At 34.7% G+C, this 57,671-nt stretch carries 57 protein-coding genes and 3 tRNA genes (1 of these 60 only partly in view); 25 read left to right on the top strand and 35 right to left on the bottom strand.

Annotated elements, in window-relative coordinates:
• Positions 1-888, top strand: coding sequence for a cation diffusion facilitator family transporter (locus J2T59_RS02005; RefSeq protein ID WP_259133459.1), 888 nt, complete (start codon positions 1-3; stop codon positions 886-888).
• A 6-nt stretch (positions 889-894) separates the two neighbouring features.
• On the opposite strand, the gene J2T59_RS02000 is transcribed toward J2T59_RS02005, so the two are convergent.
• The 5 genes from J2T59_RS02000 to J2T59_RS01980 form a co-directional block, all read right to left on the bottom strand.
• A complete protein-coding gene (locus tag J2T59_RS02000; protein ID WP_259133457.1) occupies positions 895-1,131 on the bottom strand; it encodes a KEOPS complex subunit Pcc1 in 237 nt (78 codons plus the stop codon).
• A 21-nt stretch (positions 1,132-1,152) separates the two neighbouring features.
• A complete protein-coding gene (recJ, locus tag J2T59_RS01995) occupies positions 1,153-2,478 on the bottom strand; it encodes a RecJ family nuclease (RefSeq protein ID WP_259133455.1) in 1,326 nt (441 codons plus the stop codon).
• A gap of 255 nt (positions 2,479-2,733) precedes the next feature.
• Complete coding sequence (locus J2T59_RS01990; protein ID WP_259133453.1) at positions 2,734-3,192, bottom strand: 30S ribosomal protein S15; 459 nt, start codon at positions 3,190-3,192, stop codon at positions 2,734-2,736.
• 251 nt (positions 3,193-3,443) lie between these two features.
• Positions 3,444-4,676 carry a histidine--tRNA ligase gene (hisS, locus tag J2T59_RS01985; RefSeq protein WP_259133451.1) on the bottom strand — a complete coding sequence of 411 codons (1,233 nt, stop codon included), beginning with the start codon at positions 4,674-4,676 and terminating at the stop codon, positions 3,444-3,446.
• A 114-nt stretch (positions 4,677-4,790) separates the two neighbouring features.
• On the bottom strand, positions 4,791-5,120 hold the full coding sequence (locus J2T59_RS01980; RefSeq protein WP_259133449.1) for a hypothetical protein: 330 nt from the start codon (positions 5,118-5,120) through the stop codon (positions 4,791-4,793).
• A gap of 339 nt (positions 5,121-5,459) precedes the next feature.
• Between J2T59_RS01980 and J2T59_RS01975 the strand changes: the two genes are divergently transcribed.
• The 6 genes from J2T59_RS01975 (at position 5,460) to J2T59_RS01950 (ending at position 10,717) form a co-directional block, all read left to right on the top strand.
• Positions 5,460-6,074 carry an NTP transferase domain-containing protein gene (locus tag J2T59_RS01975; protein WP_259133448.1) on the top strand — a complete coding sequence of 205 codons (615 nt, stop codon included), beginning with the start codon at positions 5,460-5,462 and terminating at the stop codon, positions 6,072-6,074.
• A 126-nt stretch (positions 6,075-6,200) separates the two neighbouring features.
• Positions 6,201-7,694, top strand: coding sequence for a threonine-phosphate decarboxylase CobD (gene cobD / locus J2T59_RS01970; RefSeq protein ID WP_259133447.1), 1,494 nt, complete (start codon positions 6,201-6,203; stop codon positions 7,692-7,694).
• The gene (locus J2T59_RS01965) at positions 7,688-8,692 is read left to right on the top strand and encodes a cobalamin biosynthesis protein (RefSeq protein WP_259133446.1); all 1,005 of its coding nucleotides are present in this window, start codon (positions 7,688-7,690) and stop codon (positions 8,690-8,692) included. The genes cobD and J2T59_RS01965 overlap by 7 nt, the downstream gene beginning before the upstream one ends.
• A gap of 20 nt (positions 8,693-8,712) precedes the next feature.
• Entirely contained in the window at positions 8,713-9,249 is a 537-nt protein-coding gene (gene cobZ / locus J2T59_RS01960; RefSeq protein WP_259133445.1) for an alpha-ribazole phosphatase CobZ, read from the top strand.
• Between the two features lie 35 nt (positions 9,250-9,284).
• Positions 9,285-10,115 (top strand): adenosylcobinamide-GDP ribazoletransferase, encoded by an 831-nt coding sequence (gene cobS / locus J2T59_RS01955; RefSeq protein WP_259133444.1) that lies wholly within the window; start codon positions 9,285-9,287, stop codon positions 10,113-10,115.
• Positions 10,100-10,717, top strand: a complete 618-nt coding sequence (locus J2T59_RS01950; RefSeq protein ID WP_259133443.1) for an NTP transferase domain-containing protein — start codon at positions 10,100-10,102, stop codon at positions 10,715-10,717. The genes cobS and J2T59_RS01950 overlap by 16 nt, the downstream gene beginning before the upstream one ends.
• Here J2T59_RS01950 and J2T59_RS01945 read toward each other — a convergent pair.
• The 13 genes from J2T59_RS01945 to J2T59_RS01885 all read right to left on the bottom strand — a co-directional run bounded on the left by J2T59_RS01945 (position 10,711) and on the right by J2T59_RS01885 (position 23,735).
• Positions 10,711-12,735 carry a glycoside hydrolase family 15 protein gene (locus J2T59_RS01945; protein WP_259133441.1) on the bottom strand — a complete coding sequence of 675 codons (2,025 nt, stop codon included), beginning with the start codon at positions 12,733-12,735 and terminating at the stop codon, positions 10,711-10,713. The two genes, J2T59_RS01950 and J2T59_RS01945, sit on opposite strands and share 7 nt — an antisense overlap.
• Before the next feature lie 16 nt (positions 12,736-12,751).
• Positions 12,752-14,014, bottom strand: a complete 1,263-nt coding sequence (locus J2T59_RS01940) for a glycoside hydrolase family 57 protein (RefSeq protein WP_259133439.1) — start codon at positions 14,012-14,014, stop codon at positions 12,752-12,754.
• Positions 14,011-15,129, bottom strand: coding sequence for a polysaccharide deacetylase family protein (locus tag J2T59_RS01935; protein WP_259133437.1), 1,119 nt, complete (start codon positions 15,127-15,129; stop codon positions 14,011-14,013). Before J2T59_RS01935 ends, J2T59_RS01940 begins: the two co-directional genes overlap by 4 nt.
• 75 nt (positions 15,130-15,204) lie before the next feature.
• Positions 15,205-16,251, bottom strand: a complete 1,047-nt coding sequence (gene corA / locus J2T59_RS01930; protein ID WP_259133436.1) for a magnesium/cobalt transporter CorA — start codon at positions 16,249-16,251, stop codon at positions 15,205-15,207.
• A 32-nt stretch (positions 16,252-16,283) separates the two neighbouring features.
• Complete coding sequence (locus J2T59_RS01925; protein WP_259133434.1) at positions 16,284-16,496, bottom strand: winged helix-turn-helix domain-containing protein; 213 nt, start codon at positions 16,494-16,496, stop codon at positions 16,284-16,286.
• 50 nt (positions 16,497-16,546) lie between these two features.
• The gene (locus J2T59_RS01920; RefSeq protein ID WP_259133431.1) at positions 16,547-18,520 is read right to left on the bottom strand and encodes an amylo-alpha-1,6-glucosidase; all 1,974 of its coding nucleotides are present in this window, start codon (positions 18,518-18,520) and stop codon (positions 16,547-16,549) included.
• A 25-nt stretch (positions 18,521-18,545) separates the two neighbouring features.
• The gene (locus J2T59_RS01915; RefSeq protein ID WP_259133430.1) at positions 18,546-19,703 is read right to left on the bottom strand and encodes a glycosyltransferase family 4 protein; all 1,158 of its coding nucleotides are present in this window, start codon (positions 19,701-19,703) and stop codon (positions 18,546-18,548) included.
• A 387-nt stretch (positions 19,704-20,090) separates the two neighbouring features.
• A complete protein-coding gene (locus J2T59_RS01910) occupies positions 20,091-20,774 on the bottom strand; it encodes a DUF5591 domain-containing protein (protein ID WP_259133429.1) in 684 nt (227 codons plus the stop codon).
• 123 nt (positions 20,775-20,897) lie between these two features.
• A complete protein-coding gene (locus tag J2T59_RS01905; RefSeq protein WP_259133428.1) occupies positions 20,898-21,080 on the bottom strand; it encodes an MM0924 family protein in 183 nt (60 codons plus the stop codon).
• A 128-nt stretch (positions 21,081-21,208) separates the two neighbouring features.
• Positions 21,209-21,571, bottom strand: coding sequence for a DUF5518 domain-containing protein (locus J2T59_RS01900; RefSeq protein ID WP_259133427.1), 363 nt, complete (start codon positions 21,569-21,571; stop codon positions 21,209-21,211).
• A gap of 23 nt (positions 21,572-21,594) precedes the next feature.
• Positions 21,595-22,773: an aminotransferase class I/II-fold pyridoxal phosphate-dependent enzyme gene (locus J2T59_RS01895; protein ID WP_259133426.1), complete on the bottom strand. Its 1,179-nt coding sequence runs from the start codon at positions 22,771-22,773 to the stop codon at positions 21,595-21,597.
• 34 nt (positions 22,774-22,807) lie between these two features.
• Entirely contained in the window at positions 22,808-23,299 is a 492-nt protein-coding gene (locus J2T59_RS01890; protein WP_259133580.1) for an Lrp/AsnC family transcriptional regulator, read from the bottom strand.
• A gap of 58 nt (positions 23,300-23,357) precedes the next feature.
• Positions 23,358-23,735 carry a 30S ribosomal protein S8e gene (locus J2T59_RS01885; protein ID WP_259133425.1) on the bottom strand — a complete coding sequence of 126 codons (378 nt, stop codon included), beginning with the start codon at positions 23,733-23,735 and terminating at the stop codon, positions 23,358-23,360.
• Positions 23,736-24,079: 344 nt separating this feature from the next.
• Here J2T59_RS01885 and rnz point away from each other — a divergent pair, with 344 nt between their 5' ends.
• Positions 24,080-25,009 carry a ribonuclease Z gene (rnz, locus tag J2T59_RS01880; protein WP_259133424.1) on the top strand — a complete coding sequence of 310 codons (930 nt, stop codon included), beginning with the start codon at positions 24,080-24,082 and terminating at the stop codon, positions 25,007-25,009.
• 5 nt (positions 25,010-25,014) lie between these two features.
• Here the strand turns inward: rnz and J2T59_RS01875 are convergent, their stop codons facing one another.
• The 4 genes from J2T59_RS01875 to J2T59_RS01860 form a co-directional block, all read right to left on the bottom strand.
• A complete protein-coding gene (locus tag J2T59_RS01875; protein WP_259133423.1) occupies positions 25,015-25,281 on the bottom strand; it encodes a hypothetical protein in 267 nt (88 codons plus the stop codon).
• A 17-nt stretch (positions 25,282-25,298) separates the two neighbouring features.
• Positions 25,299-26,402: an AAA family ATPase gene (locus J2T59_RS01870; protein ID WP_259133422.1), complete on the bottom strand. Its 1,104-nt coding sequence runs from the start codon at positions 26,400-26,402 to the stop codon at positions 25,299-25,301.
• 350 nt (positions 26,403-26,752) lie between these two features.
• Positions 26,753-27,262, bottom strand: coding sequence for a 3-isopropylmalate dehydratase small subunit (locus J2T59_RS01865; RefSeq protein ID WP_259133421.1), 510 nt, complete (start codon positions 27,260-27,262; stop codon positions 26,753-26,755).
• The gene (locus J2T59_RS01860) at positions 27,259-28,515 is read right to left on the bottom strand and encodes a 3-isopropylmalate dehydratase large subunit (RefSeq protein WP_259133420.1); all 1,257 of its coding nucleotides are present in this window, start codon (positions 28,513-28,515) and stop codon (positions 27,259-27,261) included. The genes J2T59_RS01865 and J2T59_RS01860 overlap by 4 nt, the downstream gene beginning before the upstream one ends.
• Positions 28,516-28,812: 297 nt before the next feature.
• On the opposite strand from J2T59_RS01860, the gene J2T59_RS01855 reads away from it, so the two are divergent.
• Positions 28,813-29,589 carry a sulfide-dependent adenosine diphosphate thiazole synthase gene (locus tag J2T59_RS01855; RefSeq protein WP_259133419.1) on the top strand — a complete coding sequence of 259 codons (777 nt, stop codon included), beginning with the start codon at positions 28,813-28,815 and terminating at the stop codon, positions 29,587-29,589.
• 172 nt (positions 29,590-29,761) lie between these two features.
• A tRNA-His gene (locus J2T59_RS01850) sits at positions 29,762-29,833 on the top strand.
• A 188-nt stretch (positions 29,834-30,021) separates the two neighbouring features.
• On the opposite strand, the gene purF is transcribed toward J2T59_RS01850, so the two are convergent.
• The 3 genes from purF to J2T59_RS01835 all read right to left on the bottom strand — a co-directional run bounded on the left by purF (position 30,022) and on the right by J2T59_RS01835 (position 31,903).
• The gene (gene purF / locus J2T59_RS01845) at positions 30,022-31,407 is read right to left on the bottom strand and encodes an amidophosphoribosyltransferase (protein WP_259133418.1); all 1,386 of its coding nucleotides are present in this window, start codon (positions 31,405-31,407) and stop codon (positions 30,022-30,024) included.
• A gap of 39 nt (positions 31,408-31,446) precedes the next feature.
• Complete coding sequence (locus J2T59_RS01840; RefSeq protein WP_259133417.1) at positions 31,447-31,605, bottom strand: 50S ribosomal protein L37e; 159 nt, start codon at positions 31,603-31,605, stop codon at positions 31,447-31,449.
• A gap of 79 nt (positions 31,606-31,684) precedes the next feature.
• Entirely contained in the window at positions 31,685-31,903 is a 219-nt protein-coding gene (locus tag J2T59_RS01835; protein ID WP_259133416.1) for an LSm family protein, read from the bottom strand.
• Positions 31,904-32,083: 180 nt separating this feature from the next.
• Here J2T59_RS01835 and thiD point away from each other — a divergent pair, with 180 nt between their 5' ends.
• Positions 32,084-33,412 carry a bifunctional hydroxymethylpyrimidine kinase/phosphomethylpyrimidine kinase gene (gene thiD / locus J2T59_RS01830; protein WP_259133415.1) on the top strand — a complete coding sequence of 443 codons (1,329 nt, stop codon included), beginning with the start codon at positions 32,084-32,086 and terminating at the stop codon, positions 33,410-33,412.
• Between the two features lie 88 nt (positions 33,413-33,500).
• Positions 33,501-34,805, top strand: a complete 1,305-nt coding sequence (locus tag J2T59_RS01825; RefSeq protein ID WP_259133414.1) for a TrpB-like pyridoxal phosphate-dependent enzyme — start codon at positions 33,501-33,503, stop codon at positions 34,803-34,805.
• Between the two features lie 94 nt (positions 34,806-34,899).
• Here the strand turns inward: J2T59_RS01825 and J2T59_RS01820 are convergent, their stop codons facing one another.
• The 4 genes from J2T59_RS01820 to J2T59_RS01805 form a co-directional block, all read right to left on the bottom strand.
• Positions 34,900-36,132 carry a glycoside hydrolase family 15 protein gene (locus tag J2T59_RS01820; RefSeq protein WP_374761066.1) on the bottom strand — a complete coding sequence of 411 codons (1,233 nt, stop codon included), beginning with the start codon at positions 36,130-36,132 and terminating at the stop codon, positions 34,900-34,902.
• Positions 36,129-36,656 carry a hypothetical protein gene (locus tag J2T59_RS01815; protein ID WP_259133412.1) on the bottom strand — a complete coding sequence of 176 codons (528 nt, stop codon included), beginning with the start codon at positions 36,654-36,656 and terminating at the stop codon, positions 36,129-36,131. Before J2T59_RS01815 ends, J2T59_RS01820 begins: the two co-directional genes overlap by 4 nt.
• An 86-nt stretch (positions 36,657-36,742) precedes the next feature.
• On the bottom strand, positions 36,743-37,576 hold the full coding sequence (mpgP, locus tag J2T59_RS01810) for a mannosyl-3-phosphoglycerate phosphatase (protein ID WP_259133411.1): 834 nt from the start codon (positions 37,574-37,576) through the stop codon (positions 36,743-36,745).
• Positions 37,573-38,499, bottom strand: a complete 927-nt coding sequence (locus tag J2T59_RS01805; RefSeq protein ID WP_259133409.1) for a mechanosensitive ion channel family protein — start codon at positions 38,497-38,499, stop codon at positions 37,573-37,575. The genes mpgP and J2T59_RS01805 overlap by 4 nt, the downstream gene beginning before the upstream one ends.
• A 145-nt stretch (positions 38,500-38,644) precedes the next feature.
• On the opposite strand from J2T59_RS01805, the gene J2T59_RS01800 reads away from it, so the two are divergent.
• The 3 genes from J2T59_RS01800 (at position 38,645) to J2T59_RS01790 (ending at position 42,828) form a co-directional block, all read left to right on the top strand.
• A complete protein-coding gene (locus J2T59_RS01800; protein WP_259133407.1) occupies positions 38,645-40,867 on the top strand; it encodes an ATP-dependent DNA helicase in 2,223 nt (740 codons plus the stop codon).
• Between the two features lie 47 nt (positions 40,868-40,914).
• Positions 40,915-42,201 (top strand): histidinol dehydrogenase, encoded by a 1,287-nt coding sequence (gene hisD, locus J2T59_RS01795; protein ID WP_374761065.1) that lies wholly within the window; start codon positions 40,915-40,917, stop codon positions 42,199-42,201.
• Positions 42,202-42,429: 228 nt separating this feature from the next.
• Positions 42,430-42,828, top strand: a complete 399-nt coding sequence (locus J2T59_RS01790; protein ID WP_259133403.1) for a DUF1699 family protein — start codon at positions 42,430-42,432, stop codon at positions 42,826-42,828.
• Positions 42,829-42,846: 18 nt separating this feature from the next.
• Here the strand turns inward: J2T59_RS01790 and gpgS are convergent, their stop codons facing one another.
• Positions 42,847-44,085, bottom strand: coding sequence for a glucosyl-3-phosphoglycerate synthase (gene gpgS, locus J2T59_RS01785; protein WP_259133401.1), 1,239 nt, complete (start codon positions 44,083-44,085; stop codon positions 42,847-42,849).
• A gap of 383 nt (positions 44,086-44,468) precedes the next feature.
• Here gpgS and cobA point away from each other — a divergent pair, with 383 nt between their 5' ends.
• The 9 genes from cobA (at position 44,469) to J2T59_RS01740 (ending at position 54,188) form a co-directional block, all read left to right on the top strand.
• Positions 44,469-45,227, top strand: a complete 759-nt coding sequence (gene cobA / locus J2T59_RS01780) for a uroporphyrinogen-III C-methyltransferase (protein WP_259133399.1) — start codon at positions 44,469-44,471, stop codon at positions 45,225-45,227.
• 32 nt (positions 45,228-45,259) lie between these two features.
• Positions 45,260-46,060: a uroporphyrinogen-III synthase gene (locus J2T59_RS01775; RefSeq protein ID WP_259133398.1), complete on the top strand. Its 801-nt coding sequence runs from the start codon at positions 45,260-45,262 to the stop codon at positions 46,058-46,060.
• A 196-nt stretch (positions 46,061-46,256) separates the two neighbouring features.
• Positions 46,257-46,541 carry a GYD domain-containing protein gene (locus tag J2T59_RS01770; RefSeq protein WP_259133397.1) on the top strand — a complete coding sequence of 95 codons (285 nt, stop codon included), beginning with the start codon at positions 46,257-46,259 and terminating at the stop codon, positions 46,539-46,541.
• A gap of 71 nt (positions 46,542-46,612) precedes the next feature.
• Positions 46,613-47,023, top strand: coding sequence for a universal stress protein (locus J2T59_RS01765; protein WP_259133396.1), 411 nt, complete (start codon positions 46,613-46,615; stop codon positions 47,021-47,023).
• 242 nt (positions 47,024-47,265) lie between these two features.
• Positions 47,266-48,468, top strand: coding sequence for a 12,18-didecarboxysiroheme deacetylase (gene ahbC / locus J2T59_RS01760; RefSeq protein WP_259133395.1), 1,203 nt, complete (start codon positions 47,266-47,268; stop codon positions 48,466-48,468).
• Positions 48,469-49,063: 595 nt separating this feature from the next.
• Positions 49,064-51,664, top strand: a complete 2,601-nt coding sequence (locus J2T59_RS01755) for a valine--tRNA ligase (protein WP_259133394.1) — start codon at positions 49,064-49,066, stop codon at positions 51,662-51,664.
• Positions 51,665-51,789: 125 nt separating this feature from the next.
• On the top strand, positions 51,790-52,155 hold the full coding sequence (locus J2T59_RS01750; protein WP_259133393.1) for a DsrE family protein: 366 nt from the start codon (positions 51,790-51,792) through the stop codon (positions 52,153-52,155).
• A gap of 59 nt (positions 52,156-52,214) precedes the next feature.
• A complete protein-coding gene (gene hmgA / locus J2T59_RS01745) occupies positions 52,215-53,462 on the top strand; it encodes a hydroxymethylglutaryl-CoA reductase (NADPH) (RefSeq protein WP_259133392.1) in 1,248 nt (415 codons plus the stop codon).
• A gap of 84 nt (positions 53,463-53,546) precedes the next feature.
• Positions 53,547-54,188, top strand: a complete 642-nt coding sequence (locus tag J2T59_RS01740) for a hypothetical protein (protein WP_259133390.1) — start codon at positions 53,547-53,549, stop codon at positions 54,186-54,188.
• A gap of 9 nt (positions 54,189-54,197) precedes the next feature.
• On the opposite strand, the gene J2T59_RS01735 is transcribed toward J2T59_RS01740, so the two are convergent.
• The 4 genes from J2T59_RS01735 to J2T59_RS01720 form a co-directional block, all read right to left on the bottom strand.
• A complete protein-coding gene (locus tag J2T59_RS01735; protein ID WP_259133388.1) occupies positions 54,198-54,410 on the bottom strand; it encodes a DUF8180 domain-containing protein in 213 nt (70 codons plus the stop codon).
• A 21-nt stretch (positions 54,411-54,431) separates the two neighbouring features.
• Positions 54,432-55,673 carry a 3-isopropylmalate dehydratase large subunit gene (locus J2T59_RS01730; protein ID WP_310572647.1) on the bottom strand — a complete coding sequence of 414 codons (1,242 nt, stop codon included), beginning with the start codon at positions 55,671-55,673 and terminating at the stop codon, positions 54,432-54,434.
• A 275-nt stretch (positions 55,674-55,948) separates the two neighbouring features.
• On the bottom strand, positions 55,949-56,323 hold the full coding sequence (mreA, locus tag J2T59_RS01725; protein WP_259133386.1) for an MreA family transcriptional regulator: 375 nt from the start codon (positions 56,321-56,323) through the stop codon (positions 55,949-55,951).
• Between the two features lie 164 nt (positions 56,324-56,487).
• Positions 56,488-56,561, bottom strand: a tRNA-Ile gene (locus tag J2T59_RS01720).
• Between the two features lie 157 nt (positions 56,562-56,718).
• On the opposite strand from J2T59_RS01720, the gene J2T59_RS01715 reads away from it, so the two are divergent.
• A tRNA-Ala gene (locus J2T59_RS01715) sits at positions 56,719-56,823 on the top strand.
• A 387-nt stretch (positions 56,824-57,210) separates the two neighbouring features.
• On the opposite strand, the gene J2T59_RS01710 is transcribed toward J2T59_RS01715, so the two are convergent.
• Positions 57,211-57,671 carry the 3' portion of a mechanosensitive ion channel family protein gene (locus J2T59_RS01710; protein WP_259133384.1) on the bottom strand. Its footprint extends 451 nt past the window's final position, so 461 of the gene's 912 nt are visible here — the last part of the coding sequence; its start codon lies beyond the right edge, outside the window; it ends in the stop codon at positions 57,211-57,213.

The following is a 57,671-nucleotide window of genomic DNA, read 5'->3' as shown; positions in this document are numbered from 1 at the left end:
TTGACAACTTATTTCGGAAAAGTGCGCAATATTCTGATAGCTATCCTGTTCATAAACTTCTTGGTTGCTATGAGTAAGATATTTTATGGCTATTATACAGATACTTTGAGTATCCAAGCCGATGGTTATCATTCTCTATCCGACGGTATTGCGAACATAGTAGGAATTATCGGGATACAGATAGCATCAAAGCCGCCTGATAAGGACCATCCGTATGGTCATAAGAAGTATGAGAACCTTGCATCCATTGTTGTAGCTATGATGTTGGTGTTCATTAGTTTAACAATTATACATGGTGCATATGAACGATTTGTTACCGGTGCTATACCTACGATTACAAGTATAAGTTTTCTGGTAATGTTAATTGCAATGACAATAAGTATTATTATATCTGTATATGAGCTTAAGAAAGGAAAAGAACTTAATAGCGAGTTCTTATTAGCAGATTCGGTACATACAAGAAGTGATGTATATTCTTCAGTGGCAGTTATCCTTGGTTTGGGTGTGATCTATGCAGGCTATCCTTTAATAGACCCAATTATAGCTATTATCATTGCTATTTTAATAATTAATGCAGCATATAATATAATCAGGCAAAATTCTGAGAGTCTCTGTGACGCATCTAAACTTGATAATAGGTCAATAAAATGCTTGGCCGAGTTGGTGGATGGTGTAGAGGACTGTCATAATGTTAGGACTAGAGGATTTTCGAATGATGTACATGTGGACCTCCATGTTACGGTATCACCTGCACTCAGGACAGATGAAGCACATGAAATAGCAAATGAGGTAGAAAATATGTTAGAAACGAGTTTTCAGGAAGTTACTGATGTTGTTGTACATGTAGAACCCGAGCTCTCTACCAAGGGTACTAAAAAGGAAAAATAACGGGTTTTATTTCTGTTTTGTTTTTTTGACAATATCTTCTGCTATTTTAGCATTAATTAAATAATCATCAACAGTTGCGATAAGTGAACCTATTTTTTCAGTCTTTATTTCCATTGAAATATTATCTTTGGTGATGGTAGTAGACATATTATCTAAATTATCTGGTTCCAAAGCTCTAACTATCATTTCTGTGAATTCTGGTTCATTTATATCTTTAAAAGTTAATGTAAATTGTATTTTCATGGGGATCAGAGCTAAAAGTGATCATTTGGTCTGTATACCTACTATCTCATTAACCTTTGTAACAAACTCTTCTTGCTTACCTGGAGGTATGGTTGCACCCGAGGCAATGCTATGTCCTCCTCCATTCCCGCCAACATTGGTTGCAGCATCACGAAATGCAGTAGCAAGATCCACACCTTTACCTATAAGTGAACGTGTAGCTCGACCTGAGACTTTAACTATACCCTCAGTTTCATTCATTCCAATAAAAGGCTTATTTGGATACAAATAGCGTACCATTATACCTGAAATAGAACCAATGGAATCAAGGTTTTCAGCTTGAAGGTATTTTATATTCTCCATATCCTTGACTAGAGATTCACATTCTTTGATCTCTTGTATGATTCGTTTCTGGCTTTCTTTAGTGACTGCACTGGCTTCCTGAACAACACTTTTGTCTCTTAGGCATAATGCGATAGCTAAACTGCTTTTATCTTGTTTGCCACATGTATCAAGGATCGATACTAGGTCGTAGACGTTAGGGACCACTTCATTATTTAAATAATATATTTCACCAATAACAGCATCTACAGCTTCTGGACTTGCACGTTTAGCTAATTTCAATGCAATTGAGGAGGTAAGTTTTTTCATATCCTCATAACTAAGTTCACTTATATCTCCACTAAGATTGAGAAAATCGAGGAATTTGTTTATTTTCTCCCTGTCACCTGTAATATCAAGGAAAGGTTCAAGTGTGTTCTCAAGTACGTCACCTATCTCCCCACTACCGACCTTTAACCCCTTTTGGATAGATATGACATTGTTTTCTATAGCTTCTTTTAATATGGTAGCATTAGCGGATTCAAATAATTGTTTATCTCCGATTGCACCTGTTATCGCTAGGCCTGCAAGGTCAATATTATCTGAACTTAACTCTTTGCATACAAGATAAGTAGTACCAGAAGCTGAAAGGTAATATGACCCTTCAATTCCTGCCATATGTGGATTGACCATGACCTTTGAAGGTGAGTTTCCTACAGGTTGGTGATGATCAATGACCAAAACATCTGTATTGATTTGCTTGATAAGCTCAGGCTGACCTGACCCCATATCACAGAATATCACGAGATCGTTTTCTTTTATGCTGTTATTTACATCGTTTACAACGGATTCGTTTAATCTACTTACGATACTCGCATGGAAAGGAATCTCGATCCTATTTAATGCTTGTATTAAAATGGCTGCCGATGTTATCCCGTCGGAATCATTATGCGAGATCAAGCGAATAAAATCTTGGTTCTTGATTAGACTTGCACCTTCTCTGGCAAGTTCTACTATTTTTTCGATCTGTTCGTCATCTGAGGTCAATTATACCACTCTGTTAAATTGCGGTTATGTAAGTAGAGGCTGGTTTTTAATAAATATATATGTTCTCTTGTGGGTGAGATGGTTATTAAAAGAATCATTATTTTATTTTTGTATTAAATGCAATAAAGCGATATATATTTTGTTGAAGCAGCTTTATTTAATTCTTAAATGGAAGAAAAAGAACAAAGAAAAAAAGCAATACCGGTACTGTTAATCCCGGTATTTTTTGTTGTAAAAAAGAGCTTTATCAGTTGCTTACCTTGTGATAAGCATTTCTGCAGTAGCTGGTTTGTATTTCCAATCTTCCGGTAAGACCTTTGATGCCTTATAATATTTCACAAGTCTTCTTATCTTCGACTCTGTATTCTGAAGTGCTCTTTTATTATGTACATCATGATTGTTCAGGGCAAGATGTTTCCTCATTCTGATAGCCTTGATGATTAGGTTCTCAAGATCTTCAGGTAATGGTAAATCAACATCATTTTCTTTAAGTACAGTTGTAATTTTCTTGCTAGTAATTAGTGTGGAATCTGGTATACCGTACCTATCTCTTAGAATCATACCTATTTCACTTGTGGAATTACCTTCGTTCCACAGGTTTACGATAATAGTTGTCAATTCATCTTCTTCCATTTGTGACCATGACGGTGCTTCGGTCCTATATGGACGGGTTGCCATTGACTTCCCCTTTTTACGAGTATGCATTTTTGCCATTTAGTTTATATCCTCCTGATATGTGATATTGATGATATTTTTGTTCTTAAGTATGGTTTATTGTCATTATTTAATTTTTATTTTTTTGTGACTCAATAGTCAAGATTGAGCTCGAGTCCAGGTTGATATGAACGAGGGGAGAGCAACCTGAAATAGATTTTCTTTTACTTTGGCGAAGTGGTTGAAGTAAAGTAATTATTAGTTATATATTTTTTGATGGTACCTGAGGTGTATATAACTAATATTCTCATTCATGAGGTTAGTCTATCTATAATATCATCTATGTGGATAGTCTCCTGGTAACCTGTATTCATATCCTTCAATGTGAATTTACCCAGTTCTAGTTCCTTCTCACCTACTATCAGGACATGGTCTGCACCTATATTATTAGCATGGGATAACTGTGCCTTGAAGTTACGATGCATTAGATCTACTTGTGTGGGTACTATTTCACGTAATCTTTGTCCTATTTTGATAGCTTCTGATCGCGTATTATCCGTAGAGATGATCATTAGATTCTTTGGTTTAGGGCATACCAGATCGCATATTTGCATTAATCTATCAAATCCGATCCCGAACCCAGTTGATGGGACATCACCTCCACCGAATAGTTTTATCAGTTGATATGATCCACCGCCACACACCTGGTTCTGAGCACCAAGATTATCTGCATAAATTTCAAAGACTATACCAGTATAATAATCGAGTCCTCTTGCAATACCAAAATCGATATTGTAAGGAATTTCGTAAATATCCAGGATATTGAGTACGTTCTTGAAATATTGGAGTTCTTCAATGTCTCCTACTACTTCTTTTGCTTTTTCTAGCGCATCATCTCCTTGAATACTTATAAGTTCGAACAGGTTACGCCTTAAAGAGGCAGTTGCATTAATATTCTCTAAATAATCATCTAAGCCAGTATCATCTTTTTTATCAACGTATCTCATAATGTTTGACTGGTGTTCAGTATCAAGTTCTTTAAGGATATGTCTTATGACTCCTAGATGTCCAACGTTTAGTGTACCATTTACTTTGATTGCATCCAGTATAGACATTGCTAATGCGATAACTTCAGCATCAGCATCTTCTTTTTTGCTACCTATTAACTCGACACCGAATTGCCAGAATTCACGGTATCTTCCTTTTTGAGGTCTTTCGTATCGAAAACAGTTTTCGAAATAATATAGTTTTAGGGGTTTGGAGGTAGCTTGAAGTTCGTTTGTGTACATTCTCATAACAGGGGCAGTGAGTTCTGGGCGTAATGCCATTTCTCTATTCCCTTTATCTGTAAAATTATAGAGCTCATCAACGATAGTTTCACCGGACTTTAATGTGAAGAGATCAAGATGTTCAAATGTTGGTGTCATTATTTCGCGATAGCCCCATTTTTTCACTATGTCTCTCATTATGCTTTCGATATACCGCCTTTGCTCCATATCTTCAGGCAGAAAATCACGGGTACCTCTGGGTTTTGTTATGCTCATCTCGATCGTATCCTGATTGATTTGTTGTTAACAAGTATTATTTCATTGTTATATGGTAATGCTCTGATTATTCTGATTTTTACTTTAAAGTGTTATGGTTTGATCCTTAATTACTCAGCTACTTTCTTTAGAATAGAATGACCTGTCAATGTCTTCCTTTATTTCTTCTTCGGGTGGTCTATTAATGTGTCTGTGTACTGTAGGTAATTGTTCTAAGTTCTCGGAAGAATTTAATTTGTAGTACTTAACTGTCCATATATTATCTTCTTTTACAATTTCGTAGTAGATGTCCTTGTATATTCGCTTTTTTGGTAAGATATGTTCGGTGTGAGTTAATATGATCTGATCTAAGGCGTCATCTACAGTTTCTAGATCATTAATTGCTTTATATTCATTTAAGGTACTATAAGCTTCATTTGAAATGTTCACAGTTATTCTTTTCATTTGCAATCCCTGTCCAAGCACAATTCATATTTCCAGCTAGCCTAAATGTATTTTAGGAACAAAATGTTTTAGTAAAGTATATTTGTTTTATGGGATAAATCCAAAATTAATTAATATACCTGTTGTCATTTGAATTGTTTGTATATTAAAGTGCAGTTGCATAAACTCGATTTAAAACTTTAAGGGTTATGGTTTGGCAAATAGTAGGAGTTAAGGATGAAAAGATTATTTTGTTCTATTACTAGATTAAGGGAATATGAGTTATATAATGAATGTCTTTGAATGCAATATCAAAATTTGAGGGAACATAATATCAGATAAAAGAGGTGCATATTTCGAATGGATGCTATTGTAATGGTTGGTGGTAGAGGCGGTGATATAGGTATTGAGGAAAAACCGACATTATTGTTGTTAGATAAACCACTGATCTGTCATGTCATAGATGCTCTTGAACTAGCTGAGCATGTAGATGATATTGTGATAGCATTATCTCCTTTGTCTTTGAAGACCAAAGAAAGAATCGAGGAAATATACGGTGAACGGATTAAAGTGATAGTTACTCCTGGTACCAATTATGTTACTGATATGGTACATGCAGTAAAACAATCTAATATACTAGATCCTGTACTTATTGTGATGTATGATCTGGCAATGATAACTCCGGATATTATCGAGTTTGTGATAGAAGAGTACAATAAATGCGAAAAACCTTCTATGTCAGTACATGTTCCCTTATCCATATTCAAAGACGTAGAATCAAAACCTGAAACTGTGTTTAACAGAAATGGTCGATTTATCTCACCTGCAGGTATTAATGTGATGGATGGTAAAGATATAGATCGAGAACAGGAGGACTGTAATTTGATAATAGATCGGAAAGAACTTGCGTACAACTTAAATACAGTGTATGATCTAGATGTGTGTGAGAGAATAATGGCTACACGTAGAGGTTAAGTTGTATATTTAAATCGTTTAATTTATATTTCAATTTACTACTCAATGTTATATTCAAAAATCATTCATTAATTAATAAGATCCATCTAATATCTTAATATTCCTAATAAGAAGTAGGCGATACGTGTGTTGGAACATAATTTACCATTAAAAGAATCTATTCAAAGACTTTCACCTGCAGTTCATGGTGGTTTGATCAAGAAATATGCACAGAAACATGGATTTGATGAATCTGAAATACTTGATTTTAGTGCGAGTTTAAATCCAATGGGTACCCCATTTGACTATTTCAGTACTAAATATAATATTGATCATCTGTTAGCAAAAGCGTTGAAAAAGATTCATCAGTACCCTGATAATAGATATTATGAGTTTAGGAAAGCTGCTTCAGACTTTTTGGTGGATTATTTAACAACTCCTGAGAATATAGTTCCTGGTAATGGCTCATCCGAAATAATCAGGTTAGTGGTCGAATCTGTTGTTGGTCCTGGAGATAAAGTATTGATTCCCGAACCCACTTTTAGTGAATATGAGGTCCAATGCAATATATTTGGAGCTGATATTGTAAATATAAAACAAGAAGATGTGAATGAACTCACGGATGAGCAGCTCAAAGATATAAAAATATTGTTTTTGTGTAATCCAAACAATCCTACTGGTATATTAAGACCTCATGAAGAACTAGAAGTTCTTGCAGAGAAATGTATGGAAAATAATGTTCTTTTGTTTGTAGATGAGGCTTTTAGTGAATTATCTGATCCAACTCAAAGTATTGTAGATATTGCTTTAAATAACGATCATGTCTTTGTATTAAGATCACTTACCAAATCGTTTGCAATACCGGGTATCAGGATGGGGTTTGGTGTGACCACTCACAAAATGGCTGCATTCCTGAACGATGCAAGATTATCATGGAATTTGGGGTCCATACCGGACACTATTGCGACTGAGCTCTTAAGTATGCCGGGTGGATACAATAACGAGTACCTTGTGGAGTCAAGGGAGCTTATTGCTCAGGAACGCGAATATTTATTTGAAAGGTTCTCTAATATAAGGGGTTTTGAGCCTATTCCTAGTGATGTTAATTATATTTGTGTTAATCTCGATAATTTTCTAATGGATTCTACTGAACTGTTTAAAAGACTTGCTGTAAAAGGTATTTTGATCAGAGATTGTGCTTCTTTTAAAGAGCTTGGCACTTCTTATGCTCGTTTTGCTGTCAGAACACGTGAAGAGAATGAGAAGTTAGCTGAATCTATAGGTGATGTATTGACGGGATGGGGAAAGGAACAAGCAAGGGCTGAACTCAGGGATACTATGGAAAAGGTTGCTGAAGGTGCATCTCTTGGTAGGACCACGTGTGAGTATTATCCTTGTCACTTCGAGGATCAAGATTGTATATTTTGTTTTTGTCCGTTTTATCCATGTGAGGATGAGAGGACTGGTGGAAAGATGGTAGATCGATCCAGTGGTGGTAAGATTTGGAGTTGTCAAGGATGTCATGTTATTCATTATAAGGACGTTGCACAAGATGTATTGGATATTCTAATGAATGAAGGCGATAATGAAGAAAATCTTAAGTCGGCTTGGAAGAGGGTCATGGAGCCATATCTATGTTAGATTTGATCATTCCAATATTTTCTATTGATGGTACTTTTTTGATATATGTACTTATTTTAGCTTTTGTGTTTGATATTTTGCTCGGTGAGCCACCGGCAGCAGTTCATCCGGTAGTTTGGATAGGTCGCTTTGTCCAGTTTTTTAAGGAGAGAGCACCGGTTAACAACAGGAAACTGTATGGAGTAATATTGGCTGTTTTAACGATGATATTTTCGTCATTGATAGCTGTCATGATCCTTCTAGTGCTCACGTCTGTAATTATACCAGAGGCTGTAAGGCTTCTTATAGGTGCATATTTCTTGAAATCTACTTTTGCTATCCAGAGTCTATTAAATCCAGCAAAATCAATAGCTTCAGATATACTGAACGAAAGATATGCGCAGGCAAGGGAGAAGTTACCTATATTCGTTAGTAGAGATCCCTCTACTCTATCTGAAGAACAGGTATCTTCTGCAGTAATAGAATCAGTTTCTGAGAATTATGTTGATGGCATAATCACTCCACTTTTCTATTACATGCTGCTGGGACCACTAGGGTTGGTAGCAGCTTATGTATACAAAGGTGTGAATACACTAGATTCAATGATTGGTTATAAGGATGAAGAACATATCGAACTTGGATACTTTTCAGCTAAAATGGACGATGTTCTAAATTGGGTACCTGCAAGATTATCTATTCTGTTTATAGCAGGGTCTGCTGCAATAATATGGTTACTTTTCCCTGCAAAGAAAGGTACTATGGATGTGCGTTCGTCTCTAAGACTGGCTTCAACTCAGTCGAAGAGGACACCGTCACCTAATTCTGGTTATCCCATGGCTGCAGCATCTGGTGCCATAAAGGTTCGTTTGGAAAAACCAAATAACTATGTACTTGGAGAACAATATGCTCTACCAAAACCTGAAGATATAAACCGTGTATCCCAACTTATATTCATTGCTTCTATACTTTCATTTGCTGCATTTGCAGCTGCGATAAACTTTGCATGGATATGGTACTAAATACTTAATGGATGGTTATTATGAAATTGTCTGATATGGATTCAAAGGATTTTAAGGGTGATCAGCCCGAAACAATTGATGAACCGGCAGAGTATGATATAATGGACGTGCTCGAAAAAGAAGGTATAACTGTTGATATGTTAGTGGAATCTGCGATGGAAATGTATGTTCCACACCCAGGACTTGAGACGCAGGAGAAGGCTGAAAGTATCTTTAAAAGGGAATTGAAGATCGCAGTTTCTGACCCAAACTTGTCACTACTAATATATTCAGGGATATTGCTTGAACGAGAGGGAAAGGTGGGCAACCTTCCAGGTGTTAGTAAGGACTCCTTTGATAAGGATCTGACATTCATAGTGGCAGATGAAGTTATTGGGATGAGTATTGCTAAATATATCAGTGGCGATAAAGGAATGTTTGAGTTTGTCCGTCTTGATAAATCAAAACCTGGGATACTGGCTAAAATGGGTCCTTTCATGGACGATGTTTTAGCAGGCCTTATTGGTGGTGTTTCAGCTAACATGTATACAAGAGCTATAGCTGAACTGAACATGTAATATTGGTATTCTTGTTTTAAGGAATGGGAACCTGAATGATTTCTTTTTTAAGTGGAGTGAAAGCCAGTATTGGTTTTCTTTCAACAATACCCGTGAAAGTTGATCAGAACGGATTTGATTCATTCAATGCTCATATCTATTTGTATACTGTAGTTGGTTTTTTATTAGGTGTAATAATAGGTCTATCTGCAGTTATTCTTGATTTCTTATTACCATCACTTATTAGTGCGTTTCTTATTGTTGTGGTAATATACTATTTCACTGGATTCAATCATTTGGATGGACTTGCTGATATGGGTGATGGAATCACTGCCCACGGATCGATTGAAAAGAAAATACAGGCAATGAAAGATGTATCTCTTGGGATTGGTGGAGCAGCTTTCTGTACAATACTGATACTTGGGTTATTTGTATCTATATTGACAGTTAAGGCAGAGATCACAGCTTTTAGTCAAGATACTTATTATACTGGACTCATTGTATTCAGTTCATTTATTGTGGCTGAAATGAGTTCTAAACAGGCAATGTTGACAGTAGCAGCGTTTGGCAGACCTATCCATGATGGAATGGGTGTAATAACAATTAAAAGCACGACACCTTCAAAGTATTTGATAGGTTTCGTTTTCGGATCGATAATATCATTTATAGCATTTTGGTTATTGGATCTAGGTATAATTGGACTAGTATCTTTTATAATGACAATGGTCGTTTCACTTTTCATTTTAAATGTGAGTAATAGGCATTTTGGTGGACTTAATGGTGATGGGATAGGAACTGCTAATGAAATTGGGCGTGTAGTATCTCTTATTATACTAGCTATTTGTATAAAATTAGTATCAGGAGGATTTGAATGGATGCTATTGTAATGGCAGGGGGACTTGGGACAAGATTAGGTATGGGAGAAAAACCCTGTGTGGAGTTGTTGGGAAAACCTCTTGTAACATATGTTATAGATGCACTTGTAACTTCTGAAAAGATTGATAAAGTATATGTTGCAACGTCTCCTGCAACCCCTAACACAGGGATTATTGTAAATAAGTTATATGGTGAACATGTTAGGGTAATTCCCACAGAAGGAGGGAATTATGTAAAAGATATGGTACAGGCGGTTGAGACGGCTAAAATAGAGGGACCTGTAATGATAGTTATGGCGGACTTGCCTGTACTTACAGCATCTGTAATAGATGAGATAATTGATAGTTATGAGAGTTCGGATAAACCTGCAATGTCAGTATTTGTGCCAATTTCGGTTTGCAAGAACATTGGTACCAGACCAGACACGATATTCAATAAGGATGGAGAACTGATAGTACCAACGGGGATCAATATACTTGATTCATATAAAATAAGGACAGAACAAGAGTACATGACACTCGTATTGAAATTACCAGAACTGTCACTTAATGTAAATACCGTTGATGATCTGAAGATGTGTAAAGAAATGATCAAAAACAGAAAGGATCAGTAAAGCGTTTCTAGCTTGTGTACCAGCTCTTTATCATGACATAATAGTTCATCAAGTAAAAGTATTGTATCTATCATTAAAGCACAGCTCCATCCAAGGGGTATTGCCCATGCAGGAGTTCCTTTATCTTGGTCAACTTGTTCTGGTAATAGATTAGTAGTATTTGTTCCTCTAATACACCATTGTATAAGTTTAAGTGCTTTGCTAACTAAACTATGTTTAGTTTCAGTGCATTCTTTATTATCTTCAATTGATTTAGCTAAGATCAACATAGATTTTGCAAGCCACAGTGTAGTTACTGTCCATGGATTTCCATTGATGTATTTATCTTTCTCGTAACGTTTGATACCGTGATAACCATTAATATCTAAACTTAGCTTATGTTCAATTGTTTCTATGATAGAGCAAGCTTTTTCCCATTCATCATTGTTGGATAATGATAAAAGAGCAAATGGTGTAATTGTACCAAGAATGCTTGCATCTACAGTGTTGTCGATGTTACCATTCTCATCAAAACATCTTGCAAAAAACTGTTTATCTTTTAACCAGAGGTGTGATAATACCCTCCTTTTTATCTGTAGTGCATGATCTTCCCATCTAGCAGCAAGCTCATGTTGATCATGATCCCTTGCGATTTGTGATGAGAACATTAGTCCTGAATAGATGGAAGTATTAGTGTATGTAAAGGTACCAACATGAGTTTCCCAGAGGTCCATGCAGAGTTCATGTAAATGGTCTTTACTTCTTTTGATTAGATATTCTGCACCCCTTAATACAGTTATCCAGATACGGTCAAGAAATTCTGTACGATCAATACCTGTAAGTGTCGAATAATAGCTACCTATCAGGAATAAGGTACATGCAGTTTCATCTATTTGTGTGGTATCCCTGAAATTGCTCCATGAAGGAGCATGTTTTCCATCGGTCCAATATCTTTGGAACCAGGAACCTTCAGGTAATTGAGTGGTAATACACCAGTTAATGAATTCGTTTGCATATTCTGGATAACCAGCATTAAGTAATGATTGAGCCATATCTACAGAATCACGGTTCCAACAAAAGCCGTACCCCCCGCTCATCTCAAAATCGGGGTCGAATTCAGGGGATGCAATAAAAGAACCTTTAGTTGGCTCATAAAGAAGATCAAGTGTCAATAAGGACCTGTTATATATGGTTATCAGGTCAATATCGTGTATTTTCTGGAGAAGAGGAACTGATTTAAGTGGTTTTTTAGTAGCTAATTTAGTTTCACAGTTAGATTCAACGGTTTCTGAGATCATGTTAAGTGAATCTGTGATCAAACCTCGCATCATTTTATACAGGTTTTTTTTATTATTATTGAGTCCTATGTATACTGTAAGCTCGAAACGCTTATTTTTATTAATCGCACGGTTCCAACCAACTACAAAACCAAGGTCTCCAATATCTTCACGGTTGTTCTGAAGGTGTCCATCTTGCATATCATATTGTGGGTTATTCCACCAACTGTTCCCAGCTAATTTACTAACTTGCCAACTTTCGAATTCGGGTATTGTGCTTAGTCCGACATGATAATTTTTCCAGTATTGAATGACAGTCTTACTATCAGCATCAACATAACATGTATTTTGTTTCCTTGAATCACCTGCATTGAAGCTGGAATAATAGAATACCTGGAAGTCAAAATCATGTGTGCTAGATATATTGAACCTTCTAATGATCGTAGGTAGATATGGGTGTACTGTATCTATTATTGTTACATTGAGTCCACATTCGTGGCTAAGATGCGTTGTAACTGTATATGTATCATTCACATATTTTTGGTCATGTCTCCAACTATCATCATCAAGCCATAAAAGGTACTCAGACCCTTTCTCCTTATTTATATTAACAAATTCTTCGGAATAAAAACATAAAAGGGATTCATCTACATTCTGTGCATGATCTCTTTGTGGATAGAATATTCCATTGATCTCTGCTTTTTGACCCATGGTTACTAAGATGTTAGGATTACCAAGGATTGCGTTTGTTAATGTGACCATAATTGAAGTTTCTCCATTAATTGGTAAGATTCTTCTCTTTAAGTGTTCTGAAAACCAATGATTTGAAGTCTAAGAACGCGCTCATGAAATTAATTGATGCATCGTATGGTGATGAATGGATACTGAAATAGGAATGTACATCAGCATCATCCAGCCATTTAGTTGACATGTAATAATAGTGGTCAGATGTAAGAAAATGTTTCCAGATATGGATGAGGTTCTGATCCCTTGTTTTTTTAACATAAGGTTCAATAAGTCTTGCTTCCTCGAAACAACGCAATTGCATATCATTACCAATCCAAGCACTTGTATCGCGTTCGATATCCGCCCACGAGGTGGTAGAATAATCTCCAATATCTATTGTGCCTACAGGCTGGTAGTCCCTGATAGTTTCACTAGGAGTTTTGAAAGTTAGACCATTGTCTTTTATTTCATAGGGATATGCTTTGAGAAACTCGAAAATACCAGTATCTGCCCACTGATGCTCACCAAATGTCTCATAGTCCATGAAAATATTTAGAGTATCACCTTGGGCATTAGATGCCCAATTCGCCCATTTTTCTGCAGTTAATGGATGTTCGGGCCATGAACTTGATGAGAATCTATATCCAATATCATCACTTAATTTATAGTTTCTTAATAATACTTTAATATCGCAATTATTGGATTTATAAACGTAATTCGGTGAAAAATTAGTACCTTCAAATATATTTCTTGTATGAAATGACTGGATATGGTTTGATGCCGAATTAATGATGTGATCTGCACCTTCTGCAAGAATACAATTATACCCCATATCAAAAACAGTTTCTGCGATACTGTTGTTATAGATCAGTTCAGTATTTCTAAATGTGGTTGGTAGAATAGAGAACTGAGAATATATATTATCTCGATGTTGCTTAACCTCTTCAATGAACTCATTCCTATCTTCAAAAAGGCTTGATATTGAATGATAATTAGTTTCATCTATAAATTCTACAGAGCCAGATTCTGCTAGTTGTATAAATGTATCTAGTACTTCTGGTCCCCATTTCTCACATTGGTCTAGTAAAGTACCTGTGATAGATATACTAAACTTGAACTCATTACGATGTTCATCTATAAGTTCTAAAAGTAATCTGTTTGCAGGGATATAACATTTCGTGGCAACTTTTTCAAATATTTCTTTATTTACATTATTATCAAAATATCTTTCAAACCCTTCAGTTTGATCACCTGGCCAGAACCACTTTAAACGATATGGTTGATGTATTTCAAAATAAAGGCAAATTGAGTTCATTTATCTTTCTCCCCTATGATCAACCCTCTTTTAAAGTCAGAGAATATAGAAAATAAGTTTACTGCATTCTCATATGCTAATGGATAATTTGTTGAGTTCATATCCAAAAAAATGCTATTCTGCTGAAAACATCGGTGTAGATCTTGGTATCCTTTATTATCGGTTTTATTGATTTGATATAGTGTATGTTCTAGCTCGTGCATGTATATATGCTGGACATGATTGCCCACAAGACTGTTCACACCATATCTAGCTGTCATTTCTTTCTTGAGTGCAGAGAGTGGATATGTCTTACAACGTGTAGTTACATCAAGAGGATTTACCATTTCAATACCAGCTTTAGCTAAACTTTTTGGTAATTCTTCAATGAATTTGATTATAAGGTCACTTTGATTTAAATGTTTTATAATGGAATCGTAATCTAAATAAAGTGTAATTATATCTCCCTCTATACTATCGATCCAAGCAGTGAACTTGTCTGCTATAAGAGGGTAACCTGACCATGTATGGTTAGTAAATCTTTTTTCAATATCTTCACTAAGATTAATGTGTCGAAGAAGTAGAGGTATGTGGTTCTTATAGAGGTATGTAGGATCATCTTTTTGTAGAATGTTATGAGATCCTTCACCGATCATACACTTAAAACCAAGTTCTTCACCTAATTTTGTAATTTCATCGGAAATGAATAACTGTGTGTTTATAAGAGTTTGAGGATTTTGATGAAATGTGTTTTTGATCAAATTAACGTGTTTTTCTATCTGAGATATGAACTCAGACTTATCGTGAAACATAAAACTAACTGATTGATAGTAAGGTGATGCTGTAAACTCTACACAGTTTGTATTTGTTATATCTTTGAACGATTTAAGTAGTTCTTTATTAGCTACGATTTGTTCTAAGCAAGGTCCAGAAATGTTAAAAGTATATTTAGCACCGGAGTTGATAGAATTTTTAATTATCTCATTCAATTTTAAAATATTGTTAACAAGATCGTGATTATCTGTGTTTGACTCGAAATAAATGTCAAAACTAGGTTTCTTATACCCCTCCGATGGCCAGTACCATTTTAATTTATATGGACTGGTAAGTTCCCAACAAATACAAACTCTTTTCATAATACTTAAATGCAGGAAAGCTTTATTTTAGTATATTGGTCAGTTGTTGCAAATTGATATGCTTTGAATTTGAATTCATATCCACTTTTTTATTTTGAAATAAGATAACATCCCTAAAATAGTAAGTAACATGACTGAAAGGACTAGTGGATAACCATACTTCCATCCAAGTTCTGGCATATATTCGAAGTTCATACCATAGATGCCCGCTATAAAAGTTAGTGGAATGAATATAGTTGCAATTATTGTCAATACTTTCATGATCTCGTTCATTTTATTGCTTATGCTTGATAGATAGACATCTAGCATACTTGCTACTATTTCCTTAAATGTTTGAATTGTATCGATCACTTGTATTGTATGGTCATAAAGGTCATGGAAATATATCTTGGTTGAATCGTGAATTAGCATAGATTCAGTTCGTAGCATTGTACTGATAACATCCCGCAGTGGCCAGACAGACTTTAAGAGTAATGTCATTTCTCTTTTGAGGTCATGGATTTCTTTTAAGACATTATGGGTTGGATTGGAAATGAGTTCATCTTCTATACTGTCTATTCTATCCTCAATTAACTCTAAAAAGATGAAATAATTATCTATGATCGTATCTATTAACGAATAGGTTAAGTAGTCTGTCGTTGAAACACGAATTTTGCTCTTATTGTTATGTAACCGCTTTTTAATGGGATTCAACGTACCTGTTTCACTTTCCTGGAATGAGATGACATAATTTTGGCCTAGAATTAAGCTAAGTTGTTCATAATTGATTTCTTCATTAACAAGATATATTTTTTTTAAGACTATATAGATGTAGTTATCATATTCTTCAATCTTTGGTCTTTGTCGAGTGTGTAATATATCTTCAAGTGTAAGGCTATTTATTCCAAGTTCATGTCCAATCTTCTCGATAATTTTAGTATTATGTATACCCGAAACGTTGATCCAAGTTATTGTATTTTCTTTAATATGTTCTAAACATTCTTCTATATCATCTGCACTTTTTTCTATAATGTGATCTTTATTATAATGTATATAAGATATTTGTACATCTTCAGATATTTTGTTTCCTACATGGATAAGAGATCCTGGGGGACAACCTAATTTTTGGGAAGTTCGGTTCATAGTTATTTTTCTAGGATAAAGAAACAGTATGATTATTTCAAAGAAATCGACCACTTGTTAGATTTACATATATGAACCTTATCTTCTCTAGCAAGCCAACCAAGTGCCATTAGTGCAGTTGTGGTATTATATCCTTTCTCATGCAAGCTTTTTTCCAAGGTTGATAAGTTCATCTTCTTGTTACTTAGTTCATGGTATATGATACCTGCAGCCAATCCTATATCTATACTATAATCTTCAATCAATTAGTTTTCACTCCCAATGCTTTTATTACTGTATATTGGATTTTTGAGTATTAATAATAATGTGGTACTATGTCTTCAACGTAAGCCCGCAATACCTCGGCGACACTCCAAGATTGGGACACACAGCCTCGTGGTAAATGTGGATGGTCACCATCGAATATTTCGGATATAGATCCAATACATGCTTCTAAAAGGTGTGGCTCAAAGTTAAGTACAAGTTCCTTTGAAAATTCTATACTGGACTGAGAATAACTGTTCATTTTAGTGTATGCTGAGATAAATGGACCCATAAGCCATGGCCAGACTGTACCGTTATGATACGCTTTATCACGCTGGAAATGATTTCCATGATAACGTCCTTGATAATTTGTGTTTTTTGGAGAAAGAGTACGTAGTCCAAATGGAGTTAATAGTTCTTCACAGACATTATTTAGTACACCTCTACTTTTTTTAACATCAAGTAGTTTGTAGGGGAGTGATATGGAAAAAATTTGATTAGGTCTAATAGAATCATCTTTGAGATGGTTATCAACTCCATAACCAATTGTATCAAAAAGGCAGTTCTTGCTGTTATTCCAGAACTTATCTTGAAATGATTTCTTTGTTCTTTTAATATCTTCTGAACTAATAGAAATTTCCTTATCCAATATATGGGAAAAGTCTAAAGCTATATTTAGTGAATTATACCATAATGCATTGACCTCCACAGCTTTTCCTTCTCTAGGTGTTACCGGTGTATCTCCAACCATTGCATCCATCCATGTTAATTGTGGACCATGGTTCAAGAGACCATCATCATCCATTTTTATGTCGTAATGTGTTCCATTAATATATGACCTAATTATATTTTCTAAAGTGGCCCAGATATCTTTTAAAAAGTGAATGTCTTTAGTATATTCGTAATATTTCATAGTTGCATGAATGAACCATAAAGGAGCATCTACAGTGTTATATGCTGGTGGTTTGGTACTATTATCCGAAAATTGGTTTGGGATCAAGCCATCTTTACAATATTGTGAAAATGTTTTAAGGATACTTCTAGCAGCATCGTATCTTCCAGTTACTAATGTTAGGCCTGGAAGCGATATCATTGAATCTCGACCCCAATCCGAGAACCAATGATATCCAGCTATCAATGATAGAGAATTAGTAGATCTTCTACTAACCAGAAAAGAATCTATAGCGGGATAGAGCTGTGATATGAACGGATCCTTATAGTAGTTGAAGCTATGCTCAATCTGCTTTTGTCTTTCAGTTTCGTTTTCATAAATTGTTTTTATATCATTTAAAGACCAATCAGATTCATTTTTAGTTGACGCTACTATAAAGATATGATTTTTTCCTTTTTTTAGCTGGGATTTAAAGTAACCAGGATTGAAATTATCATCAAGGTGACCAGTTCCACGTCTGATCTCGCATTCGTATTCAAAGTTGTAAAACCAGTATGGATCTTTAACATATTCTATGTTTGAATCAAGATAAAGGTTAGATAGCTCCGTGAAAATATCAGTACCGTACTCTCTACTAGACTGTTCAATTATGGTGTTTTTAGCGTTCGATGTATGATGAAAATTTCTTGAGTTTGTTAATGGTATTAGTTTAAAGCTAACTTCTTGCTCAGACACATTGTTATCTATTTCATATTCTATGATGGTGGTGTTATGGCCATAATGCATGAAGATTCGTTTATTTATGATAATATTATTTACTTCATAATTATAGATCGGTGATGGTGTAAATTGAACTGATGTTAAGTATTTATTGCCTTGTGGGTGAACTACACCTGGATATTTGTGTACCGCTAATTCGAAATCCTGGTCATTTATAGTAATTATTTCATCTATTGATGATAATAATAATGTTCTATCTACAGGTGGATTAAGAGAAGCTATAAGTAATCCATGATAAGTTCGTGAGTTAGTTAATGTCAGTGTAGATGAGGCATATCCACCTATACCGTTGGTAATGATCCACTCATGATATAATCCATTATTGTAGTTCATATCATAAGTATTTGAACTCATTTTTAGGCTTAACATGGTATTGTATTTATTTTACACATTTTTGATAGATATCTATAGTTGAACTTGAAATCGAGTTCCAGTTATAGATAGTTTCAACAAGTCTTTTTCCTTCCAGTCCTAGCTTATTTGATCCATTTCCATCAAGTACATAATTTATTCCCCATGCTATAGAGTATGGGTCCCTATAAACTGATATTCCATTCTTGAATCCTTTAATGATCTTAACGGCATCAGTAGCTACTACAGTTTTAGCTGCATCCCAAGCCTCTAATACAACTATCCCAAAAGGCTCGTTCCTACTGGGTACACAGACAATATCGCAGGCATTATTCCATTCGATTGCAGTTTCATCTGGTGCATAACCCAAAAAATGACATTTATGACCAATTCCCAGCTCATTAGCTAGTTTTTGACAAGGCATTCTCATTTCACCTTCACCAATAAAAACGAACTCAGGGTCTCCTCTATGTGATAGGATATGGGGAATTGATTGTACCATAAGGTCAGGACCTTTTTGATAACTCATACGTCCTATAAATAATATTACTGGAGTGAATGGATGAATTCCATATTTTTGTTTTATTTTACCAGGATCTATATCCCTCTTAATTTTTCCTTTATATATTCCATTAGGTACAATTGAAATTTTGTAATCCGGGATCTGATAAAGATATTGTACTTCATCTCTAAGAATATTGGAAGTGATTATTACTTCTGAGGCTTCATAACCTCCTAACCATTCACGATGTGATATCTCAGTAGCTTCCCACCAGCTAGCGTGTTTGTTTCCGTTGCGTCCCCATTCTGTACTATGGTATGTGAGAATGAAAGGAACCTTGAATTCAGCTTTGATTTGACATAAAACGTTAACAGGGTGCCAATCATGTCCATGTAGTATATCAAATTGGCCAAACTCGTGAACAACTTGTAAGTACATGTGATACATTGCATCACACATTTTATCCATCTGGTGTATTATGCTTCCAGACTGATCAAACGAAACTCTATGGTAATGTACACCGTTTATAATATCATGATCATTAGTTTCACCACTACTCCGGGTGAAAATATGTACTTGAATACCTTTTTTAGCAATAGATTCAGAAAGTTCGGTAACATGTGGTGCAATGCCGCCTACCTTTACTGAATAGAGACTTTCCCATGTGAAAACACCAATTTTCATTTCACTATTTTTTATTCTAAGGCCCCCAAATAAAATTGTAACCAATTGCAGTCTTTGAATAAATAATATTCTTTTAACTTATATTATAGAACTTTATTAATGTATATAATTGCTTATCTGCTGATAACTTGGGTGGGATTATTATAACTAGATTAGCTTCCAGGTTTAAAAACTGTATGATTTTCTTGTAATGAACTACCATCCATTAAAAGAAGTAATTTCCTACTTTATTATAGAAACAAATTGTTCAATTTCTAATACTTTAGCTATAGTTTCTACAGGAGTTGTATTTCACACCCCCTGATTCATTCGAAGAAATGGGCTTTTCATTAAATTCTTAATTCAATGTGCTAAACAAAAAGAAATTAGTTAAATATAGCTTATTTTTCAAAGTAGGTACCAGTCCGTATCATTAATAGAATGATTTTCATCTACGCCCACCTTTCTTTTTGGTTTACCACTGAGTTTACTTAAAACATCTGCCAAGTCCTGTAAGTAGGGTCTTCTACTCAGACTTCCGTAGATGAAGCTTTTGTCAGGTTGAATGTTCTGTTCAAGAGTTTTTTCATCTGGACATATATCAACATCAATATCAACCTTTTTTACTGCTATGTCCATAGCTTTTCTGAAATCACCAAGACAATATGCTACTCGATACTTGTAATTTGACCTTGTTTTATCTAGATAGGTTGCTAACCTTTCACTTTCCATCTTTATAAAATCCCTTTTAATTTTAGCTACATTACATCGTCCCATCATGAACTTGTAGTCTGTGAAAGGATATTCTGTGTCTAGTTCTCTAGGTGTAACTCCACATGTTCCAAAAGTTACTATATGAACATCGGATGGATTAAGTATTTCAAAGATTATTCTATCATACATCTTGTGAGATGGGCTTGTATGATATGGTTTCTTTTTAGAACAAGGTACGAATATACAATAATCTCTGTGTGGCGGTTCGTATTCATTTAAAATCCAGTCGTTTGCTTTTTTCATGTCTGGATGATAAATAATTTGTTCTGTATCTAAAGGTTCATCTGACCTTTCATGTTCTGGTATTATCGGGGTCACGGGAGAAAAATCACTTTACTTCGTATATAAGAGTAACGATGTTGGTACCTTAAAGAAATAGGTATTTGGTTTAGAAAAAAAGTATAAGTCCTTTATTTTTAGGTTAAGGACTTTTAAGGATAATCAGTCTTTTGCCCATACGGCTATGATCTTATCAATTGCAATATGAGTTAATTTATCTTCTTCTGTTTTTAGAGTTACTACACCATCGGCACATGCTTCGATTTTTCCACGAAATACATCTGGTCCACCGGCATAAATGTCTACATCTTTGTATAGATAGTGTTCTACTATAAATGATTGCATATCTTATATCCTCCTTTTAAATCGAGTCCCCACATCAATTAATGTCATATCTGGTATTTACATAATATCCAGCATTGACATAATATAATAACTTGTTCTAACTATTTAAATTTTAGTATATTGATTAGTCAGCTAGCTTGTCTTGAATTGAACCAGCCGCCTAATATTGAACCTATAGTACCTAATATAGCTATATGTGTTAGGAGAATCAAAGTTATTATTATGATAGAGAATGCACCAAGGTATCCTAAAAATACCATACCTGAATATATAAGACCTATAGCTACCAGAGCTGCTAATAGTATGCTTGGAATTATCATTATAATGGTCATCCAAAAACCTACACTAAACCCTTCAGAGGAGTTGGAAACTGTGAAGTAACTGCCAATAAACCCACCTGCAAAGGGAGCAATGAAATCAATTCCAGGGATTGTGTATAATATTAGAGTTGAAAGAATCGCGATAAATGCACCTTTAATTTCTTTTTTCATTTTTTACACTCAGTTCTATAATTTTATTCTAAATCAGATATGAATTGTTCTATTCTTTCAAGTGCAATTTTTATATTTTCAGTAGATGCTGCATACGAACATCTAAGGAACCCTTCCCCAGACTCACCAAAAACATCACCCGGTACTGTAGCTACCTTTTGTTCATTTAATAATTTTTCTGCAAAATGTTCAGAGGTGAGACCTGTAGATCTAACACTTGGGAATGCATAGAATGCGCCTTCAGGTTCAAAACAAGATAGACCAATGTCATTGAAGCCATTTACTATAAGTCTTCTTCTTCTATCATATTCTCGAACCATTTTGTCCATTGAAGAATTACCGTACTTTAATGCTTCAATTGCTCCAATTTGTGCAATTGTGGGTGCACAGAGCATAGTATATTGGTGTATTAACATCATTGCATTGATTAGTTCAGGTGGAGCAAGTGCATAAGCTACTCTGAACCCTGTCATTGAGTATGCTTTTGAGAAACCGTTAAGTAAAATAGTCCTTTCTTTCATGCCTTCAAGTGTTGCAAAACATGTATGTTTTTTGTTATATGTTAAACATTCATAGATTTCGTCAGATATCACTAAAAGATCGTTCTCCTCAACAATATCGGCTATTAACTCCAGCTCCTTTTTGCCCATTGCTGCTCCAGTGGGGTTGTTAGGGTAGTTCAGAATTATTGCTTTTGTTTTATCACTGATTGCAGATCTCAGGTCCTCTGGCACTAACTTGAAATTATTTTCGACATGAGTTTTCACAGGAACTGGTGTACCTCCAGAAAAGATGACCGAAGGAGTATAAGCTACATAAGAAGGTTCAACAATAATTATTTCGTCTCCAGGGTTCACTATTGTGCGTATAGCTATATCTAGGGCTTCACTTACTCCAGTGGTTATAAGAACCTCATTTTCAGGATTATAGTGTGTACTATGTCTTAATAAGTAAAGATTAGATATCTCTTCCCGAAGTTCCTTTAATCCAAAATTAGATGTATATGATGTTTCTCCTTCCTCGATAGCATGAATACAAGCTTCTCTAATATGCCAAGGAGTATGAAAATCAGGTTCTCCTACCCCTAAAGAGACGACATCGTCAATATCTGATACAAGGTCAAAGAACCTTCTTATTCCAGAAGGGGGTACATTTTCTAATTTACTCGCAAGAAACCTGGAAGGATCACAATTGTTTAACATCTATGTTTCTCTCGAAAAAGTAAGAAGTGTTTGTTCATGGAGTTATTGGTAATCTCTTGACCTGCTCAGTTTCTGAAAGAATAACTCCGTCCTCTTTGTAAGTTTTGAGCACAAAATGTGTAGATGTACTTTGTATGTTCTCTAATGTAGCTATTTTTTCAGCTACAAAAAAAGCTACTTGTTTCATTGATTTACCACGTACTGTCAATGAAATATCGTGATCACCCGAAATGAGTCTGACAGACCTGACCTCATCGAATTTGTATAACCTTTCTGCGATGACCTGATATCCTTGCCGTCTTTGTAGAGTGACCTTAAGTTCGATTATAGCATAAACGTAATCTTCCCCGGCAACGTCCCAATCGACAATAGTTTTGTATTTCCGAATAATTCCTGCTTGTTCGAAACGTTTAATTTTTTCCTGGATCTCTTCACCAGATATGCCAGTAAGTTTAGCTATTTCATCAGGTTTGGTCCTTGCATCTTGTTCTAAGATCTCAAGTATGTTCTTATCTACATTATCCATTTTTGATGCTCTCATATCTTGGAAATGAATAAGGTGGTGTGATGAAGGAAATAAAACCTTACTCTATTAGAACTGCGTTCACAACACCATCTTGACCTGGTCTACTTGTAACTCTAGCATTACCTAATTCGGTTTTTATAATAGCACCTTTTGTGATTATGTTCCTTCTTACATAGTGGTCATTTGCAGAGTTTTGGTCAACTGATTCTATACTTGCGGTTTTGGTGGTACCATCTGAAGTGTTTGTTACATTTGCTACATCGCATTGTAATAATCTGACTTTACTGTTACCGCCACGTGTAGAAACTATCTTTCTTTTTGTCTTATTGGCCACAGTTTCAGCAGATTCTCGACCAATTTCGAACTTTCTTTTACCTCTAGCGAACTTGAGTTTAGCACTTGTGTATTTCCTTTTAGATCTTCCTTGCCATTTCATAGTTTAACCTCATTGGTAGTACATAGTTTATTGCTTGTTAATAATGATTTTAGTTAAATGTATAATTTTATGGATTTATCCTTACTAATAGGATTCTATATTAAGGTTTCGAATAGTTTAAATTTAAATTTTTCTGAAAAACAATAGTTATGCATTTAAGTTTAAGGTAATTGTTTTTAGTTCATTAGAGTATAACTTATATATAAAGCTAAATTTAAAACATGGTAACCATGTGCTTTAGATCAAATTACATAGGATAATCCTTTTAATGGTTATAGTTGGTTGTATAGATAGTACAGACAGTAGATCACTTAAATAATAGTTTAAACAGATATTTGACCAATATGCTTCGTGTAATATTTCTTGGTACAGGCGGTTCTCTTCCAACTCGTAATAGAAACCCCTCATCAATTTTGATAAATCGAGATGGTGAACTTTTGTTTTTTGATTGTGGTGAAGGATCACAAAAACAGATGATGAAAGCTAAAACGGGTATGATGGCGCTATCTTCGATATATCTTACCCACTTTCATGCAGATCATATACTAGGTATCCCGGGTTTAGTTCAAACAATGTCTTTCCAAGGTAGGACTGAACCACTGGATATCTATGGCCCGCCTCATATACATGATTTTGTTAAAATGCTGATCGGTATTGGTTATTATAAGTTAAGATTTGATGTACGTTCAAGAGAAGTCGCTCCAGGTGAAATAATACACAAGAATGGATATGATATAGAGATAATTAAGACAAAACACAGTGTACCCAGTGTAGGGTATGTATTGCGTGAACATGTAAGGCCAGGTAAATTTGACCGTGATAAAGCGATTGAACTAGGGGTACCAGTAGGCCCCATGTTTTCACAATTACAAAAAGGATTTAATGTTATAGTAAATGGGAATCGTATAACTCCACAAGACGTATTAGGTCCATCTCGGCCAGGTAGGACTGTAGTTTATAGTGGTGATACTAGACCTACAGAAGATGTTGAAAGAGCATCTAAAGGAGCTGACCTTTTAATCCATGAAGCAACATTAGCCGAAGATAAAAAAGAGTGGGCTAGAGAATCAATGCATTCAACATCAGTTGAAGCTGCTAGACTTGCCGCCGATGCTAATGTAGAACGATTGATATTAACTCATATAAGTTCAAGATATACAGATGATATTTCACCAATCTATAATGAGGCAAAACAGCATTTCAAATCGGTTATTATAGCTAGTGACCTAATGGAAATAGATATACCTTACAAAATAAATAAGGCATCTGAATAAAAGGGTTATAGAAATGTCCAGTCAAGTTTGTTATTATCCTCATCGTATAGAGAAACTTCCATACTTCTGTCCCCGATATCAAAGTTAACTGGTTTTGCACCTAGGTATAAAGTATCTCCGGGTTTAATATGATCTATTTTTGATCTGATCCTTCCAAAATATACTCTACTTTTTGATTCACCGTGTTCTACTACGACACCTTTCCAATTTTTGTTATCGAATACATTAATGACTTTACATTCAAATCTATCAGTCTCGTTCAATTCTACCATTGTAATCATCCTACTATTTAAGAATACATTGTATCTAATGCAGTTCCTTTTTCGGTTTTCATAAGTTTGTTTATAGCTGTATCAAAATCGTTTTGATCTATATATTTTTTATCTTCTACTATGGCTGAATGTAGCACAGATTTTAAAAGTTTTTCAACCAAGTCCCTTCCTGATAGACCAGAAGTATATTTAGCAATTCGTGAAATGTCAATTTCTGTAATAGGTATTGGGAATGTAGTTATGTTCTTTTGAATTATTTCTGCTCTTTCACTTTCATCTGGCAGGACAAATTCGATTTCTTCTTCAAATCTACTTCTTATAGCGCTATCTAACACGTCTATTCTATTTGTAGCACCAATTGTACAGATTCCTTCATGTTCGATAATTCCGTCCATTTCGGTTAAAAGCGCATTTACAATCTCTGATACATCTCCTCTAAGCTCCTGATGTCTTCTATCTAAAGCAATAGCATCCAGCTCATCAATAAAAATAATACATGGTGCCATATTACTTGCTTTTTCATATAATTGATGTATCTGCCTAGCACCTTCACCAACAAACTCCCCAATAAGTTGTGTTGCTTTCACAGGGATTATAGGTGAGTTTGTTTTGTTAGCTAATGCTTTAGCAAACATTGTTTTTCCAGTTCCTGAAGGGCCATGGAAAAGAACGTTTCTTGGAGCCCACTTACCAAATCCTAAAGGGTTCTCGAGATACTTTTCAATTAATTTACATTTCTTTCTGGCAAGTGACTGGCCAACCACATTATCCATAGTGATACGACTCTTGAACTCAATCGGTTTAGATAATGTCTTTTCATCTTTGACGAATATCCTAGTTTCCATACCAATAATGGATTCAGGTGGTTCTACCTCAAGGATTTTGTATGCGAAGTCAGGATACATTCTGCGATCGAACAAGAATTCGTTTTTATACGCAACGTATCCGTTCCATTGTTCTCTTGCATAAAACTGGAAAAGTTCTTCATTTTCTATCTCTGGATATTCTTCTAATATACTCGTAAGTGGATATCCGATTGGTTTTAAAACTATATACTCTGCAGTAGAGTCACTGAAATCGGGATAGTCTTCTCTTTTTATCTTCTTGTTTGTTCGCTGCATCGATCGCAATTTTAGAACGTCCTATATAGTTTTATTTTTGGGAATAGTATATTAGCTACAGAAAATGGCTTTGATTATTATAAGTACGCTACATATAAGATAGTTTTAGTAGAAAATCAAATTAAAGTGATTATTTAAACATAAACCCCTGTCCCTCGAATGTGCATTTAATATGTTGATATAGTAAATGAAAGTATCTTATTAAATTCCACTAATTTAGTCATTTGATTTTCAATTTATATATAGATTATGTGTTTTTGTAGAGTTATTTTTCATATAAAGAAATAAGGTAATTAAACTTGATTTCCAGAAGAGCTATTATAGGCGGGAGAGGGTTGAGAGGATATAATTCAATCCTCTAACTTAAAGTCACCATGTTTTTCAATATGTGATGCTAAACCACCGTCATTTAGTATGCGTATCATGACATTAGGTAATGGATTAAATGTAATCTCAGTTCCTTTTGTTTGGTTATGTATGACACCATTAGAAAGCTCGATACTGAGTTTATCACCTTCATCGATTTTATCAGTATCACATATTAATACAGGTAAGCCTACATTAATTGCATTCCTATAAAATATCCGTGCAAATGACTTTGCTAGTACTGCATTAACTCCAGCCAACTTTATTATCGTAGGTGCATGTTCTCTACTAGATCCTAGTCCAAAGTTCCTACCGGCCACTACAAAATCTCCTGATTTTACTTTAGCAGGGAATTCTGGATCTGCATCTTCTAATACGTGTTTTGCAAGTTCTGGTAGATTGGTTCTTAGATGGAAATAGCGGCCAGGAGCAATTAAGTCTGTGCTAATATCGTCTCCAAACTTCCATGAATTGCCGTTTAATTCTTCTTTCATACCAGTACCTCCCTCGGGTCGGTGATTTTACCAGTAATCGCAGCTGCTGCTGCTGTAGCTGGTGATGATAAGTAGATATAGCTGTTAGGGTTACCCATTCTTCCTTTGAAGTTTCTGTTCTGTGTTGCAATACATACTTCTTCATCCCCTAATATTCCTTGATGTACTCCTACACATGGTCCACATCCAGGTGCCATGACTGCAGCTCCGGCTTCTACTAGAGTTTGAATATATCCTTTTTCCATTGCTTGTATGTATACTTGCTTTGATGCGGGTGTAACTATCAATCTTGTATCGGGGTGCCTCTGTTTTCCTTTAAGTACACTAGCTGCAATTTCTAGATCATCAAGTCTACCATTAGTACAAGTTCCTATGAACACTTGGTCTACTTTAGTGCCCATTAGTTCATTTAAGCTTTTGACATTATCTACAGTATGTGGTGCTGAAATCACGGGTTCAAGCTTTGAAGCGTCTATATCAAAAACCTTCTCATATTCCGCATCCTCATCAGCTTGTATGTACCTGAACTCATCACCTCTTCCAAGCTCTTCAAGGTACTGCTTAGTTACATCATCAGCTTCAATTAGGCCGGTCTTGGCTCCAGCCTCTACAGCCATGTTAGAGAGAGTGAACCTTTCAGACATGGTCATGGCTTTAATCGTATCTCCAGTGAATTCGAGTGCTTTATAGGTTGCTCCATCAGCTCCAATTTGTCCAATTACATACAAGATAAGGTCTTTAGCATATACACCCTTTTGAAATTGACCCGTTACATTGATCTTGAACGTCTCAGGAACTCTAAGCCAGGTTTTTCCTAACGCTATACCTATAGCAACATCAGTCGATCCCATACCCGTAGAAAATGCACCAAGCGCACCTGATGTACATGTATGCGAATCTGCACCTATTAGTATATCTCCAGGTTTAACATATGATTCTACAAGACGTTGATGGCATACACCTTCACCTACTTCTGAAAGAACCACTCCTGTCTTTTTAGCAAAGTCTCGTAATAATCCATGTGCGTTAGATAAATCTTTATGAGGACTCGGTGCAGCATGGTCAATGAATAAAACTGTACTTTTTGGATTAGCTGCTTGCACTAGATTAATTTTGTTCAGTTGCTGTACAGCTAATGGCCCTGTACCATCTTGTACTGCAGTCACATCGACATTAGCAACAACTATATCACCAGCTGAAACTTCTTTTCCAGCATGTTCTCCTATAATTTTTTCTGAAATAGTTTTTCCCATATATTCACCTAAAAAAATGCTTTATTTGATTAGTATGTTATGCGATAATTTTCTTTTTTATATATGACCTTAACGGAATATTACTTTATTGCACTTATAATTCCATTCTGATAAAATGAAAAAACGTGTGTTAAGTTTAATTTGAGCTAAATTCGAGTTCTACACAGTTTTTTTGTTACAATGCAAATTGTTCCATAGGTTTTGACTAATTCATTAGATTTAAGTTAGATACTGATAATTATGTGAAGAACATATTAACTAGATAATTATTTAGTTGTTGTTATGAGGTAGATATTAATGGAACTTGATGAAGTAATAATTACAAGAGCAATTGTAGATGAATTCTCAAAAATGTTCATGGAATATACAGATGTTGATGTAGCTCTAGCTGGAGGTGGACCTGCAAACCTTGTTGCGGCGAAGCATCTTGCAGAAGCTGGCTATAAAACAGTTTTATTTGAGAAAAAATTGGCAATAGGTGGCGGTATGTGGGGAGGAGGGATGATGTTTCCACGCATAGTTGTACAAGAAGATGCCAAAAGAATACTTGATGAATACGATATTTCTTATAAGGAATACGAAAAAGGTTATTATGTAGCAAATTCAATAGAATCGGTTTCTAAACTGGCAGCAGGAGCAACTTCAGCAGGTGCACAGATTCTTAATCTAGTTAGTGTAGAAGATGTAATGATACGCGAAAATGATACTGTTTGTGGGCTAGTAATTAACTGGACTCCTGTAGGTCTAAACAAACTTCACGTGGATCCCTTAACAATTAGATCAAAGGTTGTTATTGATGGTACTGGACACGATGCAAGCATCTGTGATATTGTTCAAAGAAAAGTTCCAGGTGCACAGATAGGTGAACTTGGAGTTGTGGGTGAAAAGCCAATGTGGGCTGATGTAGGGGAGAATTTGTTAATGGAAACTACTAAAGAGATATACCCAGGCTTGGTTGTAACGGGGATGGCTGCAAACGCTGCTGCAGGTGCACCAAGAATGGGTCCCGTATTTGGTGGGATGCTCCTTTCAGGAGAAAAAGCAGCTCAGATTGCAATCTCTAAACTGAAATAAATCATTTGATTATTTATTGAAATGGTTTATTTTATTTTTTTATCATAAGAACTTATAATAAAATTCTATTCAGAATACATATGAACCATTTTTTGGAACTCCAATAAATAAAGGAAAAGTTTATTTAACAGAGGTACATCTATAGAATGCTTTAAACCTAGAACCCTTAAATGCCGGGGTAGGGTAGCGGTTATCCTTTAGCCCTGTGGAGGCTAAGATCCGAGTTCGATTCTCGGTCCCGGCCCTTTTCTATAAACAATAAATATGATTTTGCTCCATACTGTAAAGTATAGATGGTTTATTATCAAGTTGATCTAAACAAAGTATTATAAGATTTGGAAACAGCTAAGTAGAAAATGCAATATACTTAATGTAAAATACTTACTATTAAGTAAAAGAGAGTTTATATAAAAACCTAATTAAGAATAACATTTATTCGCATTGTTCGCATTCAATTTTTAGTGGATAAAGTCCGGTTATGCATCCAATACAAAGTTTACTTTTTTCAATCCCGATTGCTTTTACTAAACCTTCGATACTTAAATATCCAAGTGTATCCGCATTAATTAGTTCTCCAATTCCATCAATGTCTCTGCAAGATGCAACTAGTTCGTCTCTGCTTGCCATATTAATACCCATGTAACAAGGAGCAATTATAGGTGGGCTACCTATTCGAGCATGAACTTCTTTTGCACCCGCTGAACGAACCATGTTAATAATTCTTTTAGATGTAGTACCTCTTACAATACTATCATCAATTAGCACTACTTTCTTTCCACTAAGATTTTGTGATATTGTGTTCATTTTCAGCCTTACAGCAGTTTCACGCAGTGATTGTCCTGGTAAAATAAAAGTCCTACCAATATATCGGTTTTTCATTAGTCCTTCACGATACTTTATTTTGGATTCATCAGAGTAACCTACAGCCGAAGTTATTCCTGAATCAGGGACTGGTGATACTATGTCTGCATCAATAGGATGTTCTTTTGCAAGTTCACGTCCAATCTTTTCACGAACGTCATAAACTAATTGTCCATCTATTATTGAATCGGGCCTTGCGAAATAAATGAATTCAAATACACAGTGAGAAATTCTTTTTTTAACTGGGATTTTAGAGCTTTCATATGTTCCATCTTTGAATATGATGATTTCTCCAGGCTCTAGTTCTCTAATTAACTTGCCGTTTAATGTATCGATAGCAACACTTTCAGAAGCAACTACATAACCACCATCTATTTTCCCAAAACAAAGGGGTTTGAATCCATGTGGATCTCTGATGGCTATAATCATGGAATCGATCATAATAGCTAATGAAAAGGAACCTTCAAGGCGTGACATAACTTTTTTTATAGCCTCTACAGGATCATGGTACAGAAACTCTTTAACAAGAAGATGAACTATTACTTCAGTATCAGATTCGGTAGTAAAAATATGTCCCTGTGATTCTAGCTCTTCTCTTAGTTTTTCACTGTTGATCAGATTACCGTTATGTGCTAGAGCGATATTACCGTTTTTGTAATTGATTATGAAAGGTTGACAGTTTTCTAGTCGAGAATCACCAGTGGTAGAGTATCTAACATGACCAATACCCACATCACCTGTAAGGTTTAGTAAGTCATCTTTGGAATATACTTCAGGAACGAGCCCCATTCCTTTAATGGAGTGTATCTCATTCCCATCAAATAAAGCAATACCAGTAGATTCTTGTCCTCTGTGTTGGAGTGCATATAATGCATAATACATTTGGAGTGCGATGTCAGGCTGTGAAAATTCGTTCTGAGTAACAGAGATTCCCAAAACACCGCATTCTTCTTCCATTTGTATCTCCAAAAAAGAAATTTTTAGGAATTAAGTTTTTTATTTGCTCCAACTATATTTTCTCATACGACTGCTTTTTCCAAAACCACATGAAGTACATATTTTTGTATGAATGTTGCGTGAAACACTTCCACATCTTCTACATTTCGCATGAGTTCTTTTTTGTCTTTTACCTTTTGATGGAGTTCCTTTTGTCATTAATTATCACCTGTTTGAAAATAGGATTTGTTGTATAAGTAGTTTTATTAATCTTATGTTGTACTGTTATTATGTTGATTTATGGTGAAAGGTATACCACATTGTCGCCCCTTATGACAACACTTCCAAGCTTCCTAACGATCTCTCCATCTTTTAGTTCTTCAGCATCATCAAGTACAAGATTCATATGCACATCATAACCTTGTAACTGTCCACGAAATTCTCGTGCACCTTTCAATCTAACTATAACCGGTGTATTCAAAGCATTATTCAGTATATCAAGAGGTCTATTAGCCATTTTGAGCACGCCCAATCTTTTTGTTTAAAATAAATTTAATTAAATGATATTGTTTTATGATGCATGAATGTTGCAAATACAATATATAAAACTATCGAATAAGCAATAGTTTTGTGCTTTGCTTATATATATCTCGAAGTATATAAACACAGAGATAGGAATAAAGTAGGTGAGTTTGAAATGAAAAAGAAACCAGTTGTTATGTCGATTGCAGGCTCAGATTCAGGCGGAGGTGCTGGGATAGAGGCCGATTTGAAAACATTTTCTGCACTAGATGTACATGGAACCTGTGCCATAACCTCAGTCACGTCTCAAAATACTACAGGTGTTATAGATAGTTTTGATTTACCACCTGATGTAGTTTCGAGCCAGATTAAAGTAGTATGCGATGACATGCATCCATCATGGGCCAAAACGGGTATGCTCCCCACATCCGAAATTATTGAGTTTGTAGCTAAATGTGCTAAAAGGTACGGATTTGGCTTAGTAGTTGATCCAGTTATGTCAGCTGAAGCTGGCGGTTCATTAATGAGAATGGAGGCTTTAAGTACTCTCATAGATAAGCTTCTGCCTATTTGTGATGTAATTACACCAAACGTACAAGAAGCCCAAGCAATTTCAGGAATTTCTATAAATACAGTAGATGATGCTATCAAGGCAGCTAGAATTATTGGTAAGAAAGGACCAAGATATGTTATTGTTACTGGAGGACATTTAGAAGGTTCGGACTTGATATACGAAACCAGTACCAACGATACTCATGTAGTCCCAGGTGAATTATTGCAAGGCGGTACACATGGATCAGGATGTACTTATTCTTCTGCTCTAATCTCTTATTTAGCAAAAGAATATTCATTGGTTGAAGCTGCAACATTATCAAAAGAATTTGTGGAAAGAGCTATCTTTAACAGCAGTGATGTTGGCAAAGGAGTAGCTCCAGTTGACCAAAGTTATTACATCCTAGATAACTCGAAGCGCTATTATGTGCTCAAAAAAATGAACTTGGCTCTCTCCAGACTTCTGAAAAACCCTTCATTTGTTAATTTAATACCAGAGGTAGGAAGTAACCTTGCAATGGGTAAAGAGAACGCTTATGAGCTTTCAGATATAGCTGCAGTGGAAGGTAGGATAGTTAAAATGAACAATATACCAAAAGCTGTGGGCTGTATTGGTTTTGGGAAGAGTAGTCATGTGGGAAGGATCATCCTAACATCTATGAGTTTCGATCCCACAAAAACATCTTGCCTTAATATAAAATATTCAAGAAAAATTCTTAAGGTTTGTAATGAAATGAATCTGAATATCTCAAGTTTTGATCGCAGCTTGGAACCAGATAATGTTAGTACAATGGATTGGGGTGTTTCAGAAGCCATTAAAGCCTTTGATGGTGTTGTTCCCGATATTATATATGATGAAGGTGGTATGGGGAAAGAGCCTATGATAAGGATTATTGGTAAGGATGCAGTTGCAGTAGTAAATATAGCAATGAATATTGCTGATCAAGTATGAAAATTTAATCAAAATGGATATATATTATTGAAAGTAGTACATTTATGTACTATATAGTACTGTTTAAAATAATGAGAGGTTTTACATCATGGAATTAACAAAAATTATACTAGATGAAAATGAAATGCCAAAAAGTTGGTATAATATTTTACCAGATTTACCAACACCTTTAGACCCACCCTTAAACCCAGGTACAAATGAACCTATTACTTTTGAGGAACTGGAGCCTATTTTTTCAACAGAGCTCATCAAACAAGAAATGAGTAATGAAAGATATATTCGAATTCCTGAAGAGATACTGGAGATATATAAATTATGGAGGCCAGCTCCATTGTTTAGGGCAAGAAGGCTAGAAAAACATTTGGATACTCCTGCGAAAATATATTATAAATATGAGGGTGTTAGTCCACCAGGGAGCCATAAACCAAACACGTCATTACCACAGGCCTACTATAACATGAAAGATGGTACTGAACGTTTAACAACAGAAACGGGTGCTGGTCAATGGGGTAGTTCACTTTCATTTGCTTGTAATTACTTTGATCTAGAGTGCAAGGTCTATATGGTAAGATCAAGTTTTGAGCAGAAACCATATAGGAAATCTCTGATCAATTTATGGGGAGCTTCAGTAGTTCCATCGCCAAGTACAGAGACTAATTTTGGTAGGAAAATACTAGAACAATATCCTGACACTACAGGAAGTTTAGGTATAGCTATTAGTGAAGCTGTTGAGGATGCAGCACTTAATGAGAACACCAAGTACACTCTTGGTAGTGTACTAAACCACGTGATGTTACATCAGACAATCATTGGTTTAGAGACACAAAAACAGATGGAAATGGTAGAAGATTATCCAGATGTAATTATTGGATGTTGTGGTGGAGGCAGTAATCTTGCAGGAATTTGTTTTCCATATGTTAAGGATAAGATCGATGGTAAAAGTGATGTAAAAATCCTTGCAACTGAACCTTCAGCATGTCCAACACTTACAAAAGGAGAGTTTAGGTACGATTTCGGTGATACAGCTGAAACCACACCATTACTTAAGATGTATACACTAGGACATGATTTTGTACCACCAGCCATCCACGCAGGTGGCTTAAGGTATCACGGTGAGTCTCCTATTCTCAGTAAACTTGTTCATGATGGGTTTATAGATGCTGCTTCATATCACCAGATTGAGATATTTGACGCTTCCTTAAAATTTGCAAGGACTGAAGGTATTGCACCAGCACCTGAATCATCTCATGCTATTAAGGCTGCAGTTGATCAAGCTATGGAATGTAAAAGAACAGGTGAAGAAAAAACTATTCTATTCAATTTAAGCGGTCATGGTCATTTTGACATGTCATCGTATGATAAGTATTTTACTAAAATGCTTAGCGATGATTGAAAAGTGAAATTGATGTGGTATTGTATAATATCACATCAAAACATTTCATTGCTTACTTATCAACTTAATATCGTGGACTAATTTACATATCTGATTAAAAGTATTTATTGATGTATTTATTATAAGCTCTTATATATTCAGCATGCGCCCATATAAGTGGAAATGTGATGTATGCTAGACCATCTTGCCATTTTGGATGTTCTTTAGCTTGCTTGATCATTTCTAGTTTACTGTTCCTTAAGATCTTACTGTTAGTGTAATCTTCGAGCCAGAGTTCAAATCTTTCAATTGTGGATACATGCTCAGGTAATTTATAATCGTGTGCTATATCAACTAACCAACTGAGGTATAGTTCTGCCATGTCACGATTATCTACTGCTATATAATGACTTGCCATCTCACCAGTAAAATGGCACCAAGGTCCATAACCACCATTATTTCGGTTCCAAAGTTCAGGGTATCTGTTCATACCACCAATTTCTTTATCCCACAGATTTTCATGTATTCTTTTAACCGTAGAGATATTTTTCATATCATTTTCATCTATTAGGCCAAAATAAGCAGGTGAATGTTCAACAACGTCAACATCAATAACATTTGAAGCAAAGGAGTCATAACCTATGGGTTTACTGCTTTTATCCTTTACTCGGATACATTTGATAAAAGACCTTCTTCTTGGGCTGTATAACCGTTTAAGGATAGCTGATTTTATTTCATCAGCTTCTTTTCTCCAACCAGATATATCTTTGCCAAGAACTTCTCCCATTTCTATCGCTGAATAGAGGCCTGCACAACATGTGGCGTTGGCATAGATCTCAAATCCATGTTCATATGCTGGGTACTCATGGATACTATTAATTGTATGGATCAAGTTAACTTCAGAATTTTTATTTGAGATTATGAATTCAACAGCTTTTACTATAGTGTCCCAGTATTGTTTTATGAAACTATTATCTTTCAATCCATCTTTGTGATATTTTTCACTTGCATTGTAATATTGTCCTAATGCGTACAATACTAGTCCATTACCATCTATTTGAAGTTCTTTGTAACTGGCATCATTTCCATCTACATCATATCTTTGTGAAAATTCACCAACAGGTTTTTGGGCATCTAGAATGAATTTGAGTGCAAGTTTTGCTTGATCCATCAGCCCTGCAGATATGCATCCAAGTATTGCTATTGAATGATCTCTTGGATAGATAAAAGGATATCGTGTACCAGGTGGACTTGCATAGAATCCACCATTTTCATGTTGGTTTTTTTTAAGTACCTCGACACTTTCTTGGTAAAGCTTATGTGCCTTTTCTAAGTTCAAACTGTTCACTCCTGCTTGATTTTTTCCATTTTATATACATAATAACCTTTTTCTAGAACTTTATCAACATCCTCTTTTGTCATATTAGCTCTTTGCATTCCTTTTTCATTGTATACATATTTTTCATTTAATGGACATCTTGTTCCAACATTAAGCAACCTTATACCCATCATTTCTGCTCTTTTATAGTTATACCAATGGTGTAATATTCCTAGGATATCTGTTAATGCTGGATATTTCCATCCTTCGGTAGAATTATCTTTCAGGTTGTTTGAATGTTCTACTATTTGGTCAAACTCATCTGGATGGCCAAAAATTTCTATAAATTCTCTAATGTCAGTTATACAAGGTGAAGTTGGTAGGTAATGTAAATCACCTTCTCGTGCCCCTTCAATCCCACCACCTTCACTTTCTCCAATTTTCTGTGCAATTTTTACTAACCAATCATGTGCCTTTTCAGGCCCTACCTCATTAACAACTTCTACTATTCCAAGAAGAAATGCCTTAGGTAACATATTTTCTAATCTGATCATAATATAACCCCATATTTGTAAATATATATTTAATATAAAATGTGGTAATCAACTATATTTAACAGTTTTTAATAGAAGTACCTTCATCAACGATCTTTGATCAATATGTTGGTAATGGCCTTATTCCATCCAACTGGACCAATACCGTCAATATAATTGATTGAAGGATCAGTTATCTCAGGATCATGTGAACCCGTAGGCTTTTGAACGAGAATTGGTATATCTACAGAGTGCAGCATAGGTAAATCGTTAAGACTATCTCCTAAACCAATAGTTTTGACATTACCTAATTCCTTTTGGTATATGTCTGTTAAAATTGCAACAGCTTTTCCTTTATCATTGTCGCCCATTATATGCCAAAACCTGCCACCTTTTGTGTAAGTAAGACCAGATGATGTTATCTTTGAAGTTATGATATCTATTATCTGATTTACATCAATATTTTGTTCATCTTGTATTTTTATTGTGAACGCTTCATCATACTCTCTAACACTGGCATTTTCTGCAGATTTAATATCCAGACCTGTAAGTTGACTTATTTGAGTTGCATCAAGGTCACCAAAACCAACTATTTCCGTTTCAAGAGCATTCTGAATATCTTTCAGAACATTTCTTAATATATTGTAACGTGTACCTAATTCAATAACATTATACCCTTCGTATTCAATGTCGTAATCATATTCTGCTGCAAAGTAATTTATTGGAATGTAAATTGCACCTCCATTTTCTGAAATGAAAGGATGGTTTACCTCCATTTTATTGCAAAACGTTTCTATTTCTTTTCTGGTTTTGCTTGTACAAAATATGAGTGGTATATTGTTTTTTTTTATAAGCTGTAATGCATCTTCAGCTTCTTTATAGGAATATGTATCATGATCAATTAGAGTACCATCCATATCCGTAAAAATAATATATTTCATTTTAAACTCTCCTTATTATCTTTTTTTGGAGTTGGTAGATCATTTTTATACACAACTGTACGGTATGGGAATGGTATTTCTATTCCTTCAGCATCAAATCTTCTTTTAATTGATTCTCTTAGGTCACAGCCTGTTCCATATGCTTCGGACCTGTCAGCTATCCAGACAAATAATCTGAGTTTTATGGAAAAATCACCAAGATCTGTTACAAGGACATTATATTCGTCACCAGGAGTGAAATCCTGTTTAATAATTCTAAGCTGATCTCCAGTCATTACCTTACGATGTTTTTTAGCTTCTTCCAACATAATTTTTCTAGCTAATTTTATATCAGAATCGTAACTTATACCTACATCTACTGGCCAAACAACAGTAGGATCAGCAATAGACCAATTAATTATAGCTTCATCGCTAATGATATGGTTTGGGATGAATAATCTACGGTTATCCCAAGTTCTAACAACTGTATAACCTAAGGTGATATCTTCTACTTTTCCATAATCACCTCTAAGAGTTACTAAGTCACCAACTCTGAATGGTCTAAATGTAGCAAGGGCAATACCCGATATGATATTAGATAGTGTGCTTTGAGCTGCAAGACCTACCACAATACCTGCAAAACCGGCACCTGCAAAAAGTGCTATTGAAATATTCCTTAATACTGGTATGGTCATTACGATTGTCACTATACCCATTAGATAGATGATGGCAATTATGATCCTACGGACAAGCGCATAAACAGTTTCATCAATATCCATTTTCTTGCTAGCTACTTTAAAGTAAGCAAGTAACATTTTGTTGACTAACTTTGCTAAAACTATAGTGGCAATTAGTACTATGAAAATAAAAAGAAAACTTACTATGTCCCAAGAGAGCCAATCGGGGATTAGTGTATTTATCTCATCCATTATTGTAATGTCCATATAACCTGTTTTATTATGAATAAATGAGTGTTTTTATAAATATAGTTTATTAATTTAAATGATGTATTTTAGTAGACGATTTTTGTAGTATGTTGATATATAATAGTAACTTATTTACATTCTTGCTTAACTTACTTTATTAAACATGAAAATAAACGAACTAGACATTCCTGAGCAAGTAAAAGGATTTTATAGAGACACAGGGTTAGTAGAACTATATCCTCCTCAGACCCAAGCTGTAGAAAATGGTATACTTGAGGGTAAAAACTTGGTTGCCGCTATACCAACGGCTTCAGGTAAGACATTCATAGCCGAACTTGCAATGCATAAAGCAATCGGAAAAGGAGAAAAATGTTTATATATTGTTCCTCTAAGAGCACTGGCATCAGAAAAATACAATCGTTTCTCTGAATTCTCAAAGTTAGGTATTAAAGTTGGAATAACTACAGGGGATTTCACTTCTAAAGATGAATGGTTAGGTCATAATGATATTATAGTGACAACATCTGAAAAAGCTGATTCTCTTCTTCGAAACGAAACTTCATGGATTAAAGATATAAGTACTGTGATTGTTGATGAAGTACATTTACTTGATTCAGGGAACCGAGGTCCTACTTTAGAGATTACATTAACTAGATTAATGAATTTGAACCCGAATGCTCAGATAATTGCATTATCTGCAACTATTGGTAATCCTGAAGATATTTCTAACTGGCTTAATGCAAACCTTATTGTCAGTGAATGGCGACCTATTAATCTTTTTGAGTCGATATTCTGGGCTGGAAAACTGTATCATGATAATGAGGCAAGGGATATCAAAAGTTTCACAGATGATAATTCAATTAACTTAACTTTAGATATTATCAATACAGGTGGACAATGTTTAGTTTTTGAGAATAGCAGGAAAAACTGTATGAGCTTTGCTAAAAAAGCTGGCAGAAAAATAGCTCCAAGACTTGACGATCACGGAAAAACCGTTTTAGAATCAATGGCAGAAGATATTACTGAAATTAGTGAGTCTGATATTTCTGAAGTACTTTCAAAGTGTGTGCGTCAAGGTGTTGCATTTCATCATGCCGGTTTAAGTGCTGAACATAGGAAAATAGTAGAAGATGGCTTTCGAAGTAATCAAATAAAAGTCATTTCAAGTACACCTACACTCGCTGCGGGATTGAATTTACCTGCAAGAAGTGTAATTATTAGGAATTACAAGAGGTATGACTCGAATTTTGGGATGGTACCAATACCCGTACTCGACTACAAGCAAATGGCTGGTAGGGCTGGTAGACCAACACTTGATCCATTTGGGGAATCGGTACTTATAGCTAAAAGTAAAGATGAGTATGATTACCTACTTGAAAAATATATTAATGCAAGACCAGAAGATATTTGGTCAAAGCTAGGAGCCGAAAATGCACTTAGAACACATATACTTGCCTTAATTGTGAGTAAATTAGCATCTACATACAAAGGACTTCTTGAGTTCATGGAGAAAACATTTTTTGCTTATCAGGGTAATGCTGAGGATCTTGATTCGATTGTTTTAGATTGTGTGAATTTCTTAAAAGATAATGAAATGATTCAGTTAGAGGGTCCTGGTACATCCGTTCTTGACTCATCATTGATTCCTACAAGGATTGGTAAACTAACTTCAATGCTTTATATTGATCCTCTCTCAGCTTCTAAAATACTAGAAGGCTTGAAAAATGGCAATTTGATTGAGGACATTACACTGTTACATCTTGTATGTAGTACTCCGGATATGAGAAAACTGTACCTGCGCTCTTCTGATTATCAAGATATAGTTATGTATGTAATGAAGAATAAAGAAAAGTTCACAAGTATACCGAGTGAATTTAAAGCTACTGAATATGAATGGTTTCTTGGTGAGGTCAAGACCGCGAAGCTGTTGATGGACTGGATTAATGAGATACATATTGATGAGATTGCACGTAATTATAATGTTGGAGAAGGAGATATTCGAGTGTTTTCAGAAACATCTTTATGGCTAATGCACGCATTATCTTTACTTGCACCTTACACAAAAAAGCCTGAAGTTAGTACGATGGCAAAACAACTTGAGAAACGAATAAAATATGGTGTGAAGTTAGAACTAGTAGAGTTAGTAAGTTTGAAACGTGTAGGAAGATCAAGGGCACGTAAACTTTTCAAGAATGGATATAGAAGTATAGATGAATTAAAAGAAGCCAATCCTTCCAATATATCAAAATTGATAGGTTCAAAGATAACTATAGATATATTCAAACAGCTCGATATTAGTGTCAGTTTATCTGAATTGAAATTGAGTCGATCTGAAGAAAGGACATTAAGCTCTAATACACAAAAGACAATGAGCGATTTCAGTTAAAAAATTATTTCATTTTTAAACGAGTTAACTTATTTGGAATGATTATCATGTTATGCAAGAATATTTTAGAATTAACCAGAGAGGAAAAATCTCGACTGATGGATAGAGGTTGTGAATTACTTGAAGTCAAAGCTAATGTTCAAACTATTGTGGACGATGTGAGAAAAAAGGGTGACACTTCAATCAAATATTATACAAAAAAATTTGATGGAGTTGAAATCAATAGTTTTGAGGTTCCTAAAGAAGATATAGAGCAGGCTTATAGTATGGTAGATTCAGAGATAATTGAGGCAATTCAATTATCTGCATCAAATATTAGAAAATTTCACGAGGCTCAAGTACCTGAAAAACTGTGGTATATTGATGTGGGGGACGGAGTGAAATTAGGACAAAAGTGTTCTCCTCTAGAATCAATAGGAGCCTATGTTCCAGGCGGCAGTGCATCTTATCCTTCAACTGCCTTGATGACTATAATTCCTGCAAAAGTAGCAGGAGTTAAAAAAGTGATCATGTGTACACCACCTGGACCAGATGGTAACATCAATCCACTTACATTAGCAGCTGCAAAAGTAGCTGGTGCGGATAAGGTATATTCAATAGGTGGCGTACAAGCCATAGCAGCGATGGCTTTTGGTACTGAATCTGTTGAAAAGGTGACTAAGATTGTGGGCCCTGGTAATGTGTATGTTACAACTGCAAAAATGCTTATCAGAGATCATGCTGAGATAGACTTTCCAGCTGGGCCTAGTGAAGTATTGATTATTGCAGACGATACAGCTGATCCAAAAATGGTAGCCTCTGACATAATAGCTCAGTCTGAACATGACCCATGCGCTGTTTCAGTACTTGTTACTAGTTCTTCTAAACTTGCAAAAGCAGTTGAACAAGAAGTAAACATTCAAAGTACGCGTGCTAAAAGACGTAATATTATTGATGAAGCACTTCAGAACGCAGCTATTTTGGTGGCTGCAAGCATTGAGGAATGTGTCCAGTTTTCAAATGAATTTGCACCTGAACACTTAGAAATAATGGTATCTGAACCAGATAGTGTTTTAGAGAATATAGATAATGCTGGATCTATCTTTGTTGGTAACTTTGCTCCAGTATCTGCAGGAGATTATACATCTGGAACAAACCATGTTTTACCAACAGCAGGCTATGCAAAGATGTATTCTGGGTTAAATGTCAACCATTTCTTGAAATATTCTACTATACAAAAGATCGATAAGCCAGCTTTGAAGAAATTATCAAATGCAATTATCTTAATAGCTGAAAAAGAAGGCCTGTATGCACACGCAGATGCTGTTAGGATGAGGTTTATGGAAGAGGATTGAAGTCTACTAATTAAAATCTGAGCAGTTGTTTTCTAATCAATCATACTAAACTTATTTAAACTATGCAGTATAATAGTTATAATAGTATGATGTTCAACTTCTCAAAATCAATTTTTTAGTCTATACAAAGCTATAGTCTTTTGGTTTTTGGTTGAATAAAGATATAGTATACAGATTCATACAATTGTTTAATAAGTCCAAAATGTTAACATATATAGGGGGTTTCTCATGAAAATTAGAATAGTGAGTACTAAAGAGGAGATCAAAGAACTTGATCACAACGAAAAGATAGTTCATTTGGCATTTAGGCCATCTGATATGGATGTTTTCACTCTCGTAAAAACATGTCCCGAAATTGTGATGATTCAATTACCTGGATCATATAAACGTACAGTTTCCAAGTCAGTTAAGATGTTTTTAGAAATGCAAAATATTCGATTGGTTGAAGGTGATGTTTGGGGCCATAGGAAAGATATTAATGAATATTATAGCATAGCTCCTTCCATAAAAGAGAATATTAATACATTTTTATCTGAAGGTAAAAGTGAGGATGAAATAGTTGATTTAATTAGTCGCGAAAATAAAATAAGTAAAGATATGGTAAAATATATGCTAGAGACTGAATGAATTTCATTCTTTATTTTTTTATAGATTGTTTGAATTAGATTTATATTCATTCATGTCTTCAAGTGCAGCTTCTTGTATCTTTGTTCTTATGTTCGGGATAGCTGAAAGTGCCCTTTTCCAGTCAGGCAAGAGAACATTCTCCGGCTCTTCTAGGTATTGTTCTCCACCGGACATAATGATATCAGCAAAAATGTCAACGTATCGCTCTTCTTTGTGCCTGTTATAACTAATTCCATTACAAAGAGCATCTGCATGGTATTGCCTAATAAGATCTTGTGCCATACGCTTATATTTAACTGTGACACTATGTAAGAACGGACCTGAGATCTCTCGACAACTTCCATTTGTGGACTCAGTTATAACTCTTAGGAATGTAGTTAATATATCATGTGCCATTTTGCATAGTCCTTCCTGAGAACTTTGACCCAGTTTTTGGTGCTTATGTTCATAGAAATCTAGATCAATTTGACATATCCGCTTTGGTGTTGTATTTCTATAAATTTCAGCAAGGATTCCTACTTCTAAACCCCAATCACCTGGAATTCTTATATTAATCGCCATATCAGTTGTCATTGCAAATTCACCAGAGAGAAGATATCTAAAGGCTTGCATGTATTGTAATATGCTTGAATTATATCCGACTTCTACCCTTAAAGCCTCTATTAGAGGACGCACAAATAATCTGTAGACTCTTCCATACATTATTTTTGTATCTATGCCTATTCTTGCATAGTAACCTTTATTGAAAAAGAAATCTAGCTCTGGATCCACAATTGGATATAGTAACCTTACTGGATGTGATTTAGAATAATTCACAATATCTGCATCATGGAAGGCTATTGCGTAACTGTTTAAACTTGCTACACCTATAGCAATCCAAACATCTCTACCTTTACCCTTAAAAGAAGTAATATCAAGGTCTTTCTCTTTCATATCATCTATAATCGCCTCAATACGTGGTCCGTTACACCAAATAACGATGTGGGGAACTTCTAAAAATTTGAAAAAGTCTATAACCTCAGTGTATTCTTCACCAGTTTCTGCAGCAAGTGGGATTATAATTTTTTTGATGAAACTACATCTATTTAAATTAAGAACAATATCATATAATGGGTCGTTTTTTATTTCTTTATATAAAATTGGTAAGACTAGTGTTACTGGTCTTGTTACCGTTAAATCTACCATCTTTTGTTCCATTTTCTCAGTATCAAGACAGAAATTATGGATGGTAGTGATTTCTTCTTGTAAAAAGTCCATTATAATCCCTCAAAATCATGTTGACAGATTTCAAATCAATTTGATACATAGTACGATTCTTTCTAATAATTCATTAAATCGAAGTTCTAGCTATGTGAGCTAACTAGATATTGTAGACTAACTTAAAAAATGAGTTTAACAATTATAAATTTATGTTTATTAATGAGTACCCTGGCAAATTGTGATATATAGTTACAATTTGCCTGGGAGTATTGGCATATTATATATTGTGTTCAAATAATTTAAAGTGACTTATTTAGGTAACTTACATTACCTATTAAGGTAATATAATAATGCAATATTGTAAAAACAATATAGTTATATAACTGTTTAGAAATCATGAATTAGATATAAGAAACAATTTTAAAAGGACGAAAATAATTATGGTTGACCAAGGTAAAGTGTATTTGATTGGTTCAGGACCTGGTGACCCTGAACTTATGACTATTAAAGCAAGGAAATTAATTGATAGTGCCGATGTAATTGTCTTTGATCAGCTCCCTGGGAAAGAAATTCTAGATTCACTTCCTGATAAAGCAGAAAAGGTTGATGCTGGGAAATATGCTGGTAATCATAAGCTTACACAGGATGAGATTAATAATATTTTAATCCAGAAAGCCCAAGAAGGAAAAAGGGTTGTTCGACTAAAAGGTGGGGACCCATATATCTTTGGTAGAGGAGCAGAAGAAGCCGAAGAACTGATAAAAGCTGGTATTGAGTTTGAAGTAGTTCCCGGGATAACATCCGCTATAGCTGTTCCTGCTTATGCAGGAATACCAATAACGCATAGAAATCATGCTTCTATGGCTTTATTCATGACAGGTCACGAAGATCCTACAAAAGAAGAATCAGGTCTAGACTGGGAATTTTTAGCTGGTTTTGAAGGTACTATTGTTATTCTAATGGGTGTAAAAATGCTCGAAAAAAACATAGGAGCATTAATAGAACACGGTAAAAATCCAAAAACACCAATAGCAATAATAGAAAGAGGTACTCGTCCAGATCAGCGTGTAACCATATCTGATCTAGCTAATATAGTGGATGTGGCAAATGAAAAAGGAGTAAAAGCTCCAGCAATTACAGTTATTGGGGATGTTGTGAAAATAAGTGAAGTGTTGGGCATTATGTGTACTTGTAACTAAAAGCGATCAATAGATGGATATGGTGAGATTACATGACTTCACAAAGAAATAGACCTGTCATAGCAATAATGCGACCTGAAAGGTATCTTGAAGAATCTGCAAAATTGGCTGAAGATATGGGATTTGAACCAATTTTGGTGCCAATGGTTCAATTAATAGAAAAAGAAAGTGAATATTTTGATGGCTTTGTCACTAGAGTGATTGATGGATCATCAGATTATGTTATATTTACTAGTGCGAATGGCATTATATTTACTTTGAATCAAATTGAATTATCTCAAAAAAAGAGGTTTATAAATGCCTTGAATTCGACAAAAGTTATTGCAATTGGTCCAAATACTAAAAAAGAGCTCGAAGTGAATGGAATTAAGATCCATTCTATTCCTGATGTTTATAGTACACATGGGCTTCTCGATCATCTTTGCAACAAAGTAAGTGGTAAAAATATTGAGATTCCACGCAGTTCATATGGAGCGCCAGAACTAGTAACTGGATTAAAGTCATGTGGAGCAAATGTGCATGAAATTCATGTATATACACTTCAGATGTTGGAAGGTGAGAAACAAAAACAACTAATAAATTCAGCTATTAGGGGAGAGATATCTGCATTTGCTTTTACAAGCTCAATGATGGTACATAGTTTCTTCAAACTTTCAGAGAAAATGGGGCACAATGAAACTATAGTTGATGCTTTAAACAATTCAATTGTTGCGTCAATTGGGGCACCAACTGCAAAAACTTTAGAATCTTATAATATTGTTGTGGATGTAATACCTGAAAACTATGTTTACAGAGAAATTTTGATAAAGATTAAACAGTATATTGGTAGCTAAAACTAAAACAGTTATTTAATCACATATTTACATTTGTATAAAATATTAAATAGATTGAAAACCATTTATATATAGTTGGTATGAGCAAAATGAAATGTTCTGATATAAATCATAAAACAAAGATTGATGCAGAATAGATATACAACATTTGGCTTGATCAATCCAAACATGGGGACTTTTATTAGGAGGTACAGATATGACAAAATATGTTATAATATCTAAGTTAACGGACGACGGGGCAAAGACATTAAAGAAGAATCCTAAAAGGATTAAAGAGGTAAATGAAGAACTCAAATCCATGGGAGTAACTGTTTTAGAACAATTTTTCATACTAGGTAGATTTGATTTCCTTAATATCGTTGAGGCTGAGGATGAAAAATCGATATCTAAAGCTGTCGTGGAGTTAGCATCTCGTGGAAGTATCCGTACGACTACATTTACAGCAATTCCAGTAGATGAGTTTAGTACATACTTTGATTGAATTATTTATATATAATTCCACAACCAATTTTATTTTTTCCAATTTATGATTTAATTTGTGAGGTTTCTAATATGGAAAATGTTCCTTTTAGCAAGATATTGCTTGCTACAGATGGCTCTGAAAATTCTGCAAAAGCTGTAGATGCTTCTTTGCAATTAGCCAAATCTATGGGCGCTTCTATTGAAATAGTTCATGTAATACAAGCCGCATGGGGTACAGAGGTAGATACTGACGCACGAACTAAAGGTGAAAAGATTGTAGCCGAAATAAAACAAAAAGCTCAGAGTCAGGGAATTCATGCAGATGATGCTGTTTTAGTAGGGAATCCTGCGGAGATGATTATAAACTATGCTGATAGAATAAAGGTTGATTTAATTGTACTAGGGACAAAAGGTCTATCAGGAATAAAGAAGTTCATGTTAGGTAGTGTTGCTGAAAATGTGGTAAGACACTCAAAACGACCAGTTATGGTAGTACCTTAAGTGTATAAACCTAGCTGTAATTTGATTTATTATTTTTGAGAAATCTAAAGATTAAAGTAAATCAACTTATTTTCTTATAATCCCTAAATTTTTATATGACTCAACCGAAATAATTATATCCTGCTGAATTACTAATTACCTATCCAGCAATAAACATAGTAAATATATATTGGCAGATATATAATAATATTTTATTGAATTAAAGTTCGTACATTATTTATTTTTTTAAGATTAGGGATATCATGATTGGAATTTCAAAACTTTATTGTGGAACCGTTGAACCCTCTGATGCGTTGAGGTATGGACGCGACTCTAAAAAATTACCACCACATCTTCTTCAATTCTCTAAAGATAAAAGACCTGTTGTTGTTTGGAATGTAACAAAAAAATGTAACCTTAAATGTATTCACTGTTATGCTCATGCTGATGATGAGAATGATAGTGATGAACTTACTACCCAAGAAGGAAAGGAACTGATTGATGACCTTGCAGATTTTGGTGTACCAGTGATCTTGTTTTCGGGTGGAGAACCACTCATGAGAAAAGACCTTCCAGAGCTGGTAACTTATGCTAGATCAAAAGGGCTACGTGCTGTCATTTCTACAAACGGTACACTTATTGATGAAAAGATGGCTAGGAGGTTGAAGGAGATAGGCTTATCCTATGTTGGAATATCTATAGATGGAACTATGCCAACAAACGATAATTTCAGAGCTATATCAGGTGCGTTCTTAGCTGCGATTGAAGGTCTCAGGAACTGCCAGAAAGAAGGGATCAAGGTAGGACTTAGGTTTACTATTAATAAATATAATATGGACGAAATACCGGATATATTTGATTTGATAGAAGCTGAAAAAATTCCAAGAATATGTTTTTATCATTTAGTTTATTCTGGTAGAGGTTCTGAGATGATCGATCATGATCTTTCACATGAGGAAAGTAGGAAAACAGTTGATTTGATATTGGATCGAACAGAAGAGTTACATAAAAAAGGTTTACCAGTTGAAGTTCTTACAGTTGATAATCATTGTGATGGTCCATATATTTATATGAGATTATTAAACAAAGATCCTAATCGTGCAGAAGAAGTTTTAGAATTATTGAAGATGAATCAAGGTAATTCTTCTGGAATTGGGATTGGTTGCATATCATGGGACGGCTCCATACACCCTGATCAATTTTGGCGTCATTACAGCTTTGGTAATGTACGTGAAAGAAATTTCAGTGATGTTTGGAAAGATACTTCTGATGAACTCATGAAGGGCTTGAAAGATCGGAAAGGTCTAATTAGGCAAAATGCAGATAGATGTGCGAGATGTAGGTGGCTTGATGTATGTAATGCTAATTTTAGAGTTCGTGCAGAAGCCGTTCATGGCAACTTATGGGCCGATGACCCTGCATGTTATCTGACAGAAGAAGAAATTAGCTCCGAAAATAAGTCTTAACTAAAGATTAATTTATGAAAGAGTTAATTCCTTTATCTATATACATTTCAATTCAATCATTTGTATAATGAAATTGATAAATCTTTTTATGAGCATATATATTGAATTTTCAGTTTTACATGCGAAACGAATTCAGCTTTAAAAAGAATAATGTTGAGAATATGTGGCTTTAATTAAGATATTCATCTATCCATATAAATTTAGATAAATCTTTTACTCTACTCTTTGTTGGATGATTGTCTGGTTTACCACAGAACTATGAAAGGAGGGTTATTACTATCATTTGTATTTTGATGGTGAGTAAATATTGTACTTAATATCATTTTCAAGTTATTTTTTTTTTATCAATTTAGAACATTTAATCAATTATTTCCATTAAAATTTTCAGGTCGTTGATATTAGTTATTTTAATGGCAACATTTCTATGTTAATAGAACAGTAGATTTGAGAGATTTTTTTTGGTATTCTTAACTACTAAAAAGAAAATAATAAAACTAATGTTCTAAATTGACTATTACCTAACTACATTTGTATCAAATTTAAATATGGTTAATCTGTTGTATGTAATTAATGCTAATATTATTGGAGTGTTTTAATGTCAATCCCTAAAGAGTATATCCCCCACGAAATTGAGTCAAAATGGAAAAGTGCATGGAATGAATCAATTTACTATTTTGATTGGAATGAAAACAAGCGTCCTCAATATGTCATTGATACACCACCACCTTATCCAACAGGAAATTTTCACATAGGAAATTCTTTGAATTGGTGTTATATAGATTTCGTTGCTCGATATAAAAGGATGAGAGGATATAATGTTATGTTTCCTCAAGGCTGGGATTGCCATGGACTTCCTACAGAAGTAAAAGTAGAAGAAATCAATGGTATTACTAAAAATCAGGTTCCACGTGCAGAATTTAGACGTCTTTGTGAGGAACTGACGTCTGAAAATATTAAGAAAATGCGTGAAACTATGCTGGAACTAGGCTTTTCTACAGATTGGAGCAATGAATTTGTCACCATGGATCCTTCTTACTATGTTAAGACACAACGCTCTTTTGTTAAAATGCATGAAAAGGATCATATCTATCAAGAAGAGCATCCAGTTAATTGGTGCCCACGGTGTGAAACTGCTATAGCCTTTGCTGAAGTTGAATATGAGTCGAGGTACACCAATTTGAACTATCTTCACTTTGATAAACTTAAAATTGCAACAACTAGACCTGAACTACTTGCAGCATGTGTAGCTGTAGCCATCAATCCAGAGGATAAAAGGTATAATGATTATATCGGAAAGGCAATTAAAGTACCCGTTTTTGGTCAAGAAGTAAAAGTAATATCAGATGATAACGTGGATCCCTCGTTTGGTACTGGCGTAGTTATGATATGTACTTTTGGTGATAAACAGGATGTTAGGTGGTGGAGCGAACATAATCTTCCATTAAGAAAAGCAATTGATAAAAATGGATATATGACAGCTATTGCAGGCAAATACGAGGGAATGACGATATCCGAATGTAAAGCAGCCATTATAGGTGATCTTGAATCTAAATCTCTACTGTATGATCAAGAGCATATGGAGCAGAATGTTGGTATGTGCTGGAGGTGTAAAACACCAATAGAAATCCTTTCCGAAAAGCAGTGGTTTGTTAGAATTAATCCTGATGAAATATTATCAACTGCTGAACAAATAGAGTGGATTCCAGAGCATATGAAAGTACGTCTTCAAAACTGGACAGGTACTATGGAATGGGATTGGTGTATTTCTCGACAAAGAATATTTGCTACACCTATACCCGTCTGGTATTGCAGAAAGTGTGGTCAAACGATGGTAGCTAAAGAAGAATGGTTACCACTTGATCCAACACAAAATAATCCACCAGTTAACTGTGAATGTGGTTCAAATGATTTTGAAGCTGAAGAAGATGTTCTCGACACTTGGATGGACTCTTCTATAACTCCTCTGCATGTTTCAGGCTGGCTTACCAGAGATGACACTTTACTTCCTACACAATTAAGGCCACAGGGTCATGATATAATTCGAACATGGGCATTTTATACAATTCTAAGATCGATGTCTTTGACTAAAATAAAACCTTGGGATACAATTTTAATTAATGGAATGGTACTTGGTGAAGACGGTCACAAGATGAGTAAATCTGCAGGTAATATTATTTCACCGGATGAAGTTATAGCAAACTATGGTGCAGATTCTTTTAGACAATGGGCAGCTGTAGGTGGAACTCCTGGTTCTGATGTGATGTACAGATGGAAAGATGTTATATCTGCTTCAAGGTTTTTACAAAAAATGTGGAGCATATATAGATTTTCAATGACCCATCTAGAAAATTTTGATTTTGATAAAAATAAGAGGAACTTGAAAGAGTTACCTTTAGTTGATCAATGGGTACTAAGTCGGCTTAACAAGGTTGTAATTTCTACAACTAAAAGCATGGATCAGTATCAATTCGATGAAGCTTTTAAGCAACTACGTGGTTTTATATGGGATGTAGTTGCTGATAATTATATAGAATTAGTAAAATCAAGGTTATATGGGGAAGATATAGATGATAAATTATCAGCCCAATATACACTTTATACTATACTTAATATTTTGATTAGGATGTTAGCTCCATTTGTTCCTTTTATTTCAGAAGAGATGTATTCAAGAATGGGCTTTGAGACTAGTGTCCACTTAAGTGAATGGCCAGTGGGTTATAAGGGCGATATAGATGATGATATTGAACAACAAGGCGAACTTATAAAAGATATTGTTGCTTCAGTTCGTAGATATAAATCCGAGGCAGGTATAGCTTTAAATGCTCCGCTCAAAAAGATTGAGATATATGCTACAATTCCTGACATTAGAGATATTGCTGGGGCAACAAATTCGAAAGTTGAATGTATGCCTGGAACACCTGATTTTGATTATGTACCAGTTGAAATTAAAGCTAATATGGGTGTAATTGGGCCTAAATTTAGGAAGAAGGCAGGTAACATAATTAGTAAACTCAATGAACTAGACCCAAAAGTTGCCCATGAACAAATTAGTCATGGTAATTTAGTAATAGAGGTTGATGGTGAAGAAGTTGAACTTGAACCTGAGGCCTTGGTTATAGAGAAAGAAGTTATGTCAGGAGGCCGTGAGGTAGATGTACTTGATGTAAAAGGAATTGTTATAGTTATTGTAAAATGAAATAAGGTCATATCAAATGGTTTAGGTTTAAAAAATGGAATAAGTTTCACATTATATGTCAACCTTTAAATATAAGCAGGATTATCGGAATCGAAATAAAAAATTTATGAGTTAATGGTGGTATTATGGGAAACATTAGTAAGGTACTTCTTATCCTGAAAAATATGGTTTATGAGAGTACATCTCCTCAAGAGATAATCCGGATGGCAAGATATTATCAAAAAAAAGGAATTGATGTAACTGTGGTATTATTTGGGCCAATGGGTGCAATATTTGGCAAGAAAAATAAGCATGGTGCTCCTTCATATGATGAAAAGATCAGTGAATGTATAGATATAGGTGTTGAAATAAAGTGTTGCGATCTTGCAGCTTCCATGGTTGGATTAAAACAGGAAGAGTTGATTAAAGGGATAGAAATAGTACCTTCTCATGAACTAGCCGACTTGTTTTTAGAGTATCATGAAAATAATAATCTCATATTAACATTTTGAAGTTTTATTTATTAAAAAAGAAATTTAATCATTACAATTTTTAATTGGTGGACGTACTAATGGATTCTAAGAATGAATTATCATCATATGAAAAGGAAATTGTAGATAAGGTTATTCATGATGGCTTATCCATCAGAAAAGCTTCAGAACTTGCTGAATCTCAAGAATCCGCTATTAGAATCAGAAGAAATGCGGTTGAAAAAGTTATGGGTATTGAATTTAATCAAATTCAAAATTACTCAATTGATATTACATCCGTAGTTCAAAAGAATATTGAAAACATGATAGGTGTTGTGCAGGTTCCTTTAGGTGTTGCAGGACCCCTAAAAATAAATGGGGATCATGCTCAAGGCTCTTTCTATATCCCATTAGCTACTACCGAAGGAGCTTTGGTTGCTAGTGTTAACAGAGGGACTTCTGTTATAACAGAATCTAATGGAACCAATGTTAAAATATTCAAGAATGAAATGACACGTGCACCTGTATTTAAATTTAAAAATCTGTATGAAGCTAAAGATTTTGTAGACTGGTTAGAAAAAGCTTCTTCAAGGGAACTAATGAAAGAAAAGATTAAAGAGGTAACTCGCTTTGGTGAACTAGTTGGTATAGAACCATATATTCTGGGAAATACTGTCTACGTTAGATTTTCATTTGATACAAAAGATGCAATGGGTATGAATATGGTTACCCTTGCCACAGAATCAATTGCTGAACTTATATCTGAAATGTTTGATGTCAAAATAATATCTTTATCAGGTAATATGTGTACTGATAAGAAACCAGCAGCAATTTCGTCTATAAATGGCCGTGGGAAAACAGTTGTTTCAGAGATAACCATTTCTCGTGAAACTGTGGTCAGAAAACTAAAATGTACTCCCGAAGAGATGGTGGAAGTAAATTATCGAAAAAACCTTTTGGGATCTGCTAGGGCTGGTTCCCTTGGTTTCAATGCGCATGCAGCCAATGTGGTTGCTGCACTATATATTGCATGTGGTCAGGATCCTGCCCACGTTGTTGAAGGAAGTTATTGCATAACTACAATGGATGTTGATAGTCATGGTAATCTTTATGCTACTGTTACCATGCCTGCAGTTTCTGTTGGTACTGTCGGAGGAGGCACATCTGTAGAAACCCAATCAGACTGCTTGAATCTTTTGGGAATTGAAGGTGGTGGGCAAATTCCCGGAAATAATTCAAAAAAGTTAGCTGAGATTGTAACAGCATCTGTTTTAGCGGGAGAAATATCTTTAATTGGAGCTCAGGCAGCTGGGCACTTAGCCAAAGCACATGCAGCTTTAGGTAGATGATTTTTATGAAACAGAACATTTTTTGGAAAACGATTTCTTTAAATGTTATAATGTATTAATATTCTATAATTAGGCTAGTAAACATTGGGGGATTGGCTGACAAAAAATAAATCTAAAACTGAAGACACTCAAGAGTTAAAGTTGTTTTTAGGCAGTACATCAGATTTTTTATCTGGATTAAAAAAAGTAGTTGATTGTACTAAAGAAAATATTAGTATTTTGATTACGGGGTTAGATGAAAATAGCAGAGCTGCTACAGCTTTAAGTATAGCTCAGTACTTAGACACTAATTTCATTGTAGATGAATGTGTATTTTCATCAGATGATTTTGAAGAGATAAAAAAAAATGCTTATTCAAAATCTTATGTATTCATAGAATTTGATTGTGATTATGAATTTGGTGAAATATTTAATTTACAAGCATTAGGGAATAAGCTATTGATTTATACACTAGAGGATGTTCCATCCAATTGTAAAGAAAAAAAGTGGTATAATTTACATATAAGATTGGAATCTGAATCAATTATTAATGGTTTAAATGAAGATGTAGTTAGTGGATTTAAAGCAAATGCTTATATCATTAGAGCTCCACAAACTCATGAAACTTATGACAATACGTCAAATATTTTCAACAAAGATGTTGCTACCATTTATGTGACAAAACCATTATGTGATACATGGAGTGCATTTACTAACCTGAGAATGTCGAAAAGATCTCAAGAATAGATACTTTGATTACTCATCTATTTTTTCTTTTGCTTTATGTAAATACATTGTACATGTTTCCATACTTTTTGAAGCTGCCTTTATCTCTTCAGCAACGTCTTTAAATCCAGCTTCTTCTATTTTTGATATCCAATCGTTGAAACTGGTAACATGTTGCTCATTATGTTCAATCCAATGATCTAATAAGTGTACTAAATTTTTTTTATCTAACTCTTTATTCATAAATTTTAATTCCTCCTCTGGTCAAACTCTTCTTGGGTCTGTAATTTCACCATTGATTGCAGAAGCTGCAGCAGTAGCAGGTGAGGCTAGATAGACGTATCCTCCTTTTCCCATTCTTCCTTTAAAATTTCTATTGGCTGTAGAAATACAAACTTCCCCTTCTCCAATCACTCCCATATGTCCACCCAAACACGGTCCACAACCTGGTGTAGCTATCGTGGCACCTGCTTCTAGTAGTGTTTCAACTGAACCATTTCTTGTAGCTTCAATTAATACATTCCTTGATGCGGGAATAACAATTGTACGTACATTTACATTTTCATTTTTTAGGATAGAAGCTACAGCATCTAAGTCTTCTAACCTACCATTAGTGCATGTTCCTATGAAAACCTGGTCGATTTTAGTACCTTCGATTTCAGAAACACCACAAACATTATCCACCTCATGGGGTCTTGATACTTGTGGTTCTAGATCATTTATATTGAGATCTACAGTGCTTTCATATGATGCATCAGGATCAGCATAAACTGGCTCATAGTCTGTAATACCTAAACTATTCAAATAATTATCAGTGGTCTTATCGGGGGGTACTATTCCAGCTTTTCCACCCATTTCTATAGCCATATTGCATAATGTCATTCTACCAGACATAGTTAGATTTTTGATGCTATTCCCATAAAATTCTAAAGACTTATATGTAGCACCATCTGATCGAATCCGGTCAATTATTTTTAATGTAAGGTCTTTTGGATATACTTTATCTTGTAATTTACCAGTTACATTAACTTTGATGGTTTCTGGAACCTTGAACCAGAGCTTTCCCGTTGCAAATATTTCAGCCATGTCAGTTGCTCCTACACCAGTCCCAAAAGCTCCAAAAGCGCCATATGTACAAGAGTGTGAATCGGCACCTACTATCAATTTACCAGGTCTTGCAAAACCTTTTTCAGGTAGAACTTGATGACATATGCCTTCACCTACATCATAAAAATTATTTATATTCTGCTTATGGATCCAATTACGAATATCTTTTTGTAATGTAGCAGTACCATCACTATTAGCAGGAGCTAGGTGATCAAAGGGAATTATTATCTTATCGGGGTTCCAAACGTTTTCAATTTCCATTTCTCTAAATGCCTTGACTGCAAGTATGCTGGTACCATCATGAGCCATTGCATAATCTACATTCGCTATAACAAAATCATTTGCATGAACTTCATTCCCTGATGCATTGCTAAGTATTTTTTCGCTTATAGTTCCCAAAAAATCCCTCTTAAAAATCAATTTCAGTACATGGTGGTATTAGGTATTTTTATGCTATAAAAAGTAAGATAACTTTTAATGCCTGTAAGTTATCTAATTAATTAGTATTTTAACTAAAGTTTTACATTATGCTGAGAGCTCATGTAATTTATTATAATTTAAAATTTCATTTGTAGAGTAGTGATATAACGATTTTATTCACTTAAGTAATAATTTAACTAATATTGTGTACCTGTTGCTTATAGCTCAGGACTTAATATTTAATTTTAAATTGATTATGTTAATTCTTTTAGTCTTTGTATATCTTCAAGGACACATTCTTTTTCTGTAATTATCTCATGTTCAATAGATTGAATTATGTTTTCTAGCGGAACTGTCAGTTTGTAGAGCTTTATTGGCCTTCCTTTTCCAAGACTTTTTTTCTCTTCTTTTATCTCAACCCATGAATTCTTTTTTAAGTAACGCATTGCGATACTTACTTCAGGTTGGCGTAGATTTGATATCATTTCAATTTCTCTTGATGTAATTTCATTTTTAGTAGCTAAACAAACAAGGCTTAAAGCTATTGGACGTGTTAAGTTGAGTTTTCTTAAAAGTTCTACCATTTCATACTCAGTATCACCCAGTACTGATTCATATTGCTCTCTCACATAATCACCATTGTTATTACTATTAAAATATAATAAGACTAAGATTTTATGTTACTTATAAGCTTTATGGTTTTACTATTATATATGTATACTATATTTAAACATGGGATGAACTTATCAAACCAAAAAGTGTAAAAACTGGAAAAAGAGTTTGTTTTGTTTGATGGGCCCGCTGCGATTCGAACGCAGGACCTCACGGTTATCAGCCGTGCGCTCCACCAAGCTAAGCTACGGGCCCATTTGGATTGTCTTTAATTTTAGTTATTAAAGCGACACTTCCATAAGCTTACTCCTACTTTAAGATTTCGATTTGTTATGGTCGTTTGTGCATGAAACTGTTAAATATCGATAGTTTTATCAAACATAATAACCTCTACAATACAAATCTCTAACATGGGCCGGTAGATCAGGGGAAGATCGCTACCTTGGCAATTGTTCTCCAATTAAATGTGGAACATCCAAAATGGTAGAGGCCTCGGGTTCAAATCCCGACCGGTCCATTATTTTAAAAATTATATCTGTTAAATAGTATTTTTTATTTTTGAGGTGTGGATTTTACTCACATCTAGGTGGATCAAATTCGATTAACTATGAAATTTAAGAAAGATTTTGTCCAAACTCTGGTTGTTCAAGCTTGAACCTAAATAGCTTCTGGAATGTTTTAGTTAGAAATGTAGGATAAGTTTTGTTCTCTTTTGGAATTGTTATTTACATAAGTAACTCTACAGAATAATTGTGTTATCTATTATGAGCTACAATACGGATAAATAGATTCTGAATAGTATAGAATTTAAATATATACACTGTTGAAATTCATTGTTCTAAAAAAAGACGGTACAAAAAATAGGGTTATTTCTGAAGGTGAAGATGTGGGAGAGTGCACTCCCTCATTTTCGACTTTCTGCATATGCGACGAGTGCATCTTTTACTCCCCACCTAAAAGCCACAACTATTGCAATACCCCATCCAAGCGGCATTAGGAATGCATACAATATTCCTGTTTCGATTAGCATGGTATCCAATGCAATGAGAATCACAACCAGGAACAAGAAACCTCTGACTAGTGGTGTTATGAAATTCGCAACCTCTACATTCATTTCAGTGATAACATTTTGTATATATCTCATGAAAAAATCAACAGATACTATACCTATAACTAATATCAAAACACCAAGTATCACACGGGGTAGATATGCTGCGATTGCTATCAAGAAATTTGTTATCAGAGTTAACTGAAGAATGTTAAGTGCTGCAATTATAAATATCAAATAACCAAAAACCTTTATCAAAGCAGCAATTAGTCCTGCAGCAGTTGTATTTGTAGCTTTAATTGGTCCTCCTATAGCAC

It is taken from the genome of Methanosalsum natronophilum (assembly GCF_024808815.1).
Classification (GTDB): Archaea; Halobacteriota; Methanosarcinia; order Methanosarcinales; family Methanosarcinaceae; genus Methanosalsum; species Methanosalsum natronophilum.
The sequence above is the reverse complement of the archived record's forward strand: the minus strand, read 5'-3'. Positions and strand labels throughout refer to the sequence as shown.

What these genes read in the sequence shown, in the direction of transcription:
- J2T59_RS02000 (WP_259133457.1), bottom strand. Translation starts at nt 1,131, where the DNA reads ATGAAAATACAATTTACATTAACTTTTAAAGATATAAATGAACCAGAA.
- J2T59_RS01990 (WP_259133453.1), bottom strand. Translation starts at nt 3,192, where the DNA reads ATGGCAAAAATGCATACTCGTAAAAAGGGGAAGTCAATGGCAACCCGT.
- hisS (WP_259133451.1), bottom strand. Translation starts at nt 4,676, where the DNA reads ATGAGCATAACAAAACCCAGAGGTACCCGTGATTTTCTGCCTGAAGAT.
- J2T59_RS01980 (WP_259133449.1), bottom strand. Translation starts at nt 5,120, where the DNA reads ATGAAAAGAATAACTGTGAACATTTCAAATGAAGCTTATAGTACCTTA.
- J2T59_RS01975 (WP_259133448.1), top strand. Translation starts at nt 5,460, where the DNA reads ATGGATGCTATTGTAATGGTTGGTGGTAGAGGCGGTGATATAGGTATT.
- J2T59_RS01965 (WP_259133446.1), top strand. Translation starts at nt 7,688, where the DNA reads ATGTTAGATTTGATCATTCCAATATTTTCTATTGATGGTACTTTTTTG.
- cobZ (WP_259133445.1), top strand. Translation starts at nt 8,713, where the DNA reads ATGAAATTGTCTGATATGGATTCAAAGGATTTTAAGGGTGATCAGCCC.
- cobS (WP_259133444.1), top strand. Translation starts at nt 9,285, where the DNA reads ATGATTTCTTTTTTAAGTGGAGTGAAAGCCAGTATTGGTTTTCTTTCA.
- J2T59_RS01950 (WP_259133443.1), top strand. Translation starts at nt 10,100, where the DNA reads ATGGATGCTATTGTAATGGCAGGGGGACTTGGGACAAGATTAGGTATG.
- J2T59_RS01945 (WP_259133441.1), bottom strand. Translation starts at nt 12,735, where the DNA reads ATGGTCACATTAACAAACGCAATCCTTGGTAATCCTAACATCTTAGTA.
- J2T59_RS01940 (WP_259133439.1), bottom strand. Translation starts at nt 14,014, where the DNA reads ATGAACTCAATTTGCCTTTATTTTGAAATACATCAACCATATCGTTTA.
- J2T59_RS01935 (WP_259133437.1), bottom strand. Translation starts at nt 15,129, where the DNA reads ATGAAAAGAGTTTGTATTTGTTGGGAACTTACCAGTCCATATAAATTA.
- corA (WP_259133436.1), bottom strand. Translation starts at nt 16,251, where the DNA reads ATGAACCGAACTTCCCAAAAATTAGGTTGTCCCCCAGGATCTCTTATC.
- J2T59_RS01920 (WP_259133431.1), bottom strand. Translation starts at nt 18,520, where the DNA reads ATGAGTTCAAATACTTATGATATGAACTACAATAATGGATTATATCAT.
- J2T59_RS01915 (WP_259133430.1), bottom strand. Translation starts at nt 19,703, where the DNA reads ATGAAAATTGGTGTTTTCACATGGGAAAGTCTCTATTCAGTAAAGGTA.
- J2T59_RS01905 (WP_259133428.1), bottom strand. Translation starts at nt 21,080, where the DNA reads ATGCAATCATTTATAGTAGAACACTATCTATACAAAGATGTAGACATT.
- J2T59_RS01900 (WP_259133427.1), bottom strand. Translation starts at nt 21,571, where the DNA reads ATGAAAAAAGAAATTAAAGGTGCATTTATCGCGATTCTTTCAACTCTA.
- J2T59_RS01895 (WP_259133426.1), bottom strand. Translation starts at nt 22,773, where the DNA reads ATGTTAAACAATTGTGATCCTTCCAGGTTTCTTGCGAGTAAATTAGAA.
- J2T59_RS01890 (WP_259133580.1), bottom strand. Translation starts at nt 23,299, where the DNA reads ATGGATAATGTAGATAAGAACATACTTGAGATCTTAGAACAAGATGCA.
- J2T59_RS01885 (WP_259133425.1), bottom strand. Translation starts at nt 23,735, where the DNA reads ATGAAATGGCAAGGAAGATCTAAAAGGAAATACACAAGTGCTAAACTC.
- rnz (WP_259133424.1), top strand. Translation starts at nt 24,080, where the DNA reads ATGCTTCGTGTAATATTTCTTGGTACAGGCGGTTCTCTTCCAACTCGT.
- J2T59_RS01875 (WP_259133423.1), bottom strand. Translation starts at nt 25,281, where the DNA reads ATGGTAGAATTGAACGAGACTGATAGATTTGAATGTAAAGTCATTAAT.
- J2T59_RS01870 (WP_259133422.1), bottom strand. Translation starts at nt 26,402, where the DNA reads ATGCAGCGAACAAACAAGAAGATAAAAAGAGAAGACTATCCCGATTTC.
- J2T59_RS01865 (WP_259133421.1), bottom strand. Translation starts at nt 27,262, where the DNA reads ATGAAAGAAGAATTAAACGGCAATTCATGGAAGTTTGGAGACGATATT.
- J2T59_RS01860 (WP_259133420.1), bottom strand. Translation starts at nt 28,515, where the DNA reads ATGGGAAAAACTATTTCAGAAAAAATTATAGGAGAACATGCTGGAAAA.
- J2T59_RS01855 (WP_259133419.1), top strand. Translation starts at nt 28,813, where the DNA reads ATGGAACTTGATGAAGTAATAATTACAAGAGCAATTGTAGATGAATTC.
- purF (WP_259133418.1), bottom strand. Translation starts at nt 31,407, where the DNA reads ATGGAAGAAGAATGCGGTGTTTTGGGAATCTCTGTTACTCAGAACGAA.
- J2T59_RS01840 (WP_259133417.1), bottom strand. Translation starts at nt 31,605, where the DNA reads ATGACAAAAGGAACTCCATCAAAAGGTAAAAGACAAAAAAGAACTCAT.
- J2T59_RS01835 (WP_259133416.1), bottom strand. Translation starts at nt 31,903, where the DNA reads ATGGCTAATAGACCTCTTGATATACTGAATAATGCTTTGAATACACCG.
- thiD (WP_259133415.1), top strand. Translation starts at nt 32,084, where the DNA reads ATGAAAAAGAAACCAGTTGTTATGTCGATTGCAGGCTCAGATTCAGGC.
- J2T59_RS01825 (WP_259133414.1), top strand. Translation starts at nt 33,501, where the DNA reads ATGGAATTAACAAAAATTATACTAGATGAAAATGAAATGCCAAAAAGT.
- J2T59_RS01815 (WP_259133412.1), bottom strand. Translation starts at nt 36,656, where the DNA reads ATGATCAGATTAGAAAATATGTTACCTAAGGCATTTCTTCTTGGAATA.
- mpgP (WP_259133411.1), bottom strand. Translation starts at nt 37,576, where the DNA reads ATGAAATATATTATTTTTACGGATATGGATGGTACTCTAATTGATCAT.
- J2T59_RS01805 (WP_259133409.1), bottom strand. Translation starts at nt 38,499, where the DNA reads ATGGACATTACAATAATGGATGAGATAAATACACTAATCCCCGATTGG.
- J2T59_RS01800 (WP_259133407.1), top strand. Translation starts at nt 38,645, where the DNA reads ATGAAAATAAACGAACTAGACATTCCTGAGCAAGTAAAAGGATTTTAT.
- hisD (WP_374761065.1), top strand. Translation starts at nt 40,915, where the DNA reads ATGTTATGCAAGAATATTTTAGAATTAACCAGAGAGGAAAAATCTCGA.
- J2T59_RS01790 (WP_259133403.1), top strand. Translation starts at nt 42,430, where the DNA reads ATGAAAATTAGAATAGTGAGTACTAAAGAGGAGATCAAAGAACTTGAT.
- gpgS (WP_259133401.1), bottom strand. Translation starts at nt 44,085, where the DNA reads ATGGACTTTTTACAAGAAGAAATCACTACCATCCATAATTTCTGTCTT.
- cobA (WP_259133399.1), top strand. Translation starts at nt 44,469, where the DNA reads ATGGTTGACCAAGGTAAAGTGTATTTGATTGGTTCAGGACCTGGTGAC.
- J2T59_RS01775 (WP_259133398.1), top strand. Translation starts at nt 45,260, where the DNA reads ATGACTTCACAAAGAAATAGACCTGTCATAGCAATAATGCGACCTGAA.
- J2T59_RS01770 (WP_259133397.1), top strand. Translation starts at nt 46,257, where the DNA reads ATGACAAAATATGTTATAATATCTAAGTTAACGGACGACGGGGCAAAG.
- J2T59_RS01765 (WP_259133396.1), top strand. Translation starts at nt 46,613, where the DNA reads ATGGAAAATGTTCCTTTTAGCAAGATATTGCTTGCTACAGATGGCTCT.
- ahbC (WP_259133395.1), top strand. Translation starts at nt 47,266, where the DNA reads ATGATTGGAATTTCAAAACTTTATTGTGGAACCGTTGAACCCTCTGAT.
- J2T59_RS01755 (WP_259133394.1), top strand. Translation starts at nt 49,064, where the DNA reads ATGTCAATCCCTAAAGAGTATATCCCCCACGAAATTGAGTCAAAATGG.
- J2T59_RS01750 (WP_259133393.1), top strand. Translation starts at nt 51,790, where the DNA reads ATGGGAAACATTAGTAAGGTACTTCTTATCCTGAAAAATATGGTTTAT.
- hmgA (WP_259133392.1), top strand. Translation starts at nt 52,215, where the DNA reads ATGGATTCTAAGAATGAATTATCATCATATGAAAAGGAAATTGTAGAT.
- J2T59_RS01735 (WP_259133388.1), bottom strand. Translation starts at nt 54,410, where the DNA reads ATGAATAAAGAGTTAGATAAAAAAAATTTAGTACACTTATTAGATCAT.